General features: G+C 71.2%; 47 protein-coding genes (1 of these 47 cut by a window edge). 40 read left to right on the forward strand and 7 right to left on the reverse strand.

What is annotated here, in order from left to right; genetic code table 11:
* Window positions 1-196: 196 nt before the first annotated feature.
* The 10 genes from glf to ABD108_RS17425 all read left to right on the forward strand — a co-directional run bounded on the left by glf (window position 197) and on the right by ABD108_RS17425 (window position 11942).
* Window positions 197-1405, forward strand: coding sequence for a UDP-galactopyranose mutase (gene glf / locus ABD108_RS17380; protein ID WP_305112491.1), 1209 nt, complete (start codon window positions 197-199; stop codon window positions 1403-1405).
* Window positions 1402-3315 (forward strand): glycosyltransferase, encoded by a 1914-nt coding sequence (locus tag ABD108_RS17385; RefSeq protein ID WP_343930937.1) that lies wholly within the window; start codon window positions 1402-1404, stop codon window positions 3313-3315. The genes glf and ABD108_RS17385 overlap by 4 nt, the downstream gene beginning before the upstream one ends.
* Window positions 3312-3932 carry a phosphatase PAP2 family protein gene (locus ABD108_RS17390; RefSeq protein WP_220657012.1) on the forward strand — a complete coding sequence of 207 codons (621 nt, stop codon included), beginning with the start codon at window positions 3312-3314 and terminating at the stop codon, window positions 3930-3932. Before ABD108_RS17385 ends, ABD108_RS17390 begins: the two co-directional genes overlap by 4 nt.
* Window positions 3932-4852: a decaprenyl-phosphate phosphoribosyltransferase gene (locus tag ABD108_RS17395; RefSeq protein ID WP_220657011.1), complete on the forward strand. Its 921-nt coding sequence runs from the start codon at window positions 3932-3934 to the stop codon at window positions 4850-4852. Before ABD108_RS17390 ends, ABD108_RS17395 begins: the two co-directional genes overlap by 1 nt.
* The gene (locus ABD108_RS17400) at window positions 4830-6830 is read left to right on the forward strand and encodes an arabinofuranosyltransferase AftB family protein (RefSeq protein WP_343930938.1); all 2001 of its coding nucleotides are present in this window, start codon (window positions 4830-4832) and stop codon (window positions 6828-6830) included. The genes ABD108_RS17395 and ABD108_RS17400 overlap by 23 nt, the downstream gene beginning before the upstream one ends.
* Before the next feature lie 177 nt (window positions 6831-7007).
* On the forward strand, window positions 7008-8174 hold the full coding sequence (locus ABD108_RS17405) for an MFS transporter (protein WP_220657010.1): 1167 nt from the start codon (window positions 7008-7010) through the stop codon (window positions 8172-8174).
* 68 nt (window positions 8175-8242) lie between these two features.
* Window positions 8243-9484: a 5-aminolevulinate synthase gene (gene hemA / locus ABD108_RS17410; protein ID WP_255585581.1), complete on the forward strand. Its 1242-nt coding sequence runs from the start codon at window positions 8243-8245 to the stop codon at window positions 9482-9484.
* Window positions 9484-9969 (forward strand): GNAT family N-acetyltransferase, encoded by a 486-nt coding sequence (locus ABD108_RS17415; protein WP_220657009.1) that lies wholly within the window; start codon window positions 9484-9486, stop codon window positions 9967-9969. Before hemA ends, ABD108_RS17415 begins: the two co-directional genes overlap by 1 nt.
* A complete protein-coding gene (locus tag ABD108_RS17420) occupies window positions 9966-11018 on the forward strand; it encodes a Gfo/Idh/MocA family oxidoreductase (protein ID WP_220657008.1) in 1053 nt (350 codons plus the stop codon). The genes ABD108_RS17415 and ABD108_RS17420 overlap by 4 nt, the downstream gene beginning before the upstream one ends.
* Complete coding sequence (locus ABD108_RS17425; RefSeq protein ID WP_220657007.1) at window positions 11019-11942, forward strand: alcohol dehydrogenase catalytic domain-containing protein; 924 nt, start codon at window positions 11019-11021, stop codon at window positions 11940-11942. It abuts the gene before it with no gap.
* A gap of 3 nt (window positions 11943-11945) precedes the next feature.
* Here ABD108_RS17425 and ABD108_RS17430 read toward each other — a convergent pair whose 3' ends face one another.
* From ABD108_RS17430 to ABD108_RS17440, 3 genes are read right to left on the reverse strand one after another with little or no spacing between them, the layout of a single operon-like run.
* Complete coding sequence (locus ABD108_RS17430; protein WP_343930939.1) at window positions 11946-14252, reverse strand: hypothetical protein; 2307 nt, start codon at window positions 14250-14252, stop codon at window positions 11946-11948.
* Complete coding sequence (locus tag ABD108_RS17435; RefSeq protein ID WP_343930940.1) at window positions 14249-14977, reverse strand: ABC transporter ATP-binding protein; 729 nt, start codon at window positions 14975-14977, stop codon at window positions 14249-14251. The genes ABD108_RS17430 and ABD108_RS17435 overlap by 4 nt, the downstream gene beginning before the upstream one ends.
* 9 nt (window positions 14978-14986) lie before the next feature.
* Window positions 14987-16072, reverse strand: a complete 1086-nt coding sequence (locus ABD108_RS17440) for an SAM-dependent methyltransferase (RefSeq protein ID WP_220657004.1) — start codon at window positions 16070-16072, stop codon at window positions 14987-14989.
* Between the two features lie 615 nt (window positions 16073-16687).
* Here ABD108_RS17440 and ABD108_RS17445 point away from each other — a divergent pair.
* The 19 genes from ABD108_RS17445 (at window position 16688) to ABD108_RS17535 (ending at window position 35303) form a co-directional block, all read left to right on the forward strand.
* On the forward strand, window positions 16688-17263 hold the full coding sequence (locus tag ABD108_RS17445; protein ID WP_343930941.1) for a flavoprotein: 576 nt from the start codon (window positions 16688-16690) through the stop codon (window positions 17261-17263).
* Entirely contained in the window at window positions 17263-19794 is a 2532-nt protein-coding gene (locus ABD108_RS17450; protein WP_343930942.1) for a class III lanthionine synthetase LanKC N-terminal domain-containing protein, read from the forward strand. The genes ABD108_RS17445 and ABD108_RS17450 overlap by 1 nt, the downstream gene beginning before the upstream one ends.
* A complete protein-coding gene (locus tag ABD108_RS17455) occupies window positions 19794-20537 on the forward strand; it encodes an SDR family oxidoreductase (protein WP_305112479.1) in 744 nt (247 codons plus the stop codon). The genes ABD108_RS17450 and ABD108_RS17455 overlap by 1 nt, the downstream gene beginning before the upstream one ends.
* On the forward strand, window positions 20534-21748 hold the full coding sequence (locus tag ABD108_RS17460) for an aldehyde dehydrogenase family protein (RefSeq protein ID WP_343930944.1): 1215 nt from the start codon (window positions 20534-20536) through the stop codon (window positions 21746-21748). Before ABD108_RS17455 ends, ABD108_RS17460 begins: the two co-directional genes overlap by 4 nt.
* A complete protein-coding gene (locus ABD108_RS17465) occupies window positions 21748-22242 on the forward strand; it encodes a hypothetical protein (protein ID WP_220656999.1) in 495 nt (164 codons plus the stop codon). Before ABD108_RS17460 ends, ABD108_RS17465 begins: the two co-directional genes overlap by 1 nt.
* Window positions 22232-23485, forward strand: coding sequence for an AMP-binding protein (locus tag ABD108_RS17470; RefSeq protein ID WP_343930946.1), 1254 nt, complete (start codon window positions 22232-22234; stop codon window positions 23483-23485). Before ABD108_RS17465 ends, ABD108_RS17470 begins: the two co-directional genes overlap by 11 nt.
* Window positions 23467-24483, forward strand: a complete 1017-nt coding sequence (locus ABD108_RS17475) for a beta-ketoacyl synthase N-terminal-like domain-containing protein (protein ID WP_343930947.1) — start codon at window positions 23467-23469, stop codon at window positions 24481-24483. Before ABD108_RS17470 ends, ABD108_RS17475 begins: the two co-directional genes overlap by 19 nt.
* 29 nt (window positions 24484-24512) lie before the next feature.
* A complete protein-coding gene (locus ABD108_RS17480; protein ID WP_220656996.1) occupies window positions 24513-24800 on the forward strand; it encodes an acyl carrier protein in 288 nt (95 codons plus the stop codon).
* Entirely contained in the window at window positions 24797-25390 is a 594-nt protein-coding gene (locus ABD108_RS17485; protein WP_343930948.1) for a hypothetical protein, read from the forward strand. The genes ABD108_RS17480 and ABD108_RS17485 overlap by 4 nt, the downstream gene beginning before the upstream one ends.
* Window positions 25387-25980: a GNAT family N-acetyltransferase gene (locus ABD108_RS17490; RefSeq protein WP_220656994.1), complete on the forward strand. Its 594-nt coding sequence runs from the start codon at window positions 25387-25389 to the stop codon at window positions 25978-25980. The genes ABD108_RS17485 and ABD108_RS17490 overlap by 4 nt, the downstream gene beginning before the upstream one ends.
* On the forward strand, window positions 25977-26423 hold the full coding sequence (locus ABD108_RS17495; protein WP_305112471.1) for a MaoC/PaaZ C-terminal domain-containing protein: 447 nt from the start codon (window positions 25977-25979) through the stop codon (window positions 26421-26423). The genes ABD108_RS17490 and ABD108_RS17495 overlap by 4 nt, the downstream gene beginning before the upstream one ends.
* A complete protein-coding gene (locus tag ABD108_RS17500; protein WP_343930949.1) occupies window positions 26420-28006 on the forward strand; it encodes a thiamine pyrophosphate-binding protein in 1587 nt (528 codons plus the stop codon). Before ABD108_RS17495 ends, ABD108_RS17500 begins: the two co-directional genes overlap by 4 nt.
* A 36-nt stretch (window positions 28007-28042) precedes the next feature.
* Window positions 28043-29281, forward strand: coding sequence for a sensor histidine kinase (locus tag ABD108_RS17505; RefSeq protein ID WP_220656991.1), 1239 nt, complete (start codon window positions 28043-28045; stop codon window positions 29279-29281).
* Window positions 29278-29991 carry a response regulator gene (locus ABD108_RS17510; RefSeq protein ID WP_220656990.1) on the forward strand — a complete coding sequence of 238 codons (714 nt, stop codon included), beginning with the start codon at window positions 29278-29280 and terminating at the stop codon, window positions 29989-29991. The genes ABD108_RS17505 and ABD108_RS17510 overlap by 4 nt, the downstream gene beginning before the upstream one ends.
* A 106-nt stretch (window positions 29992-30097) precedes the next feature.
* Complete coding sequence (locus ABD108_RS17515; protein WP_343930950.1) at window positions 30098-31024, forward strand: GGDEF domain-containing protein; 927 nt, start codon at window positions 30098-30100, stop codon at window positions 31022-31024.
* An 81-nt stretch (window positions 31025-31105) separates the two neighbouring features.
* The gene (locus ABD108_RS17520; protein WP_220656988.1) at window positions 31106-32746 is read left to right on the forward strand and encodes an alpha/beta hydrolase-fold protein; all 1641 of its coding nucleotides are present in this window, start codon (window positions 31106-31108) and stop codon (window positions 32744-32746) included.
* Window positions 32747-32855: 109 nt separating this feature from the next.
* Window positions 32856-33320, forward strand: coding sequence for a DUF732 domain-containing protein (locus ABD108_RS17525; RefSeq protein ID WP_220656987.1), 465 nt, complete (start codon window positions 32856-32858; stop codon window positions 33318-33320).
* A gap of 6 nt (window positions 33321-33326) precedes the next feature.
* Complete coding sequence (locus ABD108_RS17530) at window positions 33327-34343, forward strand: cutinase family protein (RefSeq protein WP_220656986.1); 1017 nt, start codon at window positions 33327-33329, stop codon at window positions 34341-34343.
* 18 nt (window positions 34344-34361) lie between these two features.
* Complete coding sequence (locus ABD108_RS17535; RefSeq protein WP_220656985.1) at window positions 34362-35303, forward strand: cutinase family protein; 942 nt, start codon at window positions 34362-34364, stop codon at window positions 35301-35303.
* Between the two features lie 2 nt (window positions 35304-35305).
* On the opposite strand, the gene ABD108_RS17540 is transcribed toward ABD108_RS17535, so the two are convergent.
* Complete coding sequence (locus ABD108_RS17540) at window positions 35306-36430, reverse strand: agmatine deiminase family protein (RefSeq protein WP_305112463.1); 1125 nt, start codon at window positions 36428-36430, stop codon at window positions 35306-35308.
* A gap of 399 nt (window positions 36431-36829) precedes the next feature.
* Here ABD108_RS17540 and ABD108_RS17545 point away from each other — a divergent pair, with 399 nt between their 5' ends.
* From ABD108_RS17545 to ABD108_RS17565, 5 genes are all read left to right on the forward strand, one after another.
* On the forward strand, window positions 36830-37810 hold the full coding sequence (locus tag ABD108_RS17545; RefSeq protein ID WP_220656983.1) for a TIGR03621 family F420-dependent LLM class oxidoreductase: 981 nt from the start codon (window positions 36830-36832) through the stop codon (window positions 37808-37810).
* A 253-nt stretch (window positions 37811-38063) separates the two neighbouring features.
* Window positions 38064-39974 (forward strand): long-chain-fatty-acid--AMP ligase FadD32, encoded by a 1911-nt coding sequence (gene fadD32, locus ABD108_RS17550; protein ID WP_220656982.1) that lies wholly within the window; start codon window positions 38064-38066, stop codon window positions 39972-39974.
* 93 nt (window positions 39975-40067) lie between these two features.
* A complete protein-coding gene (gene pks13, locus ABD108_RS17555) occupies window positions 40068-45185 on the forward strand; it encodes a polyketide synthase Pks13 (RefSeq protein ID WP_343930951.1) in 5118 nt (1705 codons plus the stop codon).
* Between the two features lie 12 nt (window positions 45186-45197).
* Complete coding sequence (locus tag ABD108_RS17560) at window positions 45198-46781, forward strand: acyl-CoA carboxylase subunit beta (protein ID WP_255585579.1); 1584 nt, start codon at window positions 45198-45200, stop codon at window positions 46779-46781.
* Between the two features lie 2 nt (window positions 46782-46783).
* On the forward strand, window positions 46784-48133 hold the full coding sequence (locus tag ABD108_RS17565; RefSeq protein WP_220658502.1) for an FAD-binding oxidoreductase: 1350 nt from the start codon (window positions 46784-46786) through the stop codon (window positions 48131-48133).
* A gap of 9 nt (window positions 48134-48142) precedes the next feature.
* Here ABD108_RS17565 and ABD108_RS17570 read toward each other — a convergent pair whose 3' ends face one another.
* Window positions 48143-48628, reverse strand: coding sequence for a GAF domain-containing protein (locus ABD108_RS17570; RefSeq protein WP_220656980.1), 486 nt, complete (start codon window positions 48626-48628; stop codon window positions 48143-48145).
* A 361-nt stretch (window positions 48629-48989) separates the two neighbouring features.
* Between ABD108_RS17570 and ABD108_RS17575 the strand changes: the two genes are divergently transcribed.
* The 3 genes from ABD108_RS17575 (at window position 48990) to ABD108_RS17585 (ending at window position 52289) form a co-directional block, all read left to right on the forward strand.
* Window positions 48990-49973 carry an alpha/beta hydrolase gene (locus tag ABD108_RS17575; protein WP_220656979.1) on the forward strand — a complete coding sequence of 328 codons (984 nt, stop codon included), beginning with the start codon at window positions 48990-48992 and terminating at the stop codon, window positions 49971-49973.
* A 310-nt stretch (window positions 49974-50283) separates the two neighbouring features.
* Window positions 50284-51246, forward strand: a complete 963-nt coding sequence (locus ABD108_RS17580) for an alpha/beta hydrolase (protein WP_220656978.1) — start codon at window positions 50284-50286, stop codon at window positions 51244-51246.
* A 113-nt stretch (window positions 51247-51359) separates the two neighbouring features.
* A complete protein-coding gene (locus tag ABD108_RS17585; RefSeq protein WP_220656977.1) occupies window positions 51360-52289 on the forward strand; it encodes an HpcH/HpaI aldolase/citrate lyase family protein in 930 nt (309 codons plus the stop codon).
* Window positions 52290-52296: 7 nt separating this feature from the next.
* On the opposite strand, the gene ABD108_RS17590 is transcribed toward ABD108_RS17585, so the two are convergent.
* On the reverse strand, window positions 52297-52668 hold the full coding sequence (locus ABD108_RS17590) for a VOC family protein (RefSeq protein WP_220656976.1): 372 nt from the start codon (window positions 52666-52668) through the stop codon (window positions 52297-52299).
* Between the two features lie 82 nt (window positions 52669-52750).
* Window positions 52751-54430: a phosphoenolpyruvate--protein phosphotransferase gene (ptsP, locus tag ABD108_RS17595; RefSeq protein WP_220656975.1), complete on the reverse strand. Its 1680-nt coding sequence runs from the start codon at window positions 54428-54430 to the stop codon at window positions 52751-52753.
* A gap of 102 nt (window positions 54431-54532) precedes the next feature.
* Between ptsP and ABD108_RS17600 the strand changes: the two genes are divergently transcribed.
* The 3 genes in view from ABD108_RS17600 to ABD108_RS17610 are tightly spaced (at most 39 nt apart) and all read left to right on the forward strand, a layout consistent with a single transcriptional unit that may run on beyond the window.
* Complete coding sequence (locus ABD108_RS17600) at window positions 54533-55303, forward strand: DeoR/GlpR family DNA-binding transcription regulator (RefSeq protein ID WP_220656974.1); 771 nt, start codon at window positions 54533-54535, stop codon at window positions 55301-55303.
* Window positions 55300-56238, forward strand: a complete 939-nt coding sequence (locus ABD108_RS17605; RefSeq protein WP_220656973.1) for a 1-phosphofructokinase family hexose kinase — start codon at window positions 55300-55302, stop codon at window positions 56236-56238. Before ABD108_RS17600 ends, ABD108_RS17605 begins: the two co-directional genes overlap by 4 nt.
* Before the next feature lie 39 nt (window positions 56239-56277).
* Window positions 56278-57671, forward strand: partial view of a PTS fructose transporter subunit IIABC gene (locus tag ABD108_RS17610; protein WP_220656972.1) — the 5' portion only. 730 nt of this gene lie beyond the right edge of the window; only the first 1394 of its 2124 coding nucleotides appear in the window; the start codon lies at window positions 56278-56280; its stop codon lies off the right edge, out of view.

A 57671-nucleotide genomic window follows, 5' to 3' on the forward strand; every position in this document is an offset into this window, starting at 1 on the left:
GCCCGCCGCACCGTCGGCCCCCGCAGCGGTCCCGACCGCGCCCGCAGCACCTGCGGCCCCGGCCGCACCGTCGGCGGCCGCACCCACCCCGCTGGCCGTCCCGACGGTGCCCGGCGCCCCGCGCTGACCGGGCAATGGTCACACCCCAAGGCCGGGTGGCGCCGTGAGGGCCACCCGGTCGGTACTCTGAGTGCCCGTGGCGAACACTTCCTCCCAGCCCTATGACCTCCTCGTGGTCGGATCCGGCTTCTTCGGCCTGACGATCGCCGAGCGCGCAGCCAATGAGCTGGGCAAGCGGGTCCTCGTCGTGGAGCGCCGGTCGCACCTCGGCGGCAACGCGTACTCCGAGCCCGAGCCCGAGACGGGCATCGAGGTGCACAAGTACGGCGCCCACCTGTTCCACACCTCGAACGAGCGGGTCTGGGAGTACGTCACCCGGTTCACCGAGTTCACGGGCTACCAGCACCGCGTCTTCGCGATGCACAAGGGGCAGGCCTACCAGTTCCCGCTGGGCCTGGGCCTGGTGAGCCAGTTCTTCGGCCGCTACTTCACTCCTGACGAGGCGAAGGCGCTGATCCAGGAGCAGGCCGCGGAGTTCGACTCCAAGGACGCGCAGAACTTCGAGGAGAAGGCGATCTCGCTGATCGGCCGCCCGCTCTACGAGGCCTTCATCAAGCACTACACGGCCAAGCAGTGGGAGACCGACCCGAAGAACCTGCCCGCCGGCAACATCACCCGCCTGCCGGTGCGCTACAACTTCGACAACCGCTACTTCAACGACACCTACGAGGGCCTGCCCGTCGACGGCTACACGAAGTGGCTCGAGAACATGGCCGCCTCCGACCTGATCGACGTCCGCCTCGACACCGACTGGTTCGACGTGCGCGAGCAGATCATCGCCGAAAGCCCCGACGCGCCGATCGTCTACACCGGCCCGCTGGACCGCTACTTCGACTACTCGGCCGGACGCCTCGGCTGGCGCACCCTCGACTTCGAGACCGAGGTGCTGCCCACCGGCGATTTCCAGGGCACCCCGGTGATGAACTACAACGACGCCGACGTGAAGTACACCCGCATCCACGAGTTCCGGCACTTCCACCCGGAGCGCAAGAACTACCCGACCGATAAGACGGTCATCATGCGCGAGTACGGCCGCTTCGCCAACGACGACGACGAGCCCTACTACCCGATCAACACCCCGTCGGACCGCGAGATGCTCACCGCCTACCGCGAACTCGCCAAGGCTGAGACCGCGAACGCGAAGGTGCTGTTCGGCGGGCGTCTGGGCACCTACCAGTACCTCGACATGCACATGGCCATCGCCAGCGCCCTGTCGATGTTCGACAACACCCTGCGGCCGCACCTGGAGACCGGTGCGGCACTGACCGAAGAGGCGAACCAGTGAGCACAGCGAAGACCCTGCTGCAGCGTGTGATCCTGCCGCGCCCGGGCGAGCCGCTCGACGTGCGCTCGCTGTACATCGAGGAGGCCGAGACCAACTCGCGCCGCTCGCACGCGCCCACGCGCACCTCGCTCAACGTGGCGGGCGAGTCCGAGGTCAGCTTCGCCACCTACTTCAACGCCTTCCCGGCGTCGTACTGGCGCCGCTGGACCACCCTCACGGACGTGGTGCTGCGGATCGAGCTCAAGGGCACGGCCCGGGTGGACCTGTACCGCTCCAAGGTCGACGGTGCGCGGATCGCCCTGGGCGGCAGCCTGGTCGAGACCGACGCCACCGGCTACGGCGTCGCGGAGTTCGCCACCGACCTCGGCCCGTTCGAGGACGGCGGCTGGATCTGGTTCGACGTGACCGCCGATTCCGACACCGAGATCATCTCCGCCGGCTGGTACGCCACCGTCGGCGAGGAGGGCCTGCCCGATAAGCGGATCACCGTGGGCATCCCCACCTTCAACCGGCCCGACGATGCGGTGGCGGCGATCAAGGCCCTCACCAGCGATCCGCTGGTCGATGAGGTGATCGACGCCGTGCTCATGCCCGACCAGGGCAACAAGCGCGTGATCGACCATCCGGATTACGCCGACGCCATCGCGCCGCTGGGCGAGCGCTACCACCGCTTCGAGCAGGGCAACCTGGGCGGATCGGGCGGCTACGGCCGGATCATGTACGAGGCGCTGCGCCTCACCGACAGCCCGTACGTGCTGTACATGGACGACGACATCGCCATCGAGCCCGATTCGGTGCTGCGCGCGCTGCAGTTCGCCCGGTTCGCCAAGACCCCCATGCTGGTGGGCGGCCAGATGCTGAACCTGCAGGACCGCAGCCACTTGCACTGCATGGGCGAGGTGATCGACCGCAACAAGTTCATGTGGACCGCGGCGCCCTTCGTCGAGTACGACCACGACTTCGCGCAGTACCCGCTCTCCGACAAGGAGAACAGCAAGAACCTGCATCGACGTATCGACGTCGACGGCAACGGCTGGTGGATGTGCCTGATCCCGCGCGTGGCCGCCGAGGAGATCGGTCTGCCGATGCCGCTGTTCATCAAGTGGGACGACTGGGATTACGGCCTGCGCGCCGCCGAGCACGGTTACCCCACGGCGACGGTGCCGGGCATCGCGATCTGGCACATGGCCTGGTCGGACAAGGACGACGCCATCGACTGGCAGGCGTACTTCCACCTGCGCAACCGCCTGGTGGTCGCGGCGCTGCACCACGAGGGCAGTACCCGCGGCATCATGTCCAGCTCGATCAAGGCGCTGATGAAGCACCTGCTGTGCCTGGAGTACTCGACCGTCGCGATCCAGATCGAGGCCATGCGCGACTTCCTGCGCGGCCCCGAGGCGCTCTACGAGCTGCTGCCCACCGCGCTGCCCAAGGTGGCCGCGATGCGCAAGGAGTACCCGGACGCCGTGGTGCTGCCCAGCGCCACCGAGCTGCCGCGCACCACCGGCGCCGCCACCGCACTCGGCACCAAGATCCCGCTGAACCCGCTCACCAAGGCGAAGACCCTCGCGGCGGCGGTGCGCAACAACCTGCGTCCTGCTGATCCCCGGAGTCACGAGGTGCCGCAGGCCAACTACCCGCCGCTCGAGGCGCGCTGGTTCAGCCTGGGCCGGGTCGACGGGGTCACCGTCACCACCGCCGACGGCCGCGGTGTGGTCTACCGCCAGCGCGACCGGGAGAAGATGTTCGCCCTGATGCGCGAGAGTCTGGCGGTGCACCGCGAGGTCGATCGCCGTTTCGAGGAGATGAAGCAGCGTTACCGGGCCGCGTACGGCGACCTGACCAGCCGCGAGGCGTGGTCGAAGATCTTCGAGCCGGAGAACGCGGAGAACGCGGGGGAGCAGAAGTGAGCGACCGGGATCCGGGCCGGGCGGCCACCTTCGAGCTGAACCCGGAGGAGGCCGCGCTGGTCGCCGTGCAGGCGAAGCTGGCCGACCGCCCGGGCGTGCTGCCCGCGGCGCGGGGACTGAGCCATTTCGGCGAGCACTCCCTCGGGTGGATGGGGCTGGCCGCGCTCGGCGCCCTGCTGAGCAAGGACCGCCGTCGGCAGTACGTCACCGCGGGGGTCGGCGCGTTCGTCGCGCACGCCGCGTCGGTGGTGATCAAGCGCATCGTGCGCCGGCGCCGCCCCGATCACCCGGCGATCGCCGTGGGCGTGGGCACCCCCAGCAAGCTGAGCTTCCCGTCGTCGCACGCCACCTCGTCGACGGCCGGGGCGATCCTGCTCGGTCGCGCCTCGGGTGTGCCGGGCGGCGCGGTGCTGCTGCCCGCCGCCGTGGTGCCGCCGATGCTCACCTCGCGCATGGTGCTGGGCGTGCACTACCCGACCGACGTCGCCGCGGGCGCCGCCATCGGTGCGGCGAGCGCACTGGCCGCGATCGAGGGTGAGAGACTGTGGACGCGCCGCGAGGCGCGCAGGGCTGTGAAGAACCGTACGACGAAGCACACGAAGGGGTCGGACAACTGATGAGCGAGGAGCCGATCGAGCACGGCGAGCCGAAGGTGCCGTCGAACCTCGCCACCGGACTGATCAAGGCGATGCGGCCCCGGCAGTGGGTCAAGAACGTCCTGGTGGTCGTGGCCCCGCTGGCGGCGGGCCGGGATCAGCTCGAGTACGTCAACTTCCCGAACGTGGGCCTGGCCTTCATCGCCTTCTGCCTGGCCGCCTCGTCGATCTACCTGATCAACGACGCCCTCGATGTGGACGCCGACCGTGCGCATCCCACCAAGCGCTACCGCCCGATCGCCGCGGGTGTGGTGCCGGTGAACGTGGCCTACGCCGTCGCGTTCATCCTGGCCGCCGCCGCGATCGGCATCTCGCTGCTGGCCAACAAGGAACTGGCGATCGTGATCGGCGCCTACCTGGTGATCCAGCTCGGCTACTGCCTGGGTCTGAAGCACCAGCCGGTGATCGACATCTGCATCGTGAGCTCCGGCTTCCTGCTGCGCGCCGTGGCCGGTGGGGTCGCCGCCGAGCTGCCCAAGGGCCTGTCGCAGTGGTTCCTGCTGGTGATGGCCTTCGGTTCGCTGTTCATGGCTGCCGGTAAGCGGTACGCCGAGTTGCAGCTCGCCGAGCGCACCGGCGCCAAGATCCGCAAGTCGCTGGAGTACTACACCACCACCTACCTGCGGTTCGTGTGGACTTTGGCGGCCACCTCGGTGGTGCTCTGCTACGGCCTCTGGGCGTTCGACAAGACGACCCACCCGGACAACATCTGGTACACGCTCTCGATGGTGCCGTTCACCGTGGCCATCCTCCGGTACGCCGTCGACGTCGACGGCGGCGAGGCGGGCGAGCCCGAGGAGATCGCGCTGGGCGACCGCGTGCTGCAGGTCCTGGCGGTCATGTGGATAGGAACTGTCGTTGCCGCGGTCTACTTCGCCTGATGCTCCCGCGGCCGGTCGGGCCGCCGCGAGCTCTTTCCCGCTGCCCCGAGTCACCCTGTGGCTCGGGGTCGCGGCGTGTGCGGTGCTGTTCGGTTACGGCGCCTGGCAGCGGCGGTGGATCGCCGACGACGGCCTGATCGTGCTGCGCACCGTGCGCAACCTCCTGGCCGGGAACGGCCCCGTCTTCAACATCGGTGAGCGCGTCGAGGTGAACACCTCCACCGCGTGGACCTACCTGATCTGGTTCTTCTCCTGGATCAGCGGTGTGCAGACCGAGTACGTGGTGCTCACGGTGGCGCTGGTGCTGTCGGTGGCGGCGATTCCGCTGGCCATGCTCGGCACGGCGCGCCTGTACAAGGGTGGCGGCGGCTGGAAGCGGCTGCGCGGTTCGGGCCTGATGCTGCTGCCCGCCGGTGGCCTCGTCTACATGGCGTTGCCGCCCGCGCGGGACTTCGCGACCTCCGGCCTCGAGGTCTCGCTGACCATCTTCTGGGCGGCGCTGCTGTGGTGGCTGGCGATCGCCTGGTCGCAGCTCGACCGCGACGCCTCCGCCCGCGAGGACGTGATCAGGAACTGGGTGCTCACGCTCTCGACCGCCTTCGTGGCCGGGCTGTCCTGGCTGGTGCGGCCGGAGATGGCGCTGGTCGGCGGCATGGTGCTCGTGGTGATGGTGCTCGCCCCGATCGGTCTGAAGCTGCGGCTGGCCGTGGTCGCCGCCGCCGGCCTCCTGCCCGTGGGGTACCAGATCTTCCGGATGGGCTACTACGGCCTGCCCGTGCCCAACACCGCGATCGCCAAGGATGCGAGCGGTTCGAAGTGGGATCAGGGCTTCACCTATCTCGCGAATCTCGTGGAGCCCTATTCGCTGTGGCTGCCGCTGCTGGCGCTGGCCATCGCGGTGCCGCTGCTGCTGGTGCCGGCGAAGGGTGCCCGTGCGCCGCTCACCGGCCGGTTCCGGCTGCCCCGCGGCGGCGTCACCGGTCTGCGTGATCAGCTGCAGCGCCCGGCCGTGATCGTGGCCGTGATGTTCCTCGGTGGTGTCGCCGAGACGCTGTACTGGTTGCGCCAGGGCGGCGACTTCATGGCCGGACGCGTGCTGCTGCCGCCGCTGTTCCTGCTGCTGCTGCCGGTGATGGTGATCCCGCTGCGCATCCCGTCGCGGCAGGAGGGCGATTCCCGCCTGCGCGGTGCCGCCCGCCTGCTGGGTGGGTCGGCCGGTGCGGCTGTCGCCGCGGTGTTGTGGGTGCTGGTGATCGGGTGGGCGCTGCACGCCTCCACCTTCCGCGGGATGCCCGACGGTACCGCGATCGGCAAGACCGGCATCGTGGACGAGCGCGCCTTCTACTCGCTGCAGACGGGCAAGTCGCACCCGATCACCGCGGACGACTACCTGGACTATCCGCGGATGCAGTCGCTGCAGGAGATCCTGCGGCAGACCCCGCGGGGCGGCGTGTACCTGCCGTCCTTCGACTACGACTGGTGGTTCATCGATCCGCTGCCCTACCCGCGTCCCCCGGACGTGCCGCTCACGCAGACGGTGTTCTTCACCAACCTCGGTATGACGTCGATGAATCTGCCTCTGGACGTGCGGGTCTGGGATCAGGTCGGGCTGGCGTGGCCGGTGGCCACGCACACCGCTCGGCTCGAGGACGGCCGGATCGGGCACGATAAGGAGATGTTCCCGGATTGGGCGGTCGCCGAGGCGAAGGCCTATCCGAAGCGTCCGGCCCTGCCGCCGCACATCGACCCGAACTGGGTGAACCAGGCCACGCTCGCGCTGACCTGTCCGCAGATCCAGCAGTTGCGTGATTCCTATTCCGCGCCACTGACCTTCGATCTGTTCAAGCGGAACTTCAAGCTCTCGCTGGCCACGATGGGTATGCGGATCGACCGGGTGCCCGAGTACACGCTGCGCATGTGCCGGATGGATGTGCCGCCGCCGCTCACCCCCGAGCAGTACACGATGCCCAAGAACTGACCGCTGGGCCGGCCCGGACCGTTGACTATGTACGAAAACCTGGGCCGGCCCAACAGTTAGACACAGTGGTGATCGAAAGGCCCGCTGATCGGGCACCACGCCCACATCCTTCATAACCTGCTTACGACACCGAACGAACGGTGCCGCCGATCCGGCGGGCGAAGCAGGGGAGAATCGATGGCACGCACGTTGTGGCCGTTCATCATCGGGAGCGTCGCACTGGGCCTGGACGCCTACGTGATCGCGGGGCTGCTGCCCGCGATCGCGAGCGATCTGCACACCACGCAGTCCCTGGTGGGGCTGGGCGTCACGGCCTTCACCGGCGCCTACGCGATCTCCGGGCCGCTGCTCGCGGGGCACGCCGGCCGCAACTCCGGGCGCAACCTCACCATCGCGCTCGCGGTCTTCGCGGTGGGCAATCTGCTCACGCTGCTGGCGCCCACCATCGCGGTGTTCATCGCCGCCCGGATCATCGCGGGCGCGGCGGCCGGGGTCTACTCGCCGCTCTCGTCCGCGGTCGCCGCCCATCTCGTGGCACCCGAACGCCGCGGCCGCGCACTGAGTCTGGTGCTGGCGGGCATGGCCACCGGCAGCGTCTTCGGTGTGCCTCTGGGGCTGCTGGTGGCGAACCGGTTCGATTGGCGCGCCACGATCGGCATCGTCACCGCTCTGGGCGTGGCGGCACTGATCGGCGTGCGGTTCCGCGGCGGCGATGCGTTGCCCAGCATCGAGGCCCCCGGCCTCACGGCGCGGCTGCGCTCCCTGACCCGCACTCCGACGCTGCTCACCGTGCTGGTCACCCTGTTCACCGGCATCGGCTCGCTCGGCCTCTACACCTACATCAGCCCGCTGCTGTCCACCTCCAGCCTGTCCTCGCACCTCACGCTGTCCATCTGGATCTGGGGGATCGGTGGCGCGGTCGGCGTGTTCGCGATCGGCCGGATCGTGGACGCGCTGAAGAACACGCTCGCGATCACCGCGGTGATCACCGCCGTGCTGGCGCTCGTGCTGGTGGTGATCGGCCTGGAACCGGCGGCGGTGATCCTGGCTGTCGGCCTGTTCCTGTGGGGCGCGCTGGGCTGGTCGTCGCTCGCTCCGCAGCAGCACACCTTGCTCGCGGCGGCACCGAACGACGGGGCCACCGCCGTGGCCGCGAACTCCTCGGCCAACTACCTCGGCTCCGCCGTGGGATCGGCGATCGGTGCCCTGGTGATCGCGGGCGGCACGGTGGGCGGCTCGCTGGCCCTGCTGGCGGCGCTGCCCTTGGCCCTCGCCTTCGCGATCCAACTGGTGCGGATCCGCCTCGCCCGCACGGCCGTCGCGGAATCCGCGACCGTCTCCTGATCGATCCGAACAGCCTCCCCAGCCCTCAGCACTCAGCCCTCAGCACTCCCACGAAAGTGAGTACCGGCGTGACCGAAATCCTGCTCGACACCGTCGATCGCTACGAGACCGTCGCCCGCGGCAAGCTGGACGATCTCCGCGAGAGCGGCAACTACCGGACCTTCGCGAACATCAACCGCCGCGCGGGGGCCTTCCCGGCCGCGGCGATCGGATCGCCTGCCGCCGAGGCCGAGCCCGATGCCGATGTGGTGGTGTGGTGCAGCAACGACTACCTCGCGATGGCGCAGCATCCCGAGGTGATCGCCGCGGCCGAACAGGCGCTGCGCCGGTACGGCGTGGGCGCCGGCGGCTCCCGCAACATCGGCGGCACCAATCACGAGATCATCGCCCTGGAGGGCGTTCTGGGCGAGTGGTTCGGTAAGGAGCGGGCGCTCGTCTTCCCCACCGGCTACGGATCGAACGATGCGGCCCTCGAGGCGCTCAGCCTGGTGTACCCGGATCTGGAGATCTTCAGCGATGAGCTGAACCACGCCTCGATCATCGCCGGTGTCCGCCGCAATCGCAACGGCCGCCACGTCTTCCGGCACAACGATGTCGACGATCTGCGGGCGCAGCTCGCGGCCGCGGATCCGGCCGTGCCGAAGCTGGTGGTCTTCGAATCGGTGTACTCGATGGACGGCGATATCGCGCCGATCGCCGAGCTGCTCGCGGTGGCGAAGGAGCACGGCGCACTGGTCTTCCTGGACGAGGTGCACGCCATCGGCATGTACGGGCCGCAGGGCCGGGGCATCGCGGCCTCACTCGGCCTGCTCGACGAGATCGACATCGTGCAGGGAACACTCGCCAAATCGATCGGCGTGATCGGCGGGTTCATCGCCGGCCGGGACTGGCTGATCGACGCCATCCGCTCGTTCGCGCCCGGCTTCATCTTCACCACGGCGCTCCCGCCCGCCACCTGCGCCGCCGCCCGGCGCAGCGTCGAGATCGTGCGCGGCGCCGAGGATCTGCGCGCCGATCTGCAGGCGAAGACCGAACTGTTGCGGCAGCGGCTGCGCGCGCACGGCATCACGGTGATGGAGGATTCGGTCACGCACATCCTGCCGGTGCGCATCGGCGACCCGCACCGGTGCACCCTCGCTGCGCGCCGGCTGTTCGACGAGTACCGGATCTACGTGCAGCCGATCAACCCGCCGACCGTTCCGGAGGGCACCAGCCGATTCCGGATCAACGTGACCCCGGCGCACACCTACGACCACATCGAACACCTGGCCACCGCGCTGGGCGCGGTGTTCCGGGAGCTGGGCGTCTGATGGCCGCGGTCCTGCAGATCCGCAGTGCCGCGCCGGGAGACGAGGACGATCTCGTCCGGCTGCGAGAGGGACTGCTCACCTCGGATCCGCAGGCGCACTGGGCCTCCGGACCCGATGCTCCCGACTGGATCCCGCACTACCGGGCCCAGCTCGCGGCCGAATTCGCCGACCCGGCCGCCGTGCGCACCTTCCTCGCCACCGACGGCGATGCGGCGGTCGGCACGCTCACCGCGATCGTCGATCACCGTCTCGCGGGCCCGTCGAACCCCACCGGCAGGGCGGGATGGGTGCAGGGCGTGTACGTGGCGCCGCAAGCCCGCGGCCGGGGGATCGCCGCCCGGCTGACCGCCGCCGCCGAGGAGTGGTTCGCCGAGCGGGGCGCCGGCGCGGTGGTGCTGGCCTCGACGCCGGCGGCCGAGCCGGTGTACCGCGGCCTCGGCTACCTCGCGGATTCGGAGACCCACTTCCGGAAGGACCTGCGGTGACCCGCGTCGAGCTGTTCGGCACCGGGTACGAGGGCACCCGCCTGCGTGAGGCCTTGGTGGCGGCCGTCCGGCTCGCCGGCACGGGGGAGGCCGTCGAGTTCCGGGAGTACGGGCGCGCCGATTCCGCGCGGATCGCCGCCTCGGCGCCGGCCGACCGGACTGCGCGGTTCGCCGGCTCGGAGTACTTGATCAACGCCACCAACGATGATCAGCACGACGCCGTCCTCGACCTGCTGCATCACGCCGACGGCTTCGTGGTCAGCGAGAAGCCGCTGGTGGCCCCCGATCAGACGGTGGCCGAGGGCTGGTCGTCCGCGTGGTCGGGACGGGATCGCTTCGCCCTCAACACCATAGAGCGGTACTCCGCGGCCGTCTCGTACGTCCGTGATCGGGTGGCGGCGGCCGAGCTGCGGGTAGCGCGGGTGAACTTCGTCTGGGCCAAGAACAGGTTCGACGATCCGCGGCCCACCGTCGGCGTGGTCTCCGAGGTGATCCACCCGCTCGATCTCGCGGTGCATCTCGTGGGCGGCGATCTGGCGCAGGTCCGGCTGAGCTCCGCCACGGTGATCGAATCCGATTACGCGGCCGCGGGAACGGTGCTGCCGGAGTCCGCGCAGATCGCCTTCGAGGTGGGCGGCGCGGTGGTCACCGGCTACTCCAGCTTCGGCCATCCGAGCCGCTCCCGGGTCGTGGAGATCACCGCCGAGGGCGCACGCGGTGAGCGCGAGTACTTCGAGCTGCGGTTCGACGATCCGGCCTGGGACTACGACCGGCTGCGGCACTGGTCGACGGCGGGGACGGTGCCGCCGGTGGAGCTGGATTTCACGCCGCCGGCCGACGGTTCGCCGGTGGGCGCCGCGAAGCTGGTGCGGTTCTGGCTGGATGTCCTGGACGGCAGGTTCGGCCGCCGGTACGCCGGATTCGACGATGCGGTGCAGCTGCAGCGGCTACTGGGCGAGATCTCGCGGAGCGTGCGAGCGGAGGCGGTATACGGTGGGGGGCAGGCTCGGTCGACCCTCGACCGTCTCGACTCCGAACGGCTGGGATAGGTGACATTCGCTGGACCGTGCATCGGCTTCCGCGGCTACGGCGGGCCCGAGGTGCTCACCGAGTTCGACGATGAGAAGTCGGCGTCCGGTCCCGGGCGGGCGGTACTGCGCAGCGCCTTCTCCGGGGTCAACCCCGTGGATGTGAGCTTTCGGACCGGGCGGATGGACGCCTTCGTCGGTGACACGGCGAGCGGTTTCGTGCCGGGTATGGAGTGTGTGGGCGAGGTGGTGTCCTCCACCGCACCCGGTCTCCCGGTGGGCGCCGTGGTGAACGCGCTCACGCTGCCCGGCGTCACCGCGCATGCGGGGAGCTACGCGGCGTACGTGGAGGTCGATGCCGAGCGCGCCGCCGTCGTGCCCGCGGGCCTGCCCGCCGAGGCCGCGGCGAGCATCCCGCTCAACGGCGTCACCGCCTCGTCGATCCTGCAGGCCCTCGGCCCGGGGTCGCGCACGGTGGTGGTGACCGGTGCCGCCGGTGCGCTGGGACGGTTCCTCGTGGTCGCCTCCGCCGCCGCAGGACACCGGACGGTCGCGCTGGCGCGGGAGGGCGACGATGCCCTGCTGCGTGGTCTCGGCGCCCACCAGCTGCTCACGGACGGTACCGCCGGTGGTGTCGACGAGCCCGATGTGATCATCGACGCCGCGAACCTCGGTGCCGCACTGTCGGAGCGGTTCCGGTCCGCCGAGACCGTGGTCCGCGTGCGCGCCGACACCGAGTACCCGCTGCCGCATCGCCGCCTGGTCACCGCGAACGTCCGCGAGGCGGCCGGTGCCGCGGCGCACATCGCCTGGTGGAACGCGCGCATCATCGACCAGCCGGAGGTGATCGGTCCGATCGAGTGCTTCGGCCCGGGTGAGGCCGGACGGGCACAGGAGCGGCTGTCGGCCTCGCGCCGGCGGGGCCGCATCGTGCTGCGCTGGTGACCGTCAGAAGCTGATCCGCCGCAGCACGCCGAGCGAGGTGAGCACGTACACCGCGACCCCCACCGCGGTGAGGGCGAGGAACGCCGAACCCACGAGGCGGGGGTCCACCACGATGTCGCTCAGTCCCGAGCTCGCGAGGTAGCGGCCCACGCCGATCCCGGTCACGATGCCCGCCGCCAGGCCGGCGATCACGCTGAGCACCGCGATCGCGGTGGCCTCCACGGCGATGGTCGCCACGATCCGGCCGCGCCGCAGCCCGAGGCGGGCCAGGGCCCGCCACTCACCGCTGCGGCCCGCGTTGAGCACCCCGAGCACCACCGCGAGCGCCAGCAGCAGACCGAGGCTGGAGATCGCCGAGAGCTGTTGCAGCGCATCGAGGATCTGCCGGGACTCGCGGGCCTGCTGGATCTGGTAGTCGCCGATGGAGCGCACGGTGCCGGTGGGCACCGCGGGGCTCAGCGCTCCCTGGAGATCGGATTGCGGTGGCGCCGTCATCAGCACGTAGGCGTACCGCGATCCGGGGTTCGCGGCGATCACGAAGTCGCCGAGGGTCGGCGCGTCGGCGTACACGCCGCCCACCCGGTACTCGGTCCCGGCGATCTCCGCGGTGCCGCCGGTGCGCGCGCCGATCCGCTTCGCCGTCGATTCCGACAGCAGGGCTCCGCCGGGAGTGAGACTCTGTGTTCCCTCGCGCAGGGTCACCAGCAGTGCCCCGGCGTCCAGTGATCCGTCGATCGCGATGCCGCTGAGGGGCCCGCCCGATCCGGTCACCTGCTGCGGGCTCACCGCCAGCACCGTGCCGGGACCCGGCACCGCCCGCAGCGCGGTGACATCGGCCTGATCGATCTCGAAGCCCGCCTTGGGTTCCGCCACGAACTGCGCGCCCACGTTGGCGTCGATCTGCCGCGAGATCGATGCGTTCGTCGACGAGGCGAACACCGAGACCACCGCCACCAGACTGGAGACGAAGACGAGGAAGGCCACCACCACTCGGGCCTGGGTCCGGGCGCGCGCGATGCCGCCGAAGCCGAACCAGGGCAACAGCACCCCGCGGAAGGTGCCCACGCTGCGCAGCCTGCTCACCAGGGTCAGTAGGGGTGCGCACAGTGCGAAGGCGCCCAGCACCAACAGGCAGTGCCCCACCACGATCCAGGTGAACGCCCCACCGGGCGGATGCAGCACGAGGTAGCCGCCGCCGGCCACCAGCGCCACACCGGCGGCGGGCACCAGCGGCACGCCCCGCAGCCGGGAACGTGCGCTCGCCGAGTCCTGCTGCTCCAGCTTCATGCCGAAGGCGAAGGCGCCCGCCAGGACCACCGCGACGAGCAGGGTGGAGCCGAGGAGAGTCGCGGGGGTGGCGCGCATCGCGTCCACGGTGAAGGTGCCCAGCGCGGTCCAGCCCGGGGGAACCACCGCGGCGATCACAGCGAAGACGATGATCGTCCCCACCGCCGCGGCCAGCACGAGCGCGGCGACCTGCAGGGCGAGGATCGCGGCACGCGTGCGCGCGGGAACCCCGAGCCGCCACAGGATCTGCAGTTGTGGGCGCTGATTCATCGCGAGCAGGGTCGCCGCGAAGGCGAGCGCCGCCAGCAGACAGGCCGAGACGATCACCGCGAAGAACTCGGCGATGATCTTGACGAAGCTCGTGGTGGCCACCTGTGCGGCGGCGAGCTGGTCGATGTAGGCCTGGCGCGGAGCGGTGCGGACCTCGGGTGCACCGATCCGCGCGGAATCGGCACCCGGGCCGGACAGCGCCACCGTGGAGAAATCCGCGTCGGTGCCCAGCAGCGTGCGGGCGAGCGCCGGATCGTCGACGGCGAACCGGGTGGTGGCCGCCGAGACCGGTGGCTGCGCCGTGACCCGCACGCGGGTGCGGTCCGGACCCATCACCTCGAAGGAGCCCGCGCCCTCGCCGGGGGTCAGCCGGGATACCCCGTCGGCGAGTCCGGCTCCGGCGCACGGCCCCCGAGCCGCGCGGTGATACGCGGGCACCGAGGGGGCGTTCGGAGCGCCCGGTTCGGCGATCACCTGACCGGTGACCTCGCCGACGGCGCACACCCCGGCCGGCACCCCGGCGAGGGCGGCGGCGGGGATCGGCGCCGACGCGGTGGCGATGACATCACCCTCGGGCACCGTCGCGGCGACGGATGCGCCCACGGCGATGCGCTGCTCCTGCCACAACGTGAGCGGCAGCACCACCGCGACCTGCAGGGCGAGCGCCAGGATCGCCACGAGCGCGGCCTGTCTCCCGCTCTGGCGCAGCAGCTTCCACGCCGTCGGGAGGGCGACGCCGGAAGCGGAGGTCACGGCGCGACGCTCCGCTCCGAGAGCTCGATCACCGAACTCACCGTGGGCTTGTCCAGGCTGTGCTCGATGCGGCCGTCACGGATCAACAGCACCCGGTCGGCGAACTCCACGAACTGCGGATCGTGTGTCACGGTGAGCACCGTGATGCCGTGCTCGTCGACGAACCGGCGCAGGATCTCCCGCACCCGACGGGAATTCACGGTGTCCAGCGCACCGGTGGGCTCATCGGCGAACAGCAGGCTCGGCTCGCCCAGCAGGGCCCGGGCGCACGCCACCCGCTGCTGCGTCCCGCCCGACAGCTCCTCCGGTACGCGGTCGGCGTACTGCGAGATCTCCAGCGACTCGCACACCGCCTCGAACCGGGCCGGATCCACCTCGCGGCCGGCGGCGCGCATCGGCAGCGTGATGTTGTCGCGCACGCTGAGCGCCGTGAGCAGGCCGTAGTCCTGGAAGATGTAGCCGAAGTGCCGCAACCGGTAGTCGGCCAGTGCCGATGCGGAGAGGGCGTACAGGTCCTGCCCCCCGGCCTCGACGGTGCCGGCGGTCGGCGCGTGCAGGCCGCCCAGCGAGGTCATCAGTGTGGTCTTGCCGGAGCCCGACGGGCCCATGATCACCGTGAGAGTGGATTCCGCGATCTCCACGTCCACATCGTTCACGGCGAGGAACCGCTCGCCCGCGTTCTCGAACGCGACCTGCAGGCCGCTTCCGGTCACCGCTGCTGTCATCGGAGCTCCCTACTGCTGGGCGGACTCGACGAGAAGCCTCCGGGTCAGGGGATTGGTGCCCAGGCCACTCGCCCGCCACGGTACGTCGACGGTGCCGGACGTGCGTCCCCCATCCGGGGGATGCACGCTCCAGGCGAGGGAGTAGTCGAGGCAGTGACCGCCGGCGCCGTGCTGGGATGTGGCCCTGACATCGACGACGGTGCCCGGCGCCACCTCGACCGGCGCGGGCAGGGGAACGATCACCGGGAACCAGCTGGTCTCCTCGGTGAGACTGTCCACCACCGCCTCTCCCACCAGGACGCGCACGCTGAGCAGTAGCGAGTCGAGCGTGCCGGGCGCCGTCACGTGCAGCCGCGCGGTGGTGGTGACGTGATCGGCGCGGGTGCCCCGGTAGCTGCCGACCTCGATCACACCGCCGTCGGTGAGCAGCCCGTCGGTCACGTAGGGCCCCACCGCGCACAGGCGCGGGTCGAGATCGGCCCCGGCCAGATCGCGCAGTTGTTCCAGGTAGGGGATGGCCGTGGGCGGGAAGGCCGGCGGTTGACCGGCGGCGGTGCGGGCGAAGCTGAATCCGCGGACCTCGGTCTCCCAGCCGCCGGGCAGGACGATCAGATCGGGATTGTCGATCCGGGCGACCTCGGAACCGATGGTCTCCGCGGCGCCCTCGCTGCCACCGATGGTGCCGATCACCTCGGCGACCAGCACGTCGACGCGGCCGGTGAAGGCCCGGTACTCGTCCGGCGAGAGGACCGAGACCGATTGCGAGCGGCCCTCGTCGGCGATCAGACGGCGCGCCCGGTCACGGACCTCGGGCAGGTACTCGACGGCCAGCACCCGGCCCGCGCCGAGGTCGTCGGCGAGCCTCGCCCACGGGGCCAGGGCGCCGCAGCCCAGCTCGACCACGGTGTCGCCCGGGCGGACGGCGGCGCGCATTCCGTGCGTGAAGGCGTCCACACGGAAGCGGTCGGCCATCATCACCTCGTAGGCGGTGGCGTCGTAGATCGGGTACTCGCCCACCGAGGGGAAGACCAGGCCGCGGCCCTCGCGCTCCTCGGGATCCACCACGCGCCAGGGAAGGTTCACGCTCGCGGTCATCGTCGCCCTTCGTCGGGAATTGCAGGACAGTCGGAGTCTGCCCCCGGAACGTGATCCACGCCACGCGCTCGTCGTTTGGACTCCTACTTTTGGTGGATAACTAGCCGCGCGAACGAGAGGCTCGTCGAGGGCGGCTCGGCGCGGCCGCCGAGCCGGTCCCGCCTGCCCCGTGCGGGCCGCGGGCTGCGGGAACGCCGCTTTTTCATACGTCGTAGAAAACCGGCGCTGTCGAGCTCGCATCAGGTGAACGAAAAATGAATGCCCGGTGACGATTCGGCTGAGAGGGGAGGTCACGGGCGTACCAGGGAAGGGGCGGCGGCCGCGGTGCCGGACCGGGGAATCGGTGATTGTGGGCGCGGGCACGGCCTGGTTAGCGTCGCGTCGGCGGGCAAGCCGCCCGCCGCCTCGAGAAACATCCGAAAGGAATCGCGATGATCGACGTCACCGACATCACCACCCTGCAGGCGTTCGAGTCGGACTCGGCCACCTCCGAGCTGCTCGCCTCGATCTCGAGCAACGGCTGCTGATTCAGCCACACCCGGCGACGGGCGCTCGGCCCGCTGTTCACGCCACCGAGCGCCCGTCACCAAACATCCGCGCAGAAGGGAGTCGGCCGTGCATCTGGTCCTGTTCGGAACCGGTGCGCTCAACGCCTGCCACCTCCCCCTCGGCGTGAGCTGGTTCCTCGCCAACCGATCCGACGACACCCTCCGCGTGGTGCTCAGCCGTCACGCCACCCGCTTCGTCTCCCCGCTCGCCCTGTCGGCCCTGTCCGGATCCGCCGTCGCGATCGACGAATGGGACGACCCGGGCTTCGCCGAGGAGGGGATCGCCCCGCACACCGGTGTGCTCGCCGACGCCGATGCGGTGGTGATCTACCCCGCCACGCTCCACACCATCGGCCGGCTCGCCGGGCTCGACGCCGCCACCCCGATGCTCAACGCCCTGCACTGCACCGATGCCCTCATCGCCGTGGCCCCGAACCTGCCGCCCGGAGCCGAACGCAACCCCGCCGTGCAGCAGGCGCTCGCCGGACTCACCACCCGCGACAACGTGCTCCTGATCGACCCGGTGGTGCGCCCCAGCCTCTCCACCGGAGCCGACTCCCATGTGGCGCCGCCCTTCTGGGAGGTCGTGCCCGCCATCGAGGCCGCCCTCGCCGGAACACCGGACGTGAGGGCGAGCGCCTGATGCGTGACTACCTCGCGACCCTCGCCGATCCGGCCTTCTACGGTCCCCTCGGGCAGTGGCGACTGCGCCGGCCCGAGCTCTTCTCACCCGAGCTGCCCCGCGGCGACGTCGCGCTCGACGCCGTACCCGCCACGTGGACTCGCACCGTCAAGGGGCCGTGGACGGTGCTCGCACCCGCCGGACATCGACTCGAACCGCAGGGCTGGAAGATCCACCTCGCGCCCGCCGTTCCCGAGGCGGCGACCGCGATCGCGCGGACCGTCGAACACTGCGTCCGCCGCGGCGTCGCCTTCAAGGTGCTCTCCCGGCTCGAATTCGTCTGGGCCGTCAACGGCAAGTACGCGCCACGGCCGAGCAGCGGGAAGTCAGTGGTGATCTACCCCGACGCCGATCCCAGCGCACTCGCCGCCGAGCTGGTCGAGCTGCACCGCGACGTCCCCGGGCCGCGGGTACTGGGTAGCCACCGCATCGGCGAGAGCATCGTGCACCTGCGCTACGGCGGTTACACCGCCCGGTACACGCCGGGTCCCGACCGCGAACCGGTGCTCGCGATCCGCAGCACCGCAGGCGATCTCGTCCCGGACGTGCGGGATGTGGTGCCCCGCACCGTTCCCGGCGTGCCGCTGCCCCGGATCCTGCGCGATGCGCCGCCGCCCCGCCCCGCCGAACGGACCGGTGAGCGCCGCTACCGGATCACCGGCGCCCTGCACTACTCCAACACCGGCGGCGTCTACCGCGCGGTCGAAGAGACCTCGGGAACCGAGGTGGTGCTCAAGGAGGCGCGCCACTACACCGGGTACGACGCGGCGATGGACGATGCGCCGCAGCGCCTCGCCCGGCAGGCGCGGACCATGACCGCGCTCGCCGACGTGGCCGCGGTTCCCACCGTGATCGAGACCTTCACCCAGGGCGGAAGCGACTTCCTGGCCTACGAATTCATCCCCGGGTCCACTCTCCAGGAGTGGGCCGCGGCGCGGCATCCGGCGCTGCTGCTGCGCGCCCCCGGGGCCGCCGTCGCACCCGCGGACGCCGCCGCGTACACCGACACCGTCGACGATGCCGTGCGCCGCCTGCGCGCCGTCGTCGACGAGATCGCCGCCGCTGGTCACGTGGTGGGTGATCTGCATCCGGGCAACGTGATCGTGGGGCCCGACGGCGAGCTCGGACTGATCGATCTGGAAGCGGCCCACCGCATCGATGCCGCGGAGGGCGCCGGACGGTTCGTGGGCGCCACCGGCTTCTACGACGACGCCCGCCGCGGCACCGCGCTCGACGACTACGGCCTCGCCGCCACCGAGCTGTACCTGCACAACCCCGTCGTGGCGACCGCCGGCTATCTACCGGGCGCACTGGGCCGGTCGGTGCACCACGCCCGCCGCGTCCTGAGCCGCGACCAGGTCTGGGCCACCGAGCTGTGCGCGCGGCTCGGCGCCGACCCCGCCGCACCGATCGACCCCGAAGCCGCCGTCACCGGGCTGCTCGACGGCCTCGCGGAGACCTGGGAGACCGACGACGGGCCCTTCCACGGCGCACCGGAATCCGATCAGCCCTTCCACGACGTCTCCCTCGGCTCCGGCGCACCCGGCTCCGCGTACGCCCTGCTCGCGACCGGCCGCGCACCGTCGGGCCTCACCGCGCGCTACGCCGCCTGGCTCGACCGCCGCGCCGACGATTTCGGCGCGCTCGGCGCGGGCCTGCTCGACGGCTGGTCGGGCAACATCCTGGTGGCCGAGGCGGCCGGGCTCACAGACCGCGCCGACCACCTGTACGCCCACCTGCTCCGGGTGCTGGACCCGGAGACCGCGCCGCTGCGGCTGCGTTCCGGTCTGGCCGGCGCCTTGGCGCTGAGCCTGGGACGCCGCATCGGCTCGGGTGGCGACGAGGTGGAGCGGTACGCCGATGTGCTCGCCCGCCGCGCCGTCGACGAGCTACTCGACACCGGTGCCCCCGCGGGCGGCCTGCTCGACGGCCGGGCCGGGATGGCCCTGGTCCTCGGCCGCGCCGCCCGGCTGCTCGACAAGCCCGATCTGCTCGACGTATCCCGCCGGCTGTTGCACCAGGAACTGGATTCCTATGTGCAGCACCGGTCCGGCGCGTTGTTCCACTACGACGGCAAGCACCGCATCCTCGGCTACCTCGACCGGGGCAACGCCGGAACCGTCCTGGCCGCGGCCGAACTCCGGGACCAGCTCGACGTCTCCGACGAGCAGTTGCGCCGCATCCTTCAGGGCGCCGGTGCCGCCGTCGGCGTCTCGCCCGGGCTGTACCGCGGCCTGTCCGGCGGGCTCGCCGCCGCCGCCCAATTGGGCCGCGCCCCGGGATCGCTCGCCGCGGAGGCGTCCGCGGCGGCCGCCCGCCAGGCCGAGGCGGTGACCTCGTTCCTCGGCCGCACCGCCGACGGCCGGCTGCGCGCACCGAGCGAGCTCGCGCTGCGCGCCTCGTCCGACTACGCCACCGGCGCCGCCGGGATCGCGCTCGCCCTCGCCGCCGCCGCGGATCCGGCCGTGCACTGGCTGCCGGGGGTGTTCTGATGGGCACGGTGGTGGTGACCGGCGGGTCGCGCGGAATCGGTGCCGCCACTGTGGCCCTGCTCGCCGCCCGCGGCCACGACGTGCTGTTCTGCTACCGCGAGAAGGAGCGCCGCGCCGAGACGGTGCGCGCCCGTGCCCGGACCGCCGCACCCGGCGCCCGGATCGAGGCGGTGCGCGCCGACATCACCACCGAGGACGGGCTGCGCACCCTCACCCGCGCCGCCGATGGCCCGCTGACCGGCCTGGTGCTCAACGCGGCCGGGGGCATGGAACAGCCCGATCCCGGGTACGCCGAGCTGCTCAACGCCGACGCCCAGGTCGCCGTGCTCGATGCCCTGGTGGGCGGGCTCCGGCCGGCCGGCCGGGTGGTTTTCCCCACCAGCCTGCAGTCGCACCGGTACGGCCTGATCCCCGAGTTCGACTCCTACCGGCGCGTGGCGCGATCCAAGCACCGCGGCGAGCAGCTGGTGCGGAACCGCTGCGCCGAGTACGGGATCCGCTGCACGGTGGTGGTCAGCGACATGGTCGAGGGCTCGCCCGCCGCGCTGCTGATGGACCTGCGGGAACCCGCGGCCGCGCAGGAGCGCCGCGAGGCCGCGCTCCGCTCCGGGGTGCCCCTGCCCACCGTCGCCGATGTGGCCGAGGCGCTCACCGCCGCCGCCACCGGCAGCGCGCCCGACACCGTCCACGTCCCCCACGCACTGTCGCACCACGCCGTCCCCGATCGAGAGGAAGTGTCATGACGACATCGCCGTTCGACGTACTCGAGGCCCGCGCCGCCGCGGCCGCCGTCGCCGGCGGCGCGATCGCGGACGTCATCGAGGCGCGTGCCGAGCAGGTGATCGAGGCCCTGCGGCCGATCGCCGGCGATGCCAGCATCCGGGCCGAACTCGACGATTCCGTGGCCCTGCTGCGCACCGCGGACGTCGAGGCCGACCGCTACGCCTTCGCGAACCCCGCGACCCCGCTGCGGGTGTACCTCCCCGCCAACAACACCCTCTACAGCCTCGCGCTGTTCGTCCTGCTGCCCGCGCTCTACCTCGACGACGTGATGGCGCGGCCGTCCACCCGCAGCAAGGCGCAGTACTTCGCGCTCCGCGACATCCTGGGCGAGGCCCTGCCCGCCACCGCCCGCCTCGTGGACTACTCCCAGCGCGAGTTCGCCGACCTGTCGGCCGGTGCCGCCGTGGTCTTCAACGGCCGCCCGGAGAACGGCATGCGACTGGTCGATGTGATCCGGCCGTCGGTCTTCCTCGGCTTCGGTGCCGGCCCGAACCCCGCCCTGATCGGCGCCGATGCGAGCGCCGAACAGCTCGACCTGGCCGTGCACGCGGTGGTGGAATCCCGCCTGTACAACAACGGCGAGGACTGCCTGTGCCCCGATCTGGTGCTGGTGCACCGCGCCGTGCGCACCGCCTTCGTCGACCGGCTGATCGCGCGGCTCGAACGGATCCCCGCGACCGGCGACCGCACCGCCCCCGGCCTGGTGAACGGGATGCTGTCCGGCACGGATTCGGTGACCGGCCTCACCGAGCAGCTGCAGCAGTACCCGCGCCCCGAACTGTGGCGCGGCCGGTCGATCGACGCACCCGAGCACCACCCCGTGGTGGTGCGCGAGGCCTCCCTCGCCGATCTCGGCGAGGAGATCCCGGAATACTTCGGGCCGGTCTTCGATCTCGTGACCTACGACGGCTTCCCCGATGTCGAGGCGGCGCTGTCCACCCCCGCCCGGCGCGCGGACGGCATGTACGCGTGGGGATTCGGCGAGACCGGGCTCGACGGCCGGGAACGCCTGGGCACCGCCCGCGTGATCGGCGCACGCACCCCGTTCGAGGCCGAATCGGGACACGAGCCCTTCGGCGGCTGGGGACACCGGGCGTCCTGGGCGTCCGTCGCGGGCGCGGCGCCCGTGGGGCGGCCCCTCCTCCTCGCGGACGAGATGGCGGCCCGCTGATGCCCCTCGCCACGAAGAAGGCCGAGCCCAAACCGCCGCTGCCGGTGGGGGAGCCGCTCGCCGCGACCGTCCCCGGCGTCACGCTGCTGAACTGGCCCGGCGCCATCGGCAAGGTGCTCGCCGAGGCGCTCGACCGGCTCGACGCGGACACGGACAAACTGCACGCCGTGCTGGTGCTCGCCGCACCCGACCTGATCGACTGGGCCGCCGCCGAATACGCGGAGGCCGAGCGCGCCGATCGGCCCACGCTGCCCACCGAGGTGCTCAACGCGGACGGCTGCCGCGTCTTCGGCCGGGCCACCCGGCTCGGCTGGTCGGGGCCCGCCCTCGCGCTCTCGTGCACCGCCGATGCCGCGGACGACATCGCCGGGGCGCTCGCCACCACCAGCGGCGCCCGCTACAGCCTCATCGCCGACGCCCGGCTCACCGGCCCGGACCCGGTGGAGGGCAGCATCTTCGAGGTCACCGTGATGAGTACCGACCATGGCCGCTGACCTCGCCTTCCTCGCCCCGCCCGAGCCGCACGCCCTGCTGCGGGCGCACCGCGCCGCCCGCGCAGCGGACCTGCCGCTGATCCTCGGCTCGCCGGCGCAGCAGCGGGCCACCTTCGGCGCACCGTCGAGCGCGGACATCCCCACGGTGCGCCTGATGCAACCGATCCCGGACGTCCTGGTGCTCGCCGCCACCTCCGGTACCAGCGGGCGCACCACCTTCGTCCCCTGGACCGAGTCCGTGCTCGACTATCAGGCCCGGGCCACCGTCGAGCGGATGGGAACGGGGCCGGACACCCGCTACGGGCTCGCGGTGAGCCCCGCCAGCGCCTACGGCTTCTCCGTGGTCAACCTGACCGCGCGCTGCGGCGGCACCCTCGAATTCTTCGCGGCCACCGACCACGCCGCCATCACCCGCGCGCTGCTCGACCGGCGCATCGACACCCTCGACACCATTCCCGGCGTCTGGCGCTACCTCGCCACCGCCGCGGAGACCGAGCCCATGCTGGCCCGTGCGCTCCGCCGGCTCACCGTGCGCGGTGTGGGCGGAGAGGTGGTCCCGCACAGCCTGCTCGACCGGTACGAGCGGCTCGACGCGCCCCTGCACAACGGCTACGGACTCACCGAGGCCGGACCGAACGTGAGCATCTCCTGCGGCGACGGATACGGCCGGCGCACCGCGGGACTCCCGCTCACCGGCACCGCGGTACGGATCGGCCACGACGGTGCCGTGCAGGTGCGCGGCCCCGGCGTGACCGGATCGGTGTACCTGCCCGACCGGGGGCTGCGTGCCAACCCCGCGGTCGCCGCCGACGGCTGGCTCGACACCGGCGACATCGGCACCGTGGACGCCGCCGGGAGGCTCACCCTGCTCGGGCGGGCCGACGGGCTGTTCGCCGGACACGGACGCAAGCTGCACGCCAGCGTCATCGAGGACACCGTGCGCGATGCGGTGCCCGCCGACACCGAGGTGATCGCCCTGCAACTGGACCCGCTCGGCTCCGGCGCACCGCGGGTGGTGATCGCGCTCGTCGATCCGGACGATGCCGTCCCCGGCGGCGTCGTCGATCTCACGGCGCGGCAGCGCGCCCTGCCCATCGAGTTCCGGGTCCGCGATGTCGTGCGGGTGCCGCGATCGGCGACGGTACGCACCGGATCGGGCAAGCTCGACCGGAACCACCTGGCCGCGTTGGCCTCCGGGATCATCCGCGCCCGAGAGGAGCAGCCGTGCGCACGCGTGTCCTAGCGTGGGAGGGGCGCTATCCGCGCACCGGCCCACTGCGCAGCACCGCCGAGCCCTTCCGCGGCTCGCCCCGGGTGACGCCCGTCGACGCCGATACTTCCCGCGCCGATCAGCTCCGCGACTGCGTGGACGCCGTGCTGCGGACGGCGGGTGGCGCCGCACCCACCGTGGTGCTCACCGCCTCGCAGGCCGCCGGACACCGTCGCCCCGACAACCTCGACGAATACGGCACCCCCGCCGGGCGGCTCAGCCCCGCGCTCGCCGGCCTCCCCGAGACCCTGGTGAGCCACGCCTGCGCCTCCGGCGGCATCGCCCTCGCCCTGGGCGCCGCCCTCGTGGACTCCGGCCGCGCCGACCGCGTCCTGGTGCTCGGCGCGATGCGGCCGCGGTTCATCGAATCCGCCGCCTTCCGCAGTGCCGGGGCGCTCGCACCCGGCCCGTCGTGCCAGCCCTTCGACGCCGCCGCCGACGGCACCGCGCTCGGCGGCTTCACCGGCGCGGCGCTCCTGGGCACGGGCGATCACGGTCCGGCCCTGGCCGGGGCGGGGATCCGGACCCTCGGCAGCGGAGCGCAATCCGACCGCGGCAGCCAGGCCGAGTGCATGCGCGCGGCGATCGACGGTACGGGCCTGCGCCCCGATTTCGTGGCCGCCCACGCCACCGGGACCGTGCACGGCGACCGCGTGGAACTCGACGCGGTCTCCGATGTCGCGACCGACCTCGCCGACACGCTGCCCGTGACGTCCTGCAAAGGCGCACTGGGCCATTCGGTGCACGCCGCCGGACTCGCCTCGGCGATGTTCGCGCTGGAGGCCCTCGCGAGCGGCACCGTGCCCGGCACCGCGCGGTGCGCCGATCCGCTCACCGCGGGGCACGCCACCGTGCTCACCGAGAACGACGAACTCACCGCCCCCGCCGCCACCACCGCGCTGGTGAACGCCTTCGGCTTCGGCGGCAGCTCCTGTTCGCTGCTGCTCCATTGGGATCGCTCGACCGAGTGACCCCCGACCAGAGATCGAAAGGAATCACCATGTCCGACACGCACACCACCACCCTCGGCGCCGACTCCGACGCCGCCGACTTCCACCGGCTGGTGGCCGGCGAGGTCGCCCGGATCAACGATCTCGACGCCGAGGACGTGACCGTCGAGGCGGCCGACTCGCTGGTCGACGACCTCGGTCTCGACTCCCTCGGCATCCTCGAACTGGTGCTCCAGGTGCAGGCCCGCTACGGCGTGGACCTCGCCGAGGACCAGGTCCGCGAGGCCGAGACGGTGGCCCAGTTCTGGGCCCTCGTGCAGCGCTCCGCGGCGGCGTGAGCGTGGGCGTCGTCAGCCCGGTGCTGGACGCCGAGTCGGCGACCGCCGCAGTGGCGATCCTGGTGGGCAACCCCGGATCGCTGGTCGCCACGCGCGGACCGCAGTGGGTGCAGGAGGACACCGCCCGCCGCCTCGTCGCCGATGCGGCGATCACCTTCCTGGTGGACGGTGGAGCGGCCGTCGTCCTCGCCGACCGCATGCAGACCCCCGGACACCTCCGGCTCGCCGTGGCCCCCGCGGCCGACGAGGCACTCACCCCGCAGCTCCTGGACACGGCGTTGCGCGAGGTGATCGTCTTCCTCGCCGCCTCCGTGGATCTGGTGCGGATCGACCTCGCCTTCGGCGTGTACAACGAGCTGTTCGTGGAGTGGGCGCTGGCGGCCGAGCCGGTCCGGTTCGAGGGAGTGCTCACCGATGCCTACTTCGCGGGCGGCCGCTACTGGGACGGCGTGATCGTGGCCGTCACCGGCCTCGCCCTGGAGGGCTTCCGCGAGCACGAGGCGTCCACCCTCGAACTCCGCATCGCCGACCGGCTGCGCCGCCGGATCCGCGCCGACCTGCAGACCGACCCCGTGGAGGCCCCCGCGTGATCCGCGGCATGTGGACCGAGATGACCGTGGGCACGGGGACATCCGTGCACCGGCTGAGCGGCACCGAGGACTTCGCCCGCTCCGTCCACGACGCGGACGCGCGCCGGCTGTTCGCCGGATCGGGCATCGACCTGTTCGCCTGGAGCGAGGAGCAGGTCGAGGGTCACGTGCACGGCGCCGTGCTCCGCAAGGACGATCCGGATCGTCGGGTGATCGGGATCTACGACCTCGCCTGGGCGGGCGCCGGCCGGTTCGGTCTGGGCGTGGTCCTCGCCGACCCCGCGGATTGGGGTGGGGGACTGGGCATGGACGCGATGACCGCGCTCATGCGGCACGCCTTCCACAACGAGGGCGCACGCACCTTCGCCATGGCCGCGGGCGTGCACAACGCCAACACCGCCCTGATCCTGGCATCCGGCAAGATCCGGCCCGAGGCCCTCTGCGATGCCTCGATCGTGGACCGGGGACGGCTCACCCGCCTCGCGCTCGGGGCGATGACCCGCACCGAGTTCGACGAGGCCGGCTACGCCCCGCCGCCGCTGTCCGACCGCCGCTGGCGCGCCGCGAACGTCACGGTGGGCGCCCGATGACCGCCTCCGTCACCGTGACCCAGCCGATGATCGACGCCTTCGCGGAGATCACCGGCGACCGGCAGTGGATCCATACCGACCCCGCCCGCGCGGCCCGCACCGCCGCCGGCGGCACCGTGGCCCACGGCATGCTGGTCGCCGCGCTGATCCCGCCGCTGGTCGCCGAGGCGATCGACGACTTCGACGAGGTCCGCGCGTTCGAATCCGCCCACGCCGAATCCGCGACGACCGAGGTGATCAACCTGGGCCTCGAACGCCTCGCCTTCGCGCACCCGGTGCCGCCCGGCGGCGTGCTCACCGCCGATGCGCGGCCCCGCCGGGTCGCCGACCGCGGCGCGGAGCTCGACGTGGACGCCGATGTCACCGTGTGGCTGGCGGGCGAACGCCGGCGGATCGCCGCCGCCGGGGTGCTGCGCCTGCGCTACCGGACGGTGACCGCGTGAGCACCGTCTTCGAGCGCGCCATCGAACTACTGGGCAGCACCCGGCTCGTGATCGGGGTCGCGGGCGACGAACCCGGCCTCCTCGACGCCGCCGCGGCCGCGGGCGGTCCCTGCGCCGGCTGCCGCGATCAGCGCACCGCCGCCTTCGCCGCCGCCGGCGCCTCCCTGACCACCGGCGCACCGTCGGTGTTGTGCACGCACGAGGGCCCCGATCTGCTCAACGCCCTGGTCGGCATCTCCGAGGCGCACAGCGCCCGGATCCCGCTCCTGGTGGTCACCCAGACCACGGGATCGCCCGAGGCCGGACGCGGTGCCTTCCAAGGCTTTCCGGTGCACACCTTCGGGCCCGGCCTGTTCCGCTGGACGCACCGCGTGCGCGACGAGGCCGATCTGTACTGGGCGCTGCGCCACGGCGAGACGATCGCCCGGACCGCGGGCGGCCCCGTGCACGTGATGGTCGACGCCGCCATCGGCGCCGCGACCGCCACCGCATCCGTACCCGCCGCCTCGGTTCCGGCCGCGCCCGCCCGCGCATCGGAGGCCGCGATCGGCGCCGCCGCCCGCCGGCTGCTGGACGCTCGGCGGCCCGTCCTGATCCTGGGCGGCGGCGCCCGCGGCACCGATCCCGCCGCCGTCACGGCGGTCGCCGAGGCCACCGGCGCCGTGGTTCTGGTGACCGCCGCCGGCCGCGGAACCTTTCCCGAGGACCACCCGCACTTCGGCGGCCTCGCCGGGCTCTACCTCGCCCCCGAGGCCGCTGCCGCGCTCGCCGCCGCCGACGAACTGCTCGTGATCGGCAGCGCCCTGGAGGAGACCGCCCGGATGGAGTGGTCCCCGCACCCCGACGCCCGGATCACCCAGGTCGATACCGATCCCACGGTGATCGGGCGCGCCCTCGCCGCGACCGCCGTCCACGGCGACGCTCCCGCCTTCGTGGCCGCGCTCGCGGCCGTACTGGCGGGCAGGGCACCGTCGGCTCCGCAGTCCTGGAGCGGTCTCGCCGCCCTGCCGGACGACGGATCGCTCACCGCGCCCGCCGTCTTCCGCGCGCTGAGTGCGGCCCTCCCGGGGTCCGGCATCGAGGTCCTCGCCCAGGAGAACGGGATGGCCGACCTGTGGGGCTACTACGCGCCCGCCCTCCGGCTGCCCACCGGAATCCGCACCCTGGTCCCGGGGGAGCAGACCGCGCTCGGATTCGGCCTCGGCGCCGGTCTGGGGGCCGCGCTGACCGGCAGCAGGGTGCTCGCGATCGGCGGCGACGGCGCCTTCGGAATGAATGTTCCGACTCTGTCGACAGCCCTGGAGAACCGTGCGACAATCGCGTTCGTCGAGCTGATCGACGGCGGCTTCGGCTGGCCGTCGAGCACCCGTGCCACCGGTGACCCACTGGTGAATTTCCAGGTCCCGAGCGGTGCAGCCGCGCTGGCGGCGGCCACCGGGACGCCCAGCCTGCACGTGACGAACGCAGAGGAGTTGCCCGAAGCCTTCGAGACGATCCTTGCGGAGCGCGGACCCGCGCTGCTGAGTGTTCATCTGGCGCAGCGCCGTCCGTTCCCTCCGCCGAGCGCGTCGCCGGACCCCTGATCGGCTGGCCGGCGACGCTCGCACCCGAGGAGTTCGATGAGTGTCGTTCGGCCGAGATCGGCGTTGCTGCGCAGCGATCTGTCGCAGTCGGCGCTGGCCGCGCTCCTGGCCGCGTTCGGCTCCGTGGCCCTGGCCGCGGTGCAGCAGGCCATGGGCGTCGACATGCCCTTCCAGCGGTCGCCCGCGCTCGTCCTGGGTGCGCTCGCGGTGCTCCTCGCGATGGTCGCGGTCTCGACGGTGCGCATCCGCTATCCCGAGGAGTCCTTCCTCGGATCCACCCTCCTCATGGCGGTTCTCGCCTTCGGCACCGATGTCGCCGAGTTCGCCGCGACGCCCATCTGGTGGTTCGCCATCGTCACCCTGGCGACCCGGGTACGCGGCCGCCGCCTCGCGCTGCTCGCCACCGTCGGGATCGCCGCAACGATCACGGTGGGCGCCCTGGTGCCCGCCACGGACGGCAGCACCGGACTGACGGTCAGCGTGGTCGCCAACGCGCTGGTGATGTTCGGTGTCTTCCTCATGATCGGCAGCGTGATCGCGCGCGGGCGCGACCGCGCGGACTCCAGCGTGCGGGCCCTGCGCACGGCGCAGGACGAGTACGAGGCGCGGCTCGCCCGGTCCATCGAGGACGAACGCCGCGAGATGGCGCGCGAACTGCACGATGTGGCCGCCTTCCATCTCACCGGCATGCTGGTGCAGGCCCGGGCCGCCGACGCCGTCTACGACCGCGACCGCGAGCGCGCCCGGGAACTGCTGGCCGAGGCCATCGTCCAGGGCCAGCGCTCGCTCGACGGGCTGCGGCAGATCGTCGAGGTGCTGCGCTACGCGGAAGACCCGCTGCCGCAACCCACGGTGTGCCAGATCGCGACCCTGGTCGACCAGGCGGCACCGTCGTTCCCCTCGATCGATCTCGACATCGATGTGGACGAGGCCGACCTCGCGGAGGTGGACAGCGGAACGCACCTCACCGCGTACCGGATCGTGCAGGAGTCGCTGGCGAACGCGCTGCGGCACGCGCCGGGGTGCGCCGTCGGAGTGCGGGTGTGGATCGACGATCAGGTGCAGATCCGGGTGCGCAACTCGATACCCAAGCGGAAAGGTTTGGAGCGCAAGGGCTTCGGACTCGCGGGTATGCGCGAGCGGGCGAGCCTGGTGGGCGGCACGGTGAGCGCGGGCATCGACCACCGCGGCGACTGGCTGGTCCGTGCCTCGCTGCCCCGTTGCGGACGCCCGCCGGTGACGATCGCCGCCGACGGAACGGAGAACGTGGCATGAGCGAGCAGTGCCGGATCCGGGTGCTCATCGCCGACGATCAGCCGGTGGTGCGCCAGGGCTTCGAGCTGTTCCTCTCCGCCGACCCCGGGATCACCGTGGTCGGCCACGCCCACAACGGCGTCGTCGCCGTCGAGGCCGCCGCCAAGCTGCAACCCGATGTGGTGCTGATGGACGTCCGGATGCCCCTGCGCAGCGGCCTGTGGGCCGCACGGACCATCCTCGCCGAGCCCGATCCGCCCAAGGTCCTCATCGTGACCACCTTCGCCCTCGACGAGTACCTGTTCGAGGCGCTCGATGCCGGCGCCTCCGGCTTCCTGCTCAAGGACAGCGAGCCGAAGGAGCTCGTCGCCGCCGTCCGCAACGTGGCCCGCGGCGGCGTCTCCGTGGCACCCCGGATCGCGCCCCGGCTGGTGGCCGAATTCGTCCGCCGCAAGCCGGGACGGCCCGCGGCGCCGGAGGTGCCCGAGACCGGGCTGTCGGGACGCGAGCTCGAGGTTGTCGCGCTCCTGGCCCGCGGCAAGTCCAACGACGAGATCGCCCGCACCCTGCACCTCGAGGCGAGCACCGTGAAGAGCCACATCGGCAACATCTGCCGGAAGGTCGGCGTGAAGAACCGGGTCCAGGTGGTGGTCTGGGCCTATCAGACCGGCATCGCGCAGAACCTCGGCGTCGCGGGCCGCGAGGAGGCCTCGGCGGAGGTGCGCCGCTGACCGGTGTGACGCTCCCGACCGGCCACCGGTAGTTTGTTTCTGCAAACTTCAGGATCGTCGAGAGGGAGCGATGCCCGTTCTTCTGCATCCGCGTGAGCATGATCGCGTGGCGGCCGTGCGCGCGCTGCGCATCGTGGGCGCGGATCCCGTCCCCGACCTGGATCGGATCGCCGAGCTCTCCGCGGCGCTGTGCGACGCCCCGTTCGGTTCGGTCAACGTGATCGACTTCGACCGGCACTACACCGTGGCCTCGTACGGTGCGCCGCGCGTCCACGCCTCCCGCGCCGACTCGCTGTGCGCGCTCGCGGTGCTCGACAACCGGGTGGTCTACGCCGTCGACGCCGCCCGGGACGAGCGGTTCCGCGGCAACCGGTACCTCGAGATCGCCGACCCGCCGATCCGGCTCTTCGCCGCGGCACCCATCTGCACGGCGGACGGCCTGCCCGTGGGCACCGTCCGGATCTACGACTCCGAACCGCGGGAGCTCAGCGCGCGTCAGCTGCGCGGCCTGGAGAACCTCGCGGACCTCGCGATGAGCGTGCTCGAACTGCGCAATGCGGCCCGGATGCTGCACAGCACCGCGACCACCGATGCCCTCACCAAGCTGCCGAACCGGCACGCGATGGACTTCATGGTGGCCGAGCGCACCGCCGCCGCGATCCGGATCGTGGCCTACGCCGACTTGGACCGGTTCAAGTCGATCAACGACGGCCACGGGCACCAGACGGGCGACGCCGTGCTCCAGGGCGTGGCGCGCCGGATCGCCTCGGCGATCGGGCCCGACGACGCGGTCTACCGGGTGGGCGGCGACGAGTTCGTCATCACAGCCGTCGACGGCGAGACCTCTCCCGACGACGTGGCCGACCGGTTGCGGGCCGCCGTCGGTGATTCGCCGATCGTGGTGGACGGAACGCGGATCGCGGTGAGCGCCACCGTCGGTGCCGTGCGCGTGCCCGCCGGTGGCGACGTGCTGTCGGCCATCGACGCCGCCGACGCCGCGATGTACCGGGCCAAGGGGCGCCGCCTGGTCTGACCGGGGACCCGCGTGGGACCGCAGCACCGAATCACATGCATGTAAGACTGGTTCGGTAGGACGATCCACGAAGGAGAATCGATGCACCGCGCGGGCCGAATCGGAACGCTGCTCGTCGCAGGGGCGCTGGCAGCGGGCACCGTCGTCGCTCCCGGCCCCGCCGGGATCGCCGCACCGTCGTACGCCGACCCCGCCCCCGCGCAGTCCCGGATCGTGGGCGCCGCCTGGCAGGGCGATCACCGGGTGGACCTCACCGTCTTCTCCGCGGCGATGGGCGGCAACGTCACCGTGCAGCTGCTGCTGGCGAAGGACTGGCACGCCGACCCCAAGGCGAAGTTCCCCACCCTGTACCTGCTCGACGGCATGCGCGCCCGGGACGATCAGAACGGGTGGCTGCTGGAGACCAATGTCGCGGACTTCTACCGCGACAAGAACGTGACCGTGGTGCTGCCGGTGGGCGGCCAGTCCAGCTGGTACACCGACTGGCGCCGCCCCGACAACGGCAAGAACTACAAGTGGGAGACCTTCCTCGCCAAGGAGCTGCCGCCGCTGCTGCAGCAGCAGTGGCGGGCCACCGAGTCCCGCGCGGCCGCCGGCGTCTCCATGGGCGGCACCGCCGCGTTCACCCTGGCCGCCCGCAACAAGGGGCTCTACCGGTTCGCCGGCTCGTACTCCGGCATCCTGTCGATGAGCTCGCCCGGCACCCCCGAATCGGTGGGCCTGGCCATGCGCGACGCCGGTAACTTCAACTCCGACGCGATGTACGGAGCGCCCGCCGATCCCGCATGGGCACAGCATGATCCGCTCAAGCTCGCCGATCAGCTGCGCGGCGTGAGCCTGTACTTCAGTTCCGGCAACGGCTCGGCACCCGCCACCGGACAGCCCGCCGATCTGCAGGCCATGGCGCTCGAGGTGCTCGCGCGCTCGTCGAACCAGGCCTTCGCCGTGGAGCTCAACCGCAAGGGCATCCCGGCCAACGCGATCTACCGGCCGTCCGGCAATCACAGCTGGCCCTACTGGCAGTTCGAGAACAGCCAGGCCTGGCCGCAGGCGCAGGCCGCGCTCGGCGTGCCGGATGCCCGCCCCTGTGCGGCGGCCGGTGCGATCGGCGAACTGGCGCCCAAGGTTCCGGCGCTGGGCACCTGCGTCACCGTCGAGTACCCGGTGCCCGGCGGCCGCGCCCAGGACTTCCGCGGCGGCCAGATCTACTGGACCGCCGACACCGGCGCCCAGGTGGTGGGCGGCGCGATCGGGGGTGCCTACCTCGGCGCCGGCGGCCCGGGCGGCGCGCTCGGCTACCCGACCGGCGGCGAACAGCCGCTGCCCGATAAGAAGGGCCGCTTCCAGCGGTTCCAGGGCGGCGTCGTGTACTGGTCGCCGCAGACCGGGGCGCGCGCGGTGCGCGGCGCCATCGGCGAGCGGTACGCCGCCGCCGGCTTCGAGCGCTCCCCGCTGGGACTGCCCGTCTCCGACGAGCAGCGGCTGCGGACCGGCAACGGCGCCTTCCAGCGGTTCCAGGGCGGCGTCGTCTACTGGTCCCCGAAGACCCCCGCCACGGTGGTGCCGAACGGCCCGATCTTCGCCGAATGGGGCCGTCAGGGCTACGAGGCCGGACGCCTCGGCTACCCCGTGGCCGACGCGACGCCCGCACCCGGCGGGCTCGAGCAGCGGTTCGAGCGCGGCGTGATCGCGCTGGTGAACGGGGCGACGGAAGTGCGTTGACCGCCTATCCGAGGGTTGCCGGATCGATCGCCGGTAGCCTGGCAGCGTCGTAGCGGGCAGGCCCAGACGAGCAGGCCCGAGGTACTTATCAGGGATTGGGTGAGTTCACATGGCAGGACTGCGCGGAGCCCTCGCGGTAGCAGTGATGACGGGCGGCGTGCTCCTCGGCGCGGTCGCGTGCGGAGGCAGCTCGACGGTGTCGGCGCCCGACACGGCGGTCGACGGCGGCCCCACCTCGCTGCCCGCCACGGCCCCCGCCTCCTCGGCGAGCGTGCCCTCGGGCTACCCCGGCCCGCCCTCGGTGGCCAGCTCCCCGAAGGACAAGGAATTCGTCACCAAGATGCGGTCGGAGGGCCTCGTCGCCTCCGACGAGACCATCATCGGCGCGGCCCAGTACACCTGTGACGCGCTCTCGCAGAACCCGAATCCGCGGTACGTGGAGACCCTGGTCAAGGGCATGCTGGGCCCGTCGCGCACCGGCGAGGGCGTCTCGGCGCAGCAGGCCGACAAGCTCGCCACCGACGACGCCACCAAGCTGATCGCCGAGGCCAAGTCCTCGTACTGCAAGAAGTAGCGGCCCGTGACGCAGCAGCAGCCCGGCCCGCCGCCCGCAGACAAGCGGGGGATCTCCCCCCTGACGATCGGCGTCGGCATCGCCGTGCTGATCGCCGTGATCCTGGTGATCATCCTGCTGATCAACCTGCTCAAGCCGGGTCCGACGCCGCCGGTGATCGACGGACCCGGGACCTCCTCGTCCGGCGCACCGTCGAGTGCGGTGCGCCCCAAGAACCAGCCGGCCGATTGCCCCGACGTGCAGGTGATCTCGGTGCCCGGCACCTGGGAGTCGAAGAGCAACGACGACCCCTACCGGCCCACCGCGAACCCGAACTCGCTGATGCTCAAGGTGACCGGCCCGCTCGCGGCCGCCTTCCCGGGCTCGCGTGCCGACGTGTGGACCACGCCCTACGTGGCGCAGCTGTCCAACCCCGTCGCCATCCCGCCGGACGGCCAGGCCTCCTACGAGAAGTCGCGCACCGAGGGCTACGACAAGTCGGTCGCCCAGATCACGAAGGTCTACAACAAGTGCAAGCTCACCGGCTTCGTGCTCATGGGCTTCTCGCAGGGCGCCGTGATCGCCGGCGACATCGCCGGTGAGATCGCCGCGGGCAAGGGCCCGATCCCCGCGGAGAACGTGCTCGGTGTGGGCCTGATCTCCGATCCCCGGCGCGAGCCGGGCGATGCCCGCACCACCGGCCCCAACCCGCCCGGTGTGGGCGTCGAGGTGGCCTACGGCGGCTTCAGCTTCGGCAGCCTCGCGCTGCGCGGCAAGCGGGAGGGCGGCTTCGGCGTCCTCCAGGACCGCACCTACTCGCTGTGCGGGATGAAGGACCCGATCTGCAACCAGCCCAAGGACATCTTCCAGGCGGGCCAGCTGGCCACCACGCTGCCCGAGCTGCAGAAGGTGCTCACCGGGAACTCGCACGCGCTGTACGCCACCACCACCGACTGGTCGGTGAACGGCCAGACCGCCACCCAGTGGTTGCAGGGCTGGGCGCGCGGCGTGATCGACAGGGCGCCTAAGCCTCCCCACAGCTAGCCCTGGTATTCACGACACATGGCAGGCAACGGCAAACGCGCCCTGAACACGATGGGCATCGCGATCGCCATCGCGGCGATCATCGCGATCATCGTGGTGATCGCGCTGATCATCTCGATGCTGAACAAGCCCGGGCCCACCCCGCCCGGACCCCCGCCCGAGACGCAGGCGGCGGATTGCCCCGACGTGCAGGTGCTCTCCATCCCGGGTACCTGGGAGTCCTCGGCCACCGACGATCCGGTGAACCCGCGGTTCAACCCGCGCTCGCTGATGCTGCAGGTCACCGGCCCGTTGCAGAACCGGTACAAGCCGCTGCGGGCATCGGTGTTCACCGTCCCGTACGTGGCGCAGTTCCACAATCCGGTGGCGGTGCCGCCGGACGGCCAGATGACCTACCAGGCCTCCCGCCAGCAGGGCACCGACCGGGCGATCGCGCAGATCAACAAGGTCAAGGAGCGCTGCGGCCGCACCGGATTCGTGCTCATGGGCTTCTCCCAGGGCGCCACCATCGCCGGCAACATCGCCGCGCAGATCGGCGCCGGGCAGGGACCGATCGTCGCCGAGCGGCTGCTCGGTGTGGGCCTGATCTCCGACAGCCGCCGGGTGCAGGGCGAAGGCCGGGCCGTCGGCCCCGACCCCGCGGGTGAGGGCGTGGAGGTCACCTTCTCCGGGTTCAGCGCCTTCGGTGTGGATCTGGAGGGCAAGCGCAAGGGCGGCTTCGGCGCCGTCGACGACAAGGTGGTCACCATCTGCGGATCGAACGACCCGATCTGCAATCAGCCCAAGGGCGGGCTGTTGGGACTGGCCACCGGTCTGCCGCAGGTGATCTCGACGGTGACCCAGAACTCGCACGCCGCGTACGGCACCACCGCGAACTGGAGCCTGGACGGTAAGACCGCCACCCAGTGGCTCACCGGCTGGGCAACCGGCGTGATCGACAGGGCGCCGAAGACCAAGTAGCGCTACCGAACCGGCTGCTGCTGGGTGGCGCAGTGGATACCGCCGCCGCCACCGGCGATGGCGTCGATGTCCAGCTGCACCACCTCGCGGCCCGGGAACAGTCGTTGCAGCGTGGCGCGGCATTCGCCGTCGGCCGCGGCGTCGCCGAACTGCGGTGCGATCACCGCGCCGTTGCACAGGTAGAAGTTGATGTACCCGGCGGCGAAGTCGTCGTCCTGCTGGTACTTCTCACGCACCATCGAGGGCGTGCGCAGCACCTCGACCGTGAGCCGGCGACCCTTGGCGTCGGTGGCGCCCTTGAGGATGTCGAGGTGCCGGCGGGTCACGTCGTAGTCGAAGGACTCGGGATCCTCGTCGAGACCGGCGACCACCGTGCCGGGGGAGGCGAACCGGGCGTAGAAGTCGGTGTGGCCGTCGGTGATGTCCTTGCCCTTGATGCCGGGCAGCCAGATCACCGTGTCGATGCCCAGAAGATCGCTCAGTTCCGCCTCGACCTGCTGCTTGGTCCAGCCGGGGTTGCGGTTGTCGTTGAGCACGCAGCTCTCGGTGATGATCGCCGTGCCCTCGCCGTCCACCTCGATGCCGCCGCCCTCCAGCACCAGATCGGTGTGGATCACCTCGGCGCGGGCCTGCGCGGTCACCAGTCCGGCGACCGCGGCGTCGGACTTGTGCCGCTGCTTATCGCCCCAGCCGTTGAAGTTGAAATCGACCCCCGCGAGGCCTTGGTCGCCCTTGACGAAGACGGGTCCGGTGTCGCGGATCCACAGATCGTCGAGGTCGCCGGCCACCAGGGTGATCCCGGGGACGTTGCCCACCAGTTCCCGGGCGCGGCCCAACTGATCGGCGCTCACCAGCATCGACACCGGTTCGAACCGGGCGATCGTGGTCGCGATCAGCGCCAGCGCGCGCTGCACGTCCGGTGCGCGGTCCTTGCCCCAGATGTCGGTCCGAGCGGAGAAGGCCATCCAGGTGCGCTCGTGCGGGTCGCCCTCGTCGGGCATCCGCCAGCGCCGGCCCTTGCGGTCGATGGGGGAGCGCTCGGCCGGTGGGTTCGACGGTGCGCCGCAGGCGGCCGCGACCAGTCCCATCAGCGCGGCACCCGCCTGCATGAATCGGCGACGGTTCATCATCCCCTCGTCCCGGCGAGCGCTTCTCACCTGCTGAGAAACCTAGCAGGACGTCGCGAAACCGCCTCCCTGAGCGCGACCGCGTGCACTACGTCCACGGCCGGCCCCTGCGCGACAGTTTCGCGGCGCGGTCCGGGCCGAATCCGATCGATGTGCACTTCTACAAGACGACCCGGCCGCGTCGCGTTGCCGCGCGCTGCCGCCGCTGCGGCCTTCTGCGACGTGGACCGCCGAAAACGGCGCGGCGTTCGCGAAAAGTCCAGGTCCGGCGAGTTGTCCGCACCGGACAAATTCCGAGGGCCCGATGCCGCTGCGGGATGCTCGGCGTGGCTGGAACACCGGCGGCCAGCGGTTAGGCTGTGCCCAACGCCCACAGCCGTCGACCAGGAGTACCCCCACGTGACCGAAGAGCCCCGCAAGTTCCGTTTCGCAGCGGGTGGTGCAGGCAACGCCGACGAGGGCGGGGCCCGCAAGTTCGTCAAGCTCGCCCAGGAGGCCGAGGAACTGGGCTTCGACACCTTCGCCATCCCGGACCGGCTGGACGCCCAGGTGGGACCGCTGGCCGCGCTCGGTGCGCTGGCCGTGAGCACCTCCACGATCCGGCTGGCCACCTCGATGCTGGCGATGCCCTTCCGGCACCCGGCGGTGCTGGCCAAGGAGCTCACCACGATCGACGTGCTGTCCAAAGGACGCCTGGAGATCGGTCTGGGCCTCGGTGCCTTCAAGGACGACTTCGACCAGGCCGGCATCGAGTTCGAATCCCCGGCCGGCCGGCTGCGCCGGCTCGACGAGGGCCTGACCGTGCTCGACACCCTGCTCCGCGGCCAGGAGGCCGAGTTCGAGGGCGAGGTCTTCCAGGTCAAGCAGCTCAAGGGCTACCCGCGCCCGCGGCAGGGACCGCGCCCGCCGATCGCCATCGGCGCCGGTGCCCGCCGCACGCTGGAGCTGGCCGCGCGCCGCGCCGACGTGGTCTCGATCAATCCGCGCAGCTCCGCCGAGGGCAAGTTGCGGATCTCGGACATGTCGATGGACGCCGTGAAGAACAAGGTGGAGATCGTCAAGGCCGCGGCGGGCGATCGCTTCGCCGATATCGAGCTGTCCTGGTCGATCGCCACCATCGTGGTCACCGACGACCGGGAGCAGGTCGCAGACTTCGCGCTCAAGGCCATCGAGCGCGGCCTGTCCGCGAGCATCGAGATCGATAAGGAGGTCACGATCGACGACGTGCTCGGCTCGCCCTACCTGGCGATCGGCACGTTCGACGAGATCGCCGATCAGGTGCGCGCCACCCGCGCCGCCACCGGCATGTCCTACGTGGGCGTGGTGCCCACGCAGATGGAGGCCTTCGCGCCCGTCCTCGAGCAGCTCAAGGGCGAGTGACCCGGTGCCGGGCGCGGAGCGAGCGGGCCGGATGGGTTCCGCACACTCGCGGTTTTCGTCCGTGCCGACGGTGCGCGGTACGATAGCCGGGTTTGCGGATTTTCGCGGCGTGTCCAGCACCGAAACCGGTCGGACGGGTTGCGGATATCAAGCACTATGAGGTGGCCCACAGCCCCGCAACGGGGCGTGACCGCCAGGCGATGAACTACCTATGACCGTAGCCACCCCGGGACGGTCTTTCGAGGAGCGATGCATGAACAACGAGTTTGACCAGTTTCTGGACGAAGACGGCAACATCTTCTTCCGCCCCGGAACCACGCTGGTCGACTTCGTGGAGCGCAATGCACGTGAGCGTGCCGACACGCTGGCGTACCGCTTCATCGACTACAGCCGCGAGCGCGACGGTGAGGTCCACGAGCTGACCTGGGCGCAGTTCGGTGCCCGCCTGCGCGCCATCGGCGCCCGCCTGCAGCACATCACCAAGCGTGAGGACCGCGTCGCCATCCTGGCCCCGCAGGGCCTGGACTACGTGACCGCCTTCTTCGGCGCGCTGTACGCCGGCAACATCGCCGTGCCGCTCTTCAGCCCCGACGAGCCCGGCCACACCGATCGCCTGCGCATCGTCCTCGAGGACTGCAAGCCCACCGCGATCCTCACCTCCTCGGGATCCGCCGAGGCCTGCCGCAACTTCTTCCGGCACCTCCCGGCCAAGGAGCGCCCGCGGATCATCGCCGTGGACGCCATCCCGGACTCGGTGGGCTCCACGCTCAAGCCCTTCCCGATCTACCGCGACACCATCGCGTACCTGCAGTACACGTCGGGTTCCACGCGGAACCCGGCCGGTGTGCAGATCACCTACGAGGCCGTCGGCACGAACGTGATCCAGATGATCCACGCGCTGGACCTCAACGAGAACTCCCGCGGCGTCACCTGGCTGCCGATGTTCCACGACATGGGCCTGCTCACCGTGATCCTGCCCGCGCTCGGCGGCAAGTTCATCACGATCATGAGCCCGTCGGCCTTCGTGCGCCGCCCCGGCCGCTGGATCAACGAGCTCGCGGCCGTCGAGGACGGTGCCGAGACCTTCGCCGCGGCCCCGAACTTCGCCTACGAGCACGCCGCCGCCCGCGGCCTGCCCAAGGAGGGCGAGACCCTCGACCTGTCGAACGTCAAGGGCCTGATCAACGGCTCCGAGCCGGTCACCGTCTCGTCGATGAAGAAGTTCAACGACGCCTTCGCGCCGTACGGCCTGTCGCCGAAGGCGATCAAGCCCTGCTACGGCATGGCCGAGGCCACCCTGTTCGTCAGCTCGACCCCCGTCGAGAACGAGGCCCGCGTGGTCTACGTGGACCGCGACAGCCTGGCCGCCGGCACCTTCGTGGTGGCCGACGAGAACGCCGAGGGCGCGGTCCCGCAGGTCTCCTGTGGCGATGTCGCGCTGAGCCAGTGGGCGTGCATCGTCGACCCGGAGACCGGCAAGGAACTGCCCGACGATTCGGTCGGCGAGATCTGGCTGCACGGCATGAACATCGGCTCCGGCTACTGGGAGCGCGCCGAGGAATCGCGCGAGACCTTCCAGAACTACGTGACGCCGCTGTCCGAGGGGACCCACTCCGCGGGCGTGAAGAACCTGGAGAAGGCCCGCTGGCTGCGCACCGGCGACTTCGGCGTGTACCACGACAACGAGCTGTACATCACCGGCCGCGTCAAGGACCTGGTGATCGTGGACGGCCGCAACCACTACCCGCAGGACATCGAGTTCACCGCGCAGGAGTCGGACACCAAGTACATCCGCACGGGCTACCTCGCGGCGTTCTCGGTGCCGGCGAACGAGCTCCCGCAGGCGGTCTTCGAGAACGCGCACTCGGGCCTGACCTACGACCCGAACGACCAGTCCGAGCAGCTGGTGATCGTCGCCGAGCTCGGCGCGGGCGGCGCGAAGCAGGACCAGCAGGCGCTGGCCGACGGCATCCGTTCCGCCGTGGGCGCCGCGCACGGCGTGCTGGCCCGCGACATCCTGCTGGTGCCCGGCGGTTCGCTGCCCCGCACCAGCTCGGGCAAGATCGCCCGGCGCGCGGGCCGCGCCGCCTACATCGACGGCACGCTGCGCGGCGGCTACACGCAGCAGGCGTTCCCCGACGCCGACGCCAACAACGTCAACTAGAACGTTCGCTCCCACCGGGGCGATGACCACAACTGAACCAGACGCGCTCCCGCGACCAACGGGTCTCGACTGCGAAGGGTGATTGAAGAAACCATGGCTGACAACGACAACTCCCTCCCCACCGGTCAGGACGGCCCCACCGGCAAGGCCCGCGAGGACCTCACCGTCGAGGAGCTGCGCGCCTGGATGCGGCAGTGGATCGCGGATGCCACGAAGCAGCCGCTGGAGAACATCACCGACGACAAGTCGCTCGACGAGTTCGGCCTGGGCTCACGCGACGCCGTCTCGATGGCCTCGGACATCGAGGACTTCACCGGTGTGCAGATCACGGCCACCGTGGCCTTCCAGCACCCGACGATCGCTCTGCTGTCCCAGCGCATCATCGACGGCGACCCGGTGGTCTCCGACGACGATCTGGCCGCCGAGGCCGCGCGGTACGACCGCGGCGAGGAGTTCGAGGCGAACCGGGGCACGCACGACGTGGCCGTGGTGGGCCTCGCGACCCGTTTCCCCAAGGCCGGTGAGACCCCGGAGAGCACCTGGGAGTTCCTGATCGGCAACGGTGACGCCACCACCGATCTGCCCGAGGACCGCTGGTCCGAGTTCAAGCAGGACCCGCGCCTGAAGAAGGTGCTCGACGACGCCAATGTCTTCGGCGGCTACCTCGACGATGTGAAGAGCTTCGACGCCGAGTTCTTCCAGATGACCCCGCGCGAGGTCGAGATGGTCGATCCGCAGCAGCGGCTCGCGCTCGAACTCACCTGGGAGGCGCTGGAGCAGGCCAACATTCCGGCCAGTTCGGTCAAGGGCACCCGCACCGGGGTGTGGATGGGCAGCTCCGCCAACGATTACCAGATGCTGGCCGTGGCCGATCCGACCAAGGCCAACCCGTACGCGCTGACCGGCACCTCGACCTCGATCGTGGCGAATCGCGTCTCCTACTTCTACGACTTCCACGGGCCGTCGGTCACCGTGGACACCGCGTGCTCCTCTTCGCTGGTCGCGATCCACCAGGCCATCCGCAGCCTGCGCGAGGGCGAGACCGACATGGCCGTCGCGGGCGGCGTGAACATGCTGATCGTCCCGGCCGCGACGCTGGGCTTCGACAGCATCGGCGCGCAGGCGCCCGACGGCAAGATCAAGGCCTTCAGCTCCGACGCCAACGGCATGATCCGCGCCGAGGGCGGCGGCGTGGTGCTGCTCAAGCGCCTCGCCGACGCCGAGCGCGACGGCGACACCATCCTCGGCGTGCTCGCCGGCTCGGCCGTCACCTCCGACGGCAAGTCCAACGGCATCTTCGCGCCGAACCCCGAGGCGCAGGTGATCAACCTGCGCGACGCCTACATCGACGCCGGCATCGACCCGCGCTCCGTGGACTACCTGGAGGCGCACGGCACCGGCACCATCCTGGGTGATCCGCTCGAGGCCGACGCCATCGGTCGCGTGCTCGGCCGCGGACGCGACGCCGACAAGCCGCTGCTGCTGGGCTCGGCCAAGACCAACTTCGGCCACATGGAAGCCGCCGCCGGCATCGCCGGTGTGGCCAAGGTGCTGCTCGGCATGCAGCACGGCCAGATCCCGGCCTCGCTGCACTACGCCGGCCCCAACCCGTACATCCAGTTCGAGGCCAACCGGATGCTGGTCGCGGCCCGGAACACGGAGTGGCCCAAGTACTCCGGCGCCCGCCTCGCCGGCGTCACCGGTAACGGCTTCGGCGGCACCAACGCCCACGTGGTGGTCAAGGAGTACGTGGCCCCGGAGCCCGCCGAGGCCCCCGAGTCCGACGAGGCCACCACCGCGGTCCCCGACTTCTACGCCGCCACGGTCGAGGGAGCGGCTGTGCCGCTGGTGCTCTCGGGCTACGTCCCGTCGCGCCGCCGGGCCGCCGCCAAGGAGCTGGCCGACTGGCTGGAGACCGACGAGGCCAAGGAGTTCACGCTCGCCGAGATCGGCCGCAGCCTGGCGCACCGCAACCACGGCCGCGTCCGCTCGGTGGTGATGGCCAAGGATCTCGACGAGGCGATCAAGGGCTTCCGCGCCATCGCGGACGGCAAGAACGCCCCGAACGTGCTGTCGGCCAACCAGCCCGACCCCACCGGCCCGGCGTTCATCTTCTCCGGTTTCGGCAGCCATCACCGCAAGATGGCCAAGCAGCTCTACCTCGAGAACCCGGTGTTCAAGCACTACTTCGACGAGGTCAACGAGCTGATCATCGACGAGTCGGGCGACGACTACGCCGATATGATCACCGACGACACCCAGACCTTCCACATCGAGACCGGCCAGGTGGGCATCTTCGCCATCCAGGTCGCGCTGGTGGGCCTGTTTCGCCATCACGGCATCGAACCCGGTGTGGTGCTGCCGCACTCGATGGGTGAGGCCACCGCGGCCTGGCTCACCGGCGGCCTCTCGCTGGAGGACGCCGTGCGCGTCATCTGCAACCGCTCGCGCCTCATGGGCGAGGGCGAAGCCATGCTCCCCGAGGAGATGGAACGCTTCATGGCGCTGGTCGAGTACAGCGCCGACGACATCGACACCGTGCTCGGCGAGTACGAGGGCCTGGAGATCTGCGTCTACGCCGCGCCCACGCACACCGTGATCGGTGGCCCCGGCAAGGTGATCGACAAGATCGTCGAGGAGACCGAGGCCAAGGGCCTGATGGCCCGCAAGCTCGTGACCCGCGGCGCATCCCACACCTCGCAGATGGACCCGCTACTGGGCGAGCTGCAGGCCGAGCTCATGGGCATCGAGCCGCACCCGCTGCAGTACCCGATGTACTCCACCGTGAACAAGGAGGAGTTCTACAAGGCGGGCCACGCCCCCGTGCACGATGTGGACTACTGGATCAAGGGCCTGCGCCACAGCGTCTGGTTCACCCAGGCCGTGGAGAAGGCCGTCGAGGCCGGCTACCGCACCTTCATCGAGTTCTCCCCGAACCCGATCACCCTGATCTCCGTGGCCGCCGTGACCTTCGGCTCCGGCATCCAGGACGCCGCGCTCATCCAGACGCTCAAGCGCAAGGAGGACGAGCCCGGCACCATCATGACCGCGCTGGCGAACGTCTTCGTGCGCGGCCACGATGTGAACGTCGCCTCGCTCTTCGGACCGGGCCGCTACGCCCCGATCCCGCGGACCAAGTTCCAGCGCAAGGAGATCTGGATCCAGACCTCGCTGCCCGACGGCGGCTCGGGCGTGGTGCCCGGCGGCCACGTGGCGCTGCCCGACGGCCGGCACGTGTGGCAGCTCGACGGTGGCGCCCTCACCCTGGGCGACGGCACCGAGATCGGCCTGGTCGAGCTCGCGCGCATGGCGGCCGCCCAGGTGCTCGACGGTGCCGCGGTCACCGCGGCGGTCGAGCACGGTGCGCCCAACGCCGCGTCGACGCTCACCACCACGCTCACCCCGCACCCGGGTGGCGCTTCGATCCAGGTGCACCGCAACGATTCCGGGAGGTTCACCCTCCTGCTCGACGCCGTCGTGGTGGGCGGCGAGGCCTCCGGCACCGCGGCCGCGCCGCTGATCACCAAGGCCGCGCCCGCCGCGGTGGAGGCCGACGACGCGCTCGACGCCGAGCCCGAGATCGCCGTCTCCGAGGAGACCGAGGCGCCCGCCCCCGAGGGCAGCGCCGAGGTGTGGAGCCCGGAGTCCGGCGAGACGGTGGAGCACCGGCTCGGCGTGATCATCGCCGAGACCATGGGATTCGAGATCGAGGACCTGCCCAAGGAGATCCCGCTGATCGACCTGGGCATGGACTCGCTCATCGCGATGCGCATCAAGAACCGCGCCGAGTACGAGTTCGACATCCCGCCGATCCAGATCCAGGCGGTGCGCGACGCCTCCTTCAACGATGTCGTGCAGTTCGTCGAGTACGCCGTCGAGCACCGCGACCAGGTGGACGCGCTGGCCGAACACCAGTCCGGCACCGGCGAACTCGCCGACGCCGCGAAGCTCGCCGAGATGATGCAGGCCGCCAAGGACGAGGCCGCCGCTAAGGCGGCAGCGCCCGCCGAGGCCGCACCCGCCGCGGAGCCGGCCGCACCGTCGGAGCCCGCCCCGGCGGCCGCGGAGCCGAGGTCCGATGCTCCCGACCTGCTCGACGGTGCCGCCGTCGCGGAGGCCGTGGGCGACGGTGTGCCCCCGCGCGATGCCGCGGAGCGCCTGACCTTCGCGACCTACGCGATCGTGGTCGGCAAGTCGCCCGGTGGCGTCTTCAACGAGCTCGACGTGCTCAGCGAGGACGTCGCGGAGAAGCTCACCGCGCGCCTGTCCGAGCGGGCCGGCGGCGAGGTCGACATCGAGGACGTGATCGACTCGAAGAACATCGAGGAGATGGCCACCTACGTGGGCGCCGTGATGAACGACGCCACCCCGGTGGACGGCTTCGTCCGCACGCTCCGCGCCGCGGAGGGCTCGACCCGCAAGCCGCTGTTCCTGTTCCACCCCGCCGGCGGCAACACCACCGCCTACGAGGCGCTGCTGCGCAAGCTGCCGCAGGACCTGCCGGTGTACGGCCTCGAACGCGTCGAGGGCGAGATCGAGGAGCGGGTGCGCGAGTACCTGCCCAAGATCAAGGAGATCCAGCCCGAGGGCCCGTACCGGGTGTCCGGGTGGAGCCTCGGCGGCGCCTTCGCCTACGGCGTGGCCCGCGGCCTGGAGGACGACGGCGCGAAGGTCGAGTACATCGGCTTGCTCGACGTGGTGGCCCCCACCGTTCCGCTCACCGATGAGCCGGACGAGAAGAAGGCCCGCCTGGAGCGCTGGGAGAAGTTCGCGCGCAAGAACTACGACATCGGCGACGAGATCGAGCTGCCGATGGACCGGCTGGTCGCGGCGGACGACGAGGGCCAGTTCCGGATCATCATGGAGCTGGTGCAGCTGTCCGATAAGAAGGTGCCCACCTCGATGATCGAGCACCAGCGCACGTCCTTCATCGACAACCGCGCGCTGCTCAAGGTGAACCCGGCCGATTACGGCCGGTTCGACGGCAAGGTCACGCTGTACCGCGCCGACCGCATGCACGACGGCGCCGTCGAGCTGGAGCCGAACTTCGCCGACATCGCGCCGGACGGCGGCTGGGCACCCGTGGTCGAGGACCTGGAGATCGTGCAGATCGGCGGCGATCACCTGCAGATCATCGACGAGCCGTACATCGGCAAGGTCGCATCGCACATGGCGGGTGAGCTCGATCGAGCCGACGCCGAGCGGTCCTGACGAAGGGATAGGGTGGCAGACGTGACGGACGTTTCGGAGAAGGTCGATACCCCCGACCTGCACACCACCGCGGGCAAGCTCGCGGACCTGCATCGCCGCCTGGAGGCCGCCAAGGACCCGGGCAGCGAGCGGGCCCGGGCCCGCCGCGACGCCAAGGGCCTTCCCAGCGCCCGCCAGCGCATGCACATGCTGTTCGACGAGGGCACCTTCGTCGAGCTGGATCAGCTCGCGAAATCGCCCGGCGACGACAAGATCAAGGACGGCGTCGTCATCGGTTACGGCCTGGTCAACGGCCGCAAGGTCGCTGCCTTCAGCCACGATCAGACGGTGGGCGCCGGCACCGTCGGCGAGATGTTCGGCCGCAAGATGGTCAAGCTCTACGACTTCGCCGCCACCGCCGGCCTGCCCGTGGTGGGCATCAACGATTCGGGCGGCGCCCGGATCCAGGACGCCGCCACGTCCATCGCCTGGTACGCCGAGCTCGGCCGGCACCAGGACGGCCTGTGCGGCCAGGTGCCCCAGATCTCGATGATCCTCGGCACCTGCGTGGGCGGCGCGGTGTACGCGCCCGCCAACACCGATGTGCTGGTGGGCGTCGAGGACAACACCTACATGTTCGTCACCGGCCCCGAGGTGATCCGCCCGACCACGGGCGAGACCACCTCCGCGGAGGACCTCGGTGGCGCCGTCAAGCAGGCCACCTGGGGCAACCTGCACCACGTGGCCAAGGACGAGCAGGCCGCGTTCGATTGGGTCAAGCGCTATCTCGGCTTCATGCCCGATTCGGTGCACCAGCGCCCGCCGCTGGTGAACCCGGGCATCGAGCCGGAGCTCACCGACAGCGATCTCTCGCTGGAGACGATCATCCCGGACGCCGACAACGCGGGCTACGACATCCACGAGGTGATCCTGCGCGTCTTCGACGACGGCGACTTCCTGGAGTACGCCGAGCTGTGGGCCCCGAACATCGTGTGCGGTTTCGCGCGGTCCGACGGCCAGTCCGTGGGCGTGGTTGCGAACCAGCCCATGCACATGGCCGGCACCCTGGACACCCAGGCCTCGGAGAAGGCCGCCCGCTTCGTGCGGCTGTGCAACTCCTTCAACATCCCGCTGGTCTTCCTGGTCGACGTGCCGGGCATCCTGCCGGGCGTCGAGGAGGAGAAGATCGGCACCATCCGCCGGTCGGGCAAGTTCATCTTCAGCTACGTCGAGGCGGCCGTCCCGAAGGTCACCATCATCCTGCGCAAGTCCTACGGCGGCGCGTGGGCCGTGATGGGCTCCAAGCAGCTGGGTGCCGACTTCGTCTTCGCCTGGCCCACGGCGCGCCTGGCCGTGATGGGTGCCGAGGGCGCCGCCGCGATCATCAAGCGGCGTGAGATCGAGGAGGCCGGCGAGAACGGTCCCGCGATCCGTCAGGCCTTCATCGACTTCTACAACCAGTTCATGGCCACGCCGTGGCTGGCGGCCGAGCGCGGCTACATCGACGGCGTGATCGAGCCCAAGGACACCCGCCTGCTGATCCGCAAGTGCCTGCGCCAGCTGCAGGACAAGGAGCTGCAGCGCGTGCCGCGGCGCACCTACCTCATGCCCATGTGACCATGCCCGCGCTGGACTCCTTTCCGCAGATCACCGGGTCGGTGCTCACCGATCCGGATGTCACCGCGGCGTACGCCACCGACCACTGCTCGCCGGTGTTCGGGGCCGTACCGCTGGCCGTGGTGCTCGCGGAGACCACCGAGGACGTGGCCGCTGTGGCCGCGTGGTGCTACGCGCACGACGTGGTGATGGTGCCGCGCGGCGCGGGCAGCGGCCTGGCCGGCGGGGCCAGCGCCATCGAGGGCTGCGTGATCATCTCGCTCGCGAAGATGGACGCGATCCTGGAGATCAACGTCGCCGATCAGTACGCCCGCGCCGAGGCCGGCGTGATCAACGCCCACCTCGACGCCGCGGCGCGCGAGGTGGGGCTGATGTACCCGCCCGACCCGTCGTCGTACGAGATCTGCTCGATCGGCGGCAACGTGGCCACCAACGCCGGTGGCCTGCGGTGCGTGAAGTACGGCGTCACCCGCGAGTACGTCCTCGGGCTCACCGTGGTGCTGCCCGACGGCCGGATCATCAAAACCGGGCGGCGCACCGTCAAGGGCGTCACCGGCTACGACCTGACCCAATTGCTGTGCGGCAGTGAGGGAACCCTCGGGATCGTCACCGAGGTCACCGTGAAGCTGCGGCCCGCGCCGCTGATCGCGCCGACCACGGTCGCGGCCTCGTTCCCGGACGTGGTGAGCGCGGCCTCGGCGGTCGCCGCCGTGGTGGGTACCGGTGTGGTGCCTGCGCTCATGGAGCTGATGGACCGCGGCACCCTCGAATGCGTGGAGGCCATGCGGCCCTTCGGGCTGGAGGACGAGACCCGGGCGATGCTCATCGGGCAGGGGAGCACCCCCGAGGACGCCGCCGTCCTGGCCCGCGAATTCGACGCCGCCGGAGCGCATTACGTGGTGGTCTCCGACGATCCGGCCGAGGCCGCCGAATTGCTGTCGGTGCGCCGCGCCGCGTTCCCGGCCTACGAGCACGCGGGCAACATGTTCTCCGAGGACGTGGGCGTGCCCCGGTCCAAGCTGCCGGAGATGTTCGCCCGGATCGAGGAGATCGCCGCCAAGTACGACGTGGCGATCCCCACCTGCGCGCATGCCGGCGACGGCAACCTGCACCCCACGCTGATCTACCCGCGCGAGCTCACCGAGGTGCCGCAGGCGATCTGGGACGCGGCCGACGAGGTCTTCCAGGCCGCGCTCGATCTGGGCGGCACCCTGACCGGCGAGCACGGAGTGGGCGTCCTCAAGGCCCGCTGGGTGGGCGACGAGCTCTCCGACGACGTGCTGGAGCTGCATCGCGGCATCAAGGCGGTCTGGGACCCGAAGAACCTGCTCAATCCCGGCCGCGGCTTCTAGCGCGCGTCCCTATAGGGAGTCGACGAAGACCGCGGCGATGGCCTCCAGGCCGCGCTGATCGTCGTCGGTGAAGCGGGCGGTCTTCTCGCTGTCGAGGTCGAAGACGCCGATCAGCTCGCCGTCCGCCGAGACCAGTGGCACGACGAGTTCGGAGTTGGTCGCACCGTCGCAGGCGATGTGATCGGCCACGGCGTGCACATCGTCGACCCGCTGCGTCCGCCGCGTGCGGGCCGCGGCGCCGCAGACGCCCCGGTCGAGCGGGATCCGGATACAGGCGGGCAGCCCCTGGAACGGTCCCACCACCAGCTCGGTCCCGTCGTGGAAGTAGAAGCCCACCCAGTTGAGGTCCGGCACCGTCGCCTTGACGAGCGCGGAGAGGTTCGCGGCGTTGGCGATGCGATCGTGCTCGCCGTCGACGAGGGCGCGGGCGAACTGCGCGAGGTCGGCGTAGCGCTCCGCGGGGGAGCCGGACAGTTCGGGTACGGAGAACGACACGCCCTCACGGTACGGGCCTCCGGCGGTGTGGAGCACCCCTGTACCGAGCCTGATTCTGGGCGCAGGCTGAGAGAGTGACGCACTCTGATTCGTGAAGATTCAGGGTCAAAAACAGCCCCTGTCCAGCCCTGACCGGCGACAATCGAGGAACTTGGAGCGCATGTGTAACGACCCGGTCTCGGAGGCCGACTAAGAGTTTGTCAGGAACTGAGATCTGTCATACAGTGCCTGACGAGTACTGCTCCGGCGGGTCGCGTGCGTCACCGGCACGAGTCGTGATAGCGCACCGAGGTCGAGATCGACCGGCCTCCTCGACGGGGAAGACCGCCCACCGGGCGAACGATGAGGAAGAGAGTCTCGAATGCGTATGCGCAACGGCTGGGCCAAGCGGGCCACTGCCGCCGCGATCACCGTGGCTGCCATTCCGGCCCTGGCGGGCGGTATCGGTACCACCGGCGCCGCGAACGCCTGGGGTCCGGGCAACGACAAGAACCCGCCGAAGGGCTTCAAGCAGGCCTTCGTCAACGGTGCCGGCATGCCCAACGTCAAGGTTCGTACCTGGGCGTCGACCACCACCGACCCCAAGAAGGCCCCCACCGTCGTGCTGCTCGACGGTCTGCGCGCCACCTGGGACGTCTCGGGCTGGGAGCGCGACTCCAACGTGGCCTTCCTGTCGCAGAAGGGCATCAATGTCGTCATGCCCGTCGGCGGCACCTCCAGCTGGTACACCGACTGGCAGGCCCCGTCGTCGACGAACCGTCAGCCGTACCGCTACACCTGGGCCTCGTTCCTCAAGACCAGCCTGCCGCAGTACATCCGCAGCCTCGGCTTCAGCGATAACGTCTCGCTGGTCGGCCTGTCGATGTCGGGCAGCGCCGCGCTGATCAACACCATCGAGTCGAACGGTTACTACAAGCGTGCCGCGTCGCTCTCGGGCCTGGTGAACATCTCGGCGCCCGGCATCCCGATCGCCGTGGGCATCGCCTCGCTCGATTCGAGCGGCTACAACGCAGGCCTCGACATGTGGGGCGGTCCGCTGGACTCGCGCTGGGCCAAGAACGACCCGACCGTTCAGGTGGGCCGGTTCAAGAACGTGCCGCTGTGGATCTCCGCGGGCAACGGCGTCTTCGGCAAGTACACGCCGAACCCGGGCCCGGCCGACGTGATCCAGGGTGTGCCGCTGGAGTGGCTGGCGCTGTCGCAGGCCCGCTCCTTCGAGGGCGCCACCAAGCGTGCCGGCCTCACCAAGACTCACTTCGATTTCCCGCCTGCCGGAACCCACACGTGGGGCTACTGGCAGGATCAGGTGTGGCAGATGCAGCGCACCGGCTGGTTCTCGAAGTAAAACCTCTGTCGGAGGCGATGATCATCGAGTACACACCGCGGCCCGGCTCCACGAGCAGGGCCGCGGTGTCGTATTGTGATGTAGACGACCTTTCCTGAGAAAACAGGGAGGGTGCGTAACACCAGGTCCTGTGAAGACGATGAGATTCAGGGACGGTGTCACCCGTGTGACTCATGTGAAACATGTGACATGTGTGACGATTGATGTTAGAGTGAAAGCTGTGACGAGTCTTGGTCGCTTGCGACCGCCGTCCGGTCCACAAGCGAACAGTGCGCGGACGCGCGAGAACGAGAAACGAGAGAGGTCAGCTATGCGAGCAGCCTGGGGTAAGCGAGCAGGTGCGGCGGCCATCACGGTCGCAATGGTGCCGGCCCTCGCCGGTATGGGCGCAGGTGTTGCCGGGGCTTGGGGCCCGGGTAGCGCCAAGAACCCGCCGAAGGGCTTCAAGTCCGAGCGTGTGAACGGCGCGGGAATGCCGGACGTCCTCGTCCGCTCCTGGGCGTCGACCACCACGGATCCGGCCAAGGCGCCCACCGTGGTCCTCCTGGACGGCCTGCGCGCCACTCAGGATGTCTCCGGCTGGGAGCGCGACTCCAACGTCGCCTTCCTGTCGACCAAGGGCGTCAACGTCGTCATGCCCGTGGGCGGTACCGCCAGCTTCTACACGAACTGGGCGAACGTCTCGAAGCAGGGCAACGGCACCTACCGGCCGACCTGGGGCACGTTCCTGGCCACCAGCCTGCCGTCGTACATCAAGTCGCGTGGCTTCTCCAGCAACCTGTCGATCATCGGTCTCTCGATGGGCGGCGGCGCTGCGCTGATCACCGCGGCGAACAACCCCGGCGTGTACAAGCGCGCCGCGGCTCTGTCGGGCTTCCTGAACACCTCGGCCCCGGGCATGCCCGTCGCCGTGGGTGTCGCCATGCTCGACGCCGGTGGCTACAACGTCCTCGACATGTGGGGCGGCCCGTTCGACGCGAACTGGGACAAGAACGATCCCACCAAGCAGGCCGCGCGCCTGAAGGGCATCCCCGTGTGGGTCACCGCCTCGACCGGTGAGCCGGGCAAGTACACCCCGAACCCGAGCCCCGCGGACATCGTCCAGGGCGTGCCGCTGGAGATCCTGGCCAAGTCGCAGTCGGAGGCCTTCAAGGCCGCGGCCGACAAGGCCGGCGTGCAGGGCCACTACGACTTCTCGGCAGTGGGCACCCACACGTGGGGCTACTGGCAGGACCAGGTGTGGCAGATGCAGCGGACCGGCTGGTTCGGCTGATCACCACGCTGAAATAGCACTCGCAACGAAGGCCCCGGGCACCCGCCCGGGGCCTTCGGGCGTATCGGTACTGTGTCTGACGAGCCCACACGAGAAACCCGAGGTGCAGAAACATGGCCCCGCCGACCCCCACGCCCGAGGGCGACGAGCCGATCGGATTCCGCATCGACCCCGTCCTCGCCCGCAGCTGGCTGCTCGTCAACGCGGCGCAGCCCGAGCGGTTCGACGCGGCAGCGCGCTCGCGCACCGACATCGTGGTCCTCGACATCGAGGACGCAGTGGCGCCGAAGGACAAGGTGGCGGCCCGCAACAACGTGGTCGAGTGGTTGAACACCGAGCACGACGGTGCGCCCAACAACGGCTGGGTGCGGGTGAACGGCTTCGGCACGCAGTGGTGGGCCGACGATCTCGAGGCGCTGCGCGGCGCCAAGCACCTCGGCGGCATCATGCTGGCCATGGTCGAGTCGATGGACCACGTGACGGAGACCGCCAAGCGGCTCCCCGACACCCTCATCGTGGCGCTGGTGGAGACCGCCCGCGGCCTGGAGCGGATCAGCGAGATCGCCTCGGCGAAGGGCACCTTCCGGCTGGCCTTCGGCATCGGCGACTTCCGCCGCGACACCGGCTTCGGTGGCGACCCGACGACACTGGCCTACGCGCGGTCGCGGTTCACCATCGCCGCCAAGGCGGCGCACCTGCCGGGCGCGATCGACGGCCCGACCGTCGGCTCGAAGGGGCTGCTGCTCAGCGAGGCCACGGCGGTTTCCGCCGAGTTCGGCATGACCGGCAAGATCTGCCTCACCCCGGACCAGTGCCACCCCGTGAACGAGGGACTGAGCCCGTCGCAGGAGGACATCCGCTGGTCCCGCGAGTTCTTCGCCGAGTTCGATCGCGACGGCGGCGAGATCCGCAACGGCTCCGATCTACCGCGCATCGCCCGGGCCACGAAGATCCTCGACCTGGCCCGCGCCTACGGCATCGAGGCGGCCGAGGGACTCGACGGCGAACACGCGCCGGCCCCGTCGGACACCTTCCACTACTGATCGCGCGTCACGAGGCGGTGTGGCACACCGCCTCCACGTTGTTCCCGTCCGGATCGCGGACGAAGGCGCCGTAGTAGCCCGGGTGGTATTCGGGCCACATCCGCGGCGCGTGCAGCGATTCGGCGCCGAGCTCGAGCGCGGCGCGGTAGAAGGCGTCCACCGTGGCCGCATCGGCCGCGCTGAAGGCCACGTGCATCTCGCGGTTCGGGCCGGAGGCGACCTCGCCGCCGGAGATCCAGAAGTCGGGCTGCTCGGTGCCGTAGCCCACGGCCACGTCGAAGTCCATCAGCCGGCGCGCGCCGAGGGTGGCGAGCACCCCGTCGTAGAAGCGCTTCGCGGCGTCCAGATCTGCGCAGTTGATGCCGAAGTGGTCGATCATGGTCGATCCCGTCGTCGTCGGGGCGCCCGCTGCGGCCCCGTCGTCAACGGTCTACCACCGGGCCCCGACAACCGGCGCCGAATCAGCCGAGTGCGCGGCGCACCGCCTCGCGGGCGCCCTGCGGATCGGCGGCGGCGACCGCCGCCTCGGCGGCCCACCGGCACTGCTGCAGGGTGACGGCGCCGACCCGCGCGCCGACCGCGGCGGCGGCGCCCGCGGCGCAGGACAGCGAGCTCACACCGAGGCCCACCAGCACGCAGGCCAGCAGCGGATCGGCCGCGGCCTCACCGCACACCCCCACGGGCTTCCCGGCCGCGGCCCCGGCCTCGGCGGTGATCTTGATCAGTCGCAGCACGGCGGGCTGCCACGGGTCGGTGAGCGCCGCGAGTTCCGAGCTCATCCGGTCGGCGGCCATGGCGTACTGGGTGAGGTCGTTGGTGCCGATCGAGACGAAATCCACTTCGGCCACAACGCTGTCCGCGCACAGGGCCGCCGCGGGCACCTCGATCATCACGCCCGGCGTCAGGGAGCGCGCGCGGCACTGCGCGGCGAAGGAGCGGGCCTCCGCCGCGGTCGCGATCATCGGCGCCATCACCCAGGGCGAGGCCTCGGCGCCGTCGGCCGCGGCGGCGATGGCGTCGAGCTGGCGTTCCAACAGCCCCGGATCGCCCTCGGCGATGCGGATTCCGCGCACGCCGAGGGCCGGATTGTCTTCGTGCGCATGGTCGACGAACTTGAGCGGCTTATCGGAGCCCGCGTCCAGGGTGCGGATCACCACCTTGCCGCCGGGGAAGGCGTCGATCACCTCGCGGTAGAGGGCCGCCTGCTCCGCGACGGCGGGCTCATCGGCCCGGTTCAGGAAGGCCAGCTCGGTGCGGAACAGTCCCACGCCCTCCACCTGCCGCTCGGCGGCGGTCCGCGCGCTCGCACCGTCCTGCACGTTCGCCAGGATCGCCACCGGCGCACCGTCGGACGTGCGACCGGGCCCGCGCCACCGCGCGACCTCGGTGGCGATCCGCTGCGCCTCGGCCACCCGGGACTCGGCCTCCGCGGCCGGGGGTTCGACGGTGACCGTGCCCTCTCCGCCGTCGAGCAGCACCGGGGTCCCGGCGTCCACGGTGCCGGCCTGCGTGAGCCCGACGATGCACGGAATCCCCAACTGCCGCGCGATGATCGCGGTGTGGCTGGTGGGCCCGCCGAGCCGGGTGCCGATGCCCACGATGAGAGCGGGATCGAGCCCGGCGGTGTCGGCCGGGGCGAGGTCGTCGGCCAGCAGGATCGACGGTGCCGTGGGCACGGGGACGCCCGGCTCCGGGCGGCCGAGCAGCTCGGCGAGCACCCGATCGCGGACGTCGCGCAGATCCGTCACGCGCTCGGCCATGAGTCCACCGAGCTTGGTGAACATGTCGGCGAACTGCTCCGTGGCCGCCGCCACGGCACCCTCCGCGGGGGAGCCGGACCGGATGAGCTTCTCCGCGGTGCCGATCCACGCCTTGTCCGAGGCCAGGCCGGCGGTCGCCGCGAGTACCTCGGACGCCGCGCCGGTGGCCTGCGAGGCGCGCTCGCGCAGCCGCCCCGCCACCGCGAGCGCCGCCGTGGAGAACCGGGCGGCCTCCGCCTCGCGCTCGGCTTCGGGCAGGTCAGGACCCGTGGCCGGGAGCTCCGGGCGTTCCCCGGGCCACATCACGGGCGCGTACGCCACACCGGGCACGACAGGGGTGCCGGTGAGCACGGTGGCGACGATCGACTGCTGCGAACTCATGTGACCCAGATTACGAAATCTGCTTGACTTGTCAACACAAACAGGCGTAAAAACAGAAAAATCAAATCAAAACCAACACGGTCAAACGAACTCGGAGGCGGGATGTACGCGGAGGAACGGCAGCGCGCGATCGGCGATCTGGTCGCCGCCCGCGGGCGGGCGTCGGTCGCCGAGCTGGCCGAACGCTACGACGTGACCCCCGAGACGGTCCGCCGCGATCTGGACGTGCTGGAGCGGCTCGGCGGTGTCCGGCGCGTGCACGGCGGCGTGGTCGCCGCCGGGGTGCTGGCCGGTGCGGAATCCGGCGTCGGCGAGCGGGAGGCCCTCGGCGCGGATGCCAAGCGCGCGATCGGGGAGGCCGCGCAGCGGTACCTACCGCCGGCGGGCGGATCCGTGCTCTTCGACGCGGGCACCACCACCATCGCCGCCGCCCGCGAGGTACCCGTTGGACAGCGGCTCACGGCGATCACCAATTCGCTCCCCGTGGCCTCCGCTCTGGCGGGGCGCGACGGCGTCGCGCTGCACATGCTCGGCGGCCGGATCCGCGGGCTCACCCAGGCGGCGGTGGGATCGGGGACGGTGGCCGAGATCGGCCTGCTGCACGCCGATGTCGCCTTCCTCGGGACCAACGGCATCGGTGCCCACCGCGGCCTGTCGACCCCCGATGCCGACGAGGCCGCGGTGAAGACCGCGCTGATCCGCGCCGCCGACTTCGTGGTGCTGCTCGCCGATTCCTCCAAGTTCGACCACGAGAGCCTGGTCGCCTTCGGTGGTCTCGGCGAGATCGACGTCCTGATCGCCGATGCGGCGCCCACCGGCGCGCTCGCGACGGCGCTGGCGGATCACGGTGTGGACGTGGTGGTGGCGCAGTGATCGTCACCGTGACCGCCAACCCCAGCCTGGACCGGCTCGTGGCGCTCGGCGCACCCCTGGAGCGCGGCGCCGTACAGCGCGCGCGATCGTCCTCGGTGGACCCGGGCGGCAAGGGCGTCAACGTCTCCCGCGTGCTGCACGCGGCCGACGCACAGACCCTGGCGGTGCTCCCGGCGGACGCCGGCGACCCGCTGCTGACCGCCCTCGACCGGATCGGCGTGCCCGCCCGCGCGGTCCCCGCCGGACACGAGGTGCGCAGCAACGTGACCGTGGCGGAGCCGGACGGCACCACCACCAAACTCAACGCACCCGGCGCGGCGCTCGACCCCGGCCTGGTCGCCGGGCTCGAAGACGCGGTCGTCGCCGCGGCCACGGGTGCCTCCTGGCTCGCGCTCTGCGGTTCGCTGCCGCCCGGACTGCCCGACGACTGGTACGCCCGGATCGCCCGCCGCATCGCGAGCGGTCCGCGGATCGCGGTCGACACCTCCGGCGCCGCCCTCGCCGCGGCCGTGGGTGCGGGAGTGCACCTGCTCAAGCCCAACGCCGAGGAGCTCGGTGAGCTGGTGGGAGCCGACGGCGCCGAACTCGAGAAATTCGCCGCAGCAGGTGATCTCGGGCCGGTGCGGGCCGCCGCCGAGCGCCTCCACCGCACGTCCGGCGCGGCGGTCCTCGCCACGCTGGGTGGTGCCGGCGCACTTCTTATCGACGACGGTGCCTGGCACGCCATCCCGCCGCGGACCGTGGTGCGCAGCACCGTCGGCGCCGGCGACAGTTCGCTCGCCGGGTACCTGCTCGCGGACGAGCGCGGCGCTTCCGCGCCGGACCGGCTCCGGCTCGCCGTGGCCTACGGCTCCGCCGCCGCCGCACTGCCGGGCACCCAGGCGCCCCGACCGGATCAGCTCGCCACCGCCGATGTGCACGTGCGCGCCCTGTAGACCTCCCCGCACCACCCCGTCGTAGAACCGGAGTTCCCCATGACCCAGCCGACCGAGCAGATCATCACGCCCGCCCTCGTGGCGCTCGATGTCGCGGCCGGACCCGAGAAGACCGATGTGATCGGCTATCTCGCGCACCGCATCGCCGACGCCGGCCGCGCCGACGACGCCGCAGGGCTGATCGAGGCGGCACTCGCCCGCGAAGAGCAGTCCGCCACCGGGCTGCCCGGCGGGATCGCCATCCCGCACTGCCGCAGCGCGTCCGTGACCGCGGCGAGCCTCGCCTTCGCCCGGCTCGACCCCCGCGTCGACTTCGGTGCGCCGGACGCCCCGGCCGATCTCGTCTTCCTCATCGCCGCCCCGGAATCCGGCGGCGCCCAGCACATGAAGCTGCTCAGCGCGCTCGCTCGGTCCCTCGTGCGGCCCGACTTCGTGGCCGCGCTCCGGGCCGCCCGCACGCCCGACGAGGTGGTCGCCCTCGTCCAGGAGGCGATCACGCCGAAGACGAAGGCGGAGACCGCGGCAGGACCGAAGACGGAGACCGCGCCGGAGCCGAAGGCGGCCGCAGCGGCGCAGGACCCGGGCGCGGCCGCACCGGCGGCTCCGGCCACCCCCGCGCCCGCCACCCCCGCCGCCGGTATCGCGGAGAAGCCCTCGATCGTGGCGATCACCGCCTGCCCCACCGGGATCGCCCACACCTACATGGCCGCCGACGCGCTCCAGCTGGCCGCCGACCGGGCCGGAGTGCAGCTCACCGTCGAGACGCAGGGGTCGTCCGGGTCGACGCCGCTGCCCGCGGACACGATCGCCCGGGCCGGGGCCGTCATCTTCGCCACCGATGTGGGCGTCAAGGGCCGCGACCGATTCGCGGGCAAGCCCGTGATCTCCTCGGGCGTCAAGCGCGGGATCAACGAGCCCGACGCGATGATCGCCGAGGCGGTGGCCGCCGCCTCCGATCCGCACGCCGCCACCGTCGACGGCGATCCCGCGGCGGCGCAGGCGGAAGCGGCGCCGGGCGTCGGCATCGGCGGTCGGCTCAAGCAGGCCCTGCTCACCGGCGTGAGCTACATGATCCCGTTCGTCGCCGCGGGCGGCCTGCTGATCGCGCTCGGCTTCCTCATCTCCGGTGGCTACGAGATCGGTCTCAGCACGAAATCGGAGGGCATGTCGGACGGCGCCTTCTACGCGCTCAACAACTCGCTGTGGAACCTCCCGGACGGCGGGCTCCGGCAGTACCTCGGGGCGGTGAGCTTCGCGATCGGTCAGGCCGCGATGGGGCTGATGGTGCCGGTGCTCGCCGGGTACATCGCCTACGCCATCGCCGATCGTCCCGGGCTGGCCCCCGGTTTCGTCTCCGGCGTGCTCGCGGGCACGGTGGGCGCGGGTTTCATCGGCGGCGTGGTCGGCGGCCTCCTCGCCGGCGTCGTCGCGCT

Origin of the sequence: Tsukamurella strandjordii, from assembly GCF_039525985.1 — a bacterium.
Classification (GTDB): Bacteria; Actinomycetota; Actinomycetes; order Mycobacteriales; family Mycobacteriaceae; genus Tsukamurella; species Tsukamurella strandjordii.

Bases quoted from the DNA above. Each gene is read 5' to 3' on its own strand.
- ABD108_RS17510 (WP_220656990.1), top strand. From the start codon at position 29,278: ATGAGCGAGCAGTGCCGGATCCGGGTGCTCATCGCCGACGATCAGCCG.
- ABD108_RS17480 (WP_220656996.1), top strand. From the start codon at position 24,513: ATGTCCGACACGCACACCACCACCCTCGGCGCCGACTCCGACGCCGCC.
- ABD108_RS17460 (WP_343930944.1), top strand. From the start codon at position 20,534: ATGACGACATCGCCGTTCGACGTACTCGAGGCCCGCGCCGCCGCGGCC.
- fadD32 (WP_220656982.1), top strand. From the start codon at position 38,064: ATGAACAACGAGTTTGACCAGTTTCTGGACGAAGACGGCAACATCTTC.
- ABD108_RS17505 (WP_220656991.1), top strand. From the start codon at position 28,043: ATGAGTGTCGTTCGGCCGAGATCGGCGTTGCTGCGCAGCGATCTGTCG.
- ABD108_RS17495 (WP_305112471.1), top strand. From the start codon at position 25,977: ATGACCGCCTCCGTCACCGTGACCCAGCCGATGATCGACGCCTTCGCG.
- ABD108_RS17455 (WP_305112479.1), top strand. From the start codon at position 19,794: ATGGGCACGGTGGTGGTGACCGGCGGGTCGCGCGGAATCGGTGCCGCC.
- ABD108_RS17525 (WP_220656987.1), top strand. From the start codon at position 32,856: ATGGCAGGACTGCGCGGAGCCCTCGCGGTAGCAGTGATGACGGGCGGC.
- ABD108_RS17575 (WP_220656979.1), top strand. From the start codon at position 48,990: ATGCGTATGCGCAACGGCTGGGCCAAGCGGGCCACTGCCGCCGCGATC.
- ptsP (WP_220656975.1), bottom strand. From the start codon at position 54,430: ATGAGTTCGCAGCAGTCGATCGTCGCCACCGTGCTCACCGGCACCCCT.
- ABD108_RS17470 (WP_343930946.1), top strand. From the start codon at position 22,232: ATGGCCGCTGACCTCGCCTTCCTCGCCCCGCCCGAGCCGCACGCCCTG.
- ABD108_RS17540 (WP_305112463.1), bottom strand. From the start codon at position 36,430: ATGAACCGTCGCCGATTCATGCAGGCGGGTGCCGCGCTGATGGGACTG.
- pks13 (WP_343930951.1), top strand. From the start codon at position 40,068: ATGGCTGACAACGACAACTCCCTCCCCACCGGTCAGGACGGCCCCACC.
- ABD108_RS17440 (WP_220657004.1), bottom strand. From the start codon at position 16,072: ATGACCGCGAGCGTGAACCTTCCCTGGCGCGTGGTGGATCCCGAGGAG.
- ABD108_RS17395 (WP_220657011.1), top strand. From the start codon at position 3,932: ATGAGCGAGGAGCCGATCGAGCACGGCGAGCCGAAGGTGCCGTCGAAC.
- ABD108_RS17450 (WP_343930942.1), top strand. From the start codon at position 17,263: ATGCGTGACTACCTCGCGACCCTCGCCGATCCGGCCTTCTACGGTCCC.
- ABD108_RS17585 (WP_220656977.1), top strand. From the start codon at position 51,360: ATGGCCCCGCCGACCCCCACGCCCGAGGGCGACGAGCCGATCGGATTC.
- ABD108_RS17520 (WP_220656988.1), top strand. From the start codon at position 31,106: ATGCACCGCGCGGGCCGAATCGGAACGCTGCTCGTCGCAGGGGCGCTG.
- ABD108_RS17565 (WP_220658502.1), top strand. From the start codon at position 46,784: ATGCCCGCGCTGGACTCCTTTCCGCAGATCACCGGGTCGGTGCTCACC.
- ABD108_RS17465 (WP_220656999.1), top strand. From the start codon at position 21,748: ATGCCCCTCGCCACGAAGAAGGCCGAGCCCAAACCGCCGCTGCCGGTG.
- ABD108_RS17435 (WP_343930940.1), bottom strand. From the start codon at position 14,977: ATGACAGCAGCGGTGACCGGAAGCGGCCTGCAGGTCGCGTTCGAGAAC.
- ABD108_RS17590 (WP_220656976.1), bottom strand. From the start codon at position 52,668: ATGATCGACCACTTCGGCATCAACTGCGCAGATCTGGACGCCGCGAAG.
- ABD108_RS17535 (WP_220656985.1), top strand. From the start codon at position 34,362: ATGGCAGGCAACGGCAAACGCGCCCTGAACACGATGGGCATCGCGATC.
- ABD108_RS17580 (WP_220656978.1), top strand. From the start codon at position 50,284: ATGCGAGCAGCCTGGGGTAAGCGAGCAGGTGCGGCGGCCATCACGGTC.
- ABD108_RS17405 (WP_220657010.1), top strand. From the start codon at position 7,008: ATGGCACGCACGTTGTGGCCGTTCATCATCGGGAGCGTCGCACTGGGC.
- ABD108_RS17415 (WP_220657009.1), top strand. From the start codon at position 9,484: ATGGCCGCGGTCCTGCAGATCCGCAGTGCCGCGCCGGGAGACGAGGAC.
- ABD108_RS17600 (WP_220656974.1), top strand. From the start codon at position 54,533: ATGTACGCGGAGGAACGGCAGCGCGCGATCGGCGATCTGGTCGCCGCC.